The following is a 56,076-nucleotide window of genomic DNA, read 5'->3' as shown; positions in this document are numbered from 1 at the left end:
AGCGCTGCGCCCGTCGTCGTAGCCGTAGAACGCGGCCACATCGGACCGGCCGTTGCCGTCGAAGTCGCCTGAAGTGATCTGGACGTTGTGCGCCCACCACTCTCCGGGGGCGACGTTCCACGACTTCACCGGGTCGGCGAAGCCGCCGTCCGCCCGCGCCCGGAAGGTGTGCAGGGCCACTGCTCCGCTGTCGTAGCCGTACATCACGGCGACATCGGTTCGCTGATCGCCGTCGTAGTCGCCGGAGGTGAGTTTGACGTTCTTTCCCCACCATGACTTCTCGGGAACGTTCCACGACCGCACGGGGGCTTCGAATCCGCCCGCCCCGGTGGACGCGAAGGTGAACAGGGCCGCCCGGCCGTCGTCGTATCCGTAGAAGGCCGCCACGTCGTCGCGGCCGTTGCCGTCGAAGTCACCCGAGGCGAGTTTGACGTTCTCGCCCCACCAGGACTTCTCCGGTACGTTCCACGACTTCACCGGAGCGGCGAACCGGCCGGCCGTGTCGGGCTTGAAGGTGAACAGGGCGGCCCGCCCGTCGGCGTACCCGTAGAAGGCCGCCACCTCGTCGCGGCCGTTGCCGTCGAAGTCACCCGAGGCCAGCTGCACGTGCTCCGGCCACCACTGACCCGCCGGTACGTTCCACGACTTGACCGGATCGGCGAAGCCGCCGTCCGCCGTCGACAGGAAGGTGAACATCGCCACCGAGCCGTCCGCGTAGTCGTACATCGCGGCGAGGTCGGCCCGCCCGTCGCCGTTGAAGTCACCGGCGACCGGCTTGACGCGCTTGAACGCCCAGTTGCCCGGGGCCACCCGCCAGGACTTCACCGGGTCCGCGAACCCGCCGTCCGGCCTGCCCAGGAAGGTGTGCAGGGCGAGGGATCCGTCGGCGTACCCGTAAAAGGCCGCCGTGTCGTCCCTGCCGTCGCCGTTGAAGTCGGCGTGCACGCGGGACGCCGCGTCCTCACGCCAGGCGGGCTCGACCGGCTCGGCGGGATACGGGTCCGTGTGGTCACTGCCGAGACCGGCGGCGGGGCCGCACCTGGGCCAGGCACCCTCTCCCTGCCCGGCCAGGGTCTTCTCGCCGATGAGGATCTGTTCCTTCTTGGTCGCCAGGTGCGGGTAGGCGGCGTACCGGCTGCCGCCGTAGGCCTTCCAGGTGCTGAGCGAGAACTGGAGACCGCCGTAGTAGCCGTTGCCGGTGTTGATGCTCCAGTTTCCGGAGCTCTCGCATTGGGCGACCTTGTCCCACGTCGCCACGGAGGCGGCGGTGGCGGGGGCGGTCGAAACGCCCACCAGAGCAGCCGCACCGGTCAGCAGGGCCGTAGCGGCGGCCGCGGCGCGCAGGCCGCGCTTTCCTGCGCCCGGTTCGGTCCTGTCGGGGTATCTCGTCATGTTGAGGTCCTGTCTGTATGTCGCCCGGGCGGCCCGCGGAAGGCGTGAACGCGACGGCGGGCACGCGCCGGGCAGGGGAAGGGGCGACGGCGCCGGGGGCGCCGCCGCCTCTGCGCGGTGGCCGTACTGAGGGGCCGGTGGCCGTACTGAGGGGCCGGTGGCCGTACTGAGGGGCCGGTGGCGCGTGGTCAGCCGAGCTTGACGTGGTCTCCCCACCACGACTTCTCGGGGACGTTCCACGACTTCAGCGGCGTACCGAACAGCCCGCCCGCGTCGGACTTGAAGGTGAACAGGGCGGACCTGCCGTCCGTGTATCCGTAGAAGGCGGCCACATCGGACCGGCCGTTGCCGTCGAAGTCTCCGGAGGCGATCTGGACGTTCTCCGCCCACCAGTTCTCCGGGGCGACGTTCCAGGACTTCACCGGGGCCGCGAAGCCGCCGTCGGCAGCGGACTTGAAGGTGAAGAGGGCCATCGCGCCGTCGTCGTAGCCGTACATCACTGCCACGTCGGCCCGCTTGTCGCCGTCGTAGTCACCAGCGGTGAGCTTGACGTTCTCGCCCCACCATGACCTTTCCGGCACGTTCCACGACTTCACCGGATCGCTGAAGCCGCCTGTGGTCGTCGACTTGAAGGTGAAGAGCGCGGCGCGCCCGTCGTCGTAGCCGTAGAACGCGGCCACATCGTCCCGGCCGTTGCCGTCGAAGTCCCCCGAGGCGAGCTTCACGTTCTTGCCCCACCAGGAGTTCTCGGGGACGTTCCACGACTTCACCGGCGCGGCGAACCGGCCGGCCGTGTCGGTCTTGAAGGTGAACAGGGCGGCCCTCGCGTCGGCGTATCCGTAGAAGGCGGCGAGTTCGTCGCGGCCGTTGCCGTCGAAGTCGCCCGAGGCGAGCTGGACGTGTTCGGGCCACCACTGCCCCGGCGGTACGTTCCAGGACTTGACCGGGGCGTTGAAGCCGCCGTCCGTCTGGGCCAGGAAGGTGAAGAGGGCGACGCTGCCGTCGGAGTAGTCGTACATCGCGGCGAGGTCGGCCCGACCGTCACCGTTGAAGTCGCCGGCGGACAGTTTGACGTGCTCGAACCACCACTCCTTCGGCGGGACGCTCCACGACTTCACGGGGTCCGCGAAGCCGCCGTCCGCCTTGGCCAGGAAGGTGAAGAGGGCGACGCTGCCGTCCTCGTATCCGTACATGGCGGCCACGTCGTCGCGGCCGTCGCCGTTGAAGTCTCCGTTCACGCGGGATGCCGCGTTGTCCCGGACCACATCGGACGGCAGTGCGGCGCCCGCGACGTCCACGTAGTTGTAGTCGATGTTGATCCTGACGCCGCCGAAGGTTTCGGGGATGTCGCCCCGGTACTGGTGGACGCGTCGCCTGCCGCCCCAGTACGTGCTGCCCGGCAGGTTCATCGAGGAGTTGGAAACGTCGGCCAGGCCGTTCCAGTTGGCGCTCCACAGCACGTCGGGCTTGGCGTAGCGCGAGTTGTTGTGCAGGGCGGCCATGTCGGGCGAGTTGCTGGCGTTCACGTACACCCCGGCCCGGTACCCGAGCTCGCGCACCCGCGCGCTGAAGCCGGAGACGTAGTCCATGACCCGCGTGCGGTACGCCGTGGAGGAGTACGGCTCCATGTCGGTGTAGATCACCGAGCTCGGCGCGAACCCGAGCCCCTTGGCCTTCGCGACCGCGTCGTCCGCCGACGCCCTTCCCTGCTGCATGCCGTTGGTGGCCGACACCCCGCCGGCCTGCAGGCCGGCGTAGATCGCCAGCATGTGCCAGCCGTCGGCGGTACGGTCGCCGACCCAGCCCGCGGTGAGGTTGGGCTGGGCGCAGACCCGGGTGGGCCCGCCGATGTAGATGCCGACACCGCGGAAGGGTGAGGCCTGCCACGCGGTCATCGCGGAGTCGGAGGGGGCGGCGCAGGCGTCGAACGCCTTGCCGGTGTATCCGGTGGTGGGAGCCGCGGCGGCGAGCGCGGTGCGCGGCGCGGCCATCCCGGCCGCCGGCTCGGTCGCGAGAGCGCCGGGGCGGGCGCCGCCGCCGACCTTGCCGGACCGGACCACGGCGCTGATCGCCTCGGTGGAGGTGCCGTGGGAGGCGGTGATCAGCAGTCCGGCCCCTTCGAGGGCGATCCTCACCTCGCGGTCCGTGTTCTCCTTGAGACGGTCGGGAAGCCTGCCGCCCGCGGGAACGCGGATCACGGCGGCGGGATCCAGGACGGTTGCTCCCGCGAGCGGCTCGATGACGAGAGCGTCGGTCTTCTGACCTACCGGATCGGCCGGGCAGGACTGCTCGGTTCCGGGGTGGCCGAGGTAGACGGTGGCGCTGTCGAAGCGGACACAGGTGGCCGGGGCCTTCTCGAGGTCCACGACCTTCCACTGCTGGGGAACATCCAGCGTGAGACCCCGGTAGCTGACCGGCACGGTGTCCTGGTGGGCGCTCCGCGCACCGGCTCCGGTGGCCGCGGCCTGCGCCATCGGCAGGCCAGTCAGGGTGAGGGCGGCAAGGGCCGAGGCGACGATCAGGGGTCTGAGGCGGTGCGTCGTAGGCGTCATGGGTGCGTGATCTCTTCCGATGGGCGGAGGCCGGGGGCGGGGCGGGCGTCCTGCCCCGCCCCGCCCCCGGGTGCTTGTCGTGGAGTTGCGGTGCACGCTCCGGGCGGCGGCGCGGCGCGTTCCGGCGCGGCGCGTTCCGGTGGGAAGTGCTGCGGGGTGGAGTCCGTCAGCCGAGCTGTACGTTCTCGCCCCACCAGGACTTCTCGGGTACGTTCCACGACTTCACGGGGTCGGCGAACTTGCCCGTCGCGTCCGGCTTGAAGGTGAACAGGGCGGCCCGGCCGTCGGTGTAGCCGTAGAAGGCGGCGATGTCGCTGCGGCCGTTGCCGTCGGAGTCGCCCGAGGCGATCTGGACGTTCTCCGCCCACCACTGCCCGGTCGGTACGTTCCAGGACTTGACCGGGGCGTTGAAGCCGCCGTCCGTCTGGGCGGTCAGGGTGAACAGTGCCGCGCGGCCGTCGCTGTAGCCGTAGAAGGCTCCGACGTCGCTGCGTCCGTCGCCGTTGTAGTCGCCGGCGGTCAGCTTGACGTTGGCGAAGGTCCAGTTACCGGGCTCCACGGTCCAGGACTTGACCGGGTCCGTGAAGCCGCCGGCGGCCGTCGACTTGAAGGTGAACATGGCTACGGCTCCGGTGTCGTAGCCGTAGAGGGCCGACACGTCGTCGCGTCCGTTGCCGTCGAAGTCACCCACGGCGAGCTTGACGTGCTCGCCCCACCAGGACTTCTCCGGTACGTTCCACGACTTCACCGGAGCGGCGAACTTGCCCGTCGCGTCCGGCTTGAAGGTGAACAGGGCGGCCCGCCCGTCGTCGTACCCGTAGAAGGCCGCCACCTCGTCGCGTCCGTTGCCGTCGAAGTCACCCGAGGCAAGCTGCACGTGCTCCGGCCACCACTGGCCCGCCGGTACGTTCCACGACTTGACGGGGGCGTTGAAGCCGCCGTCCGCCTTCGCGGTGAAGGTGAACATGGCGACCGAACCGTCGCTGTAGTCGTACATCGCGGCGAGGTCGGCCTTGCCGTCGCCGTTGTAGTCACCGGCCGTCAGCTGGACGTGTTCGAACCACCACTCCTTGGGGCCGACCGCCCAGGACTTGACCGGGGCGTTGAAGCCGCCGTCGGGCTTCGCCAGGAAGGTGAAGAGGGCGACGCTGCCGTCGTCGTAGCCGTACATCGCGGCCACGTCGTCCCGGCCGTCACCGTTGAAGTCCGCGTTCACGCGGGTAGCGGTGTCGTCCTGCTGCTTCTCGGGGACGGGGACCGCGTCGTCGACGATGTTCTTCATCCGGACCGGCTGGAAGGGGCCGTTACCGCTGAAGTACGGATAGGGGATGGTGCGGTGATGCACACCACTGGGAGTGAATTCATAACCCCAGTACGAGGTTTTGGCGCTGTTGGCCCAGGCCTCGAACAGCACCACGTGGCCACCGGCACCGGAATCGTCGTCCAGCAGCGCGTCACCGGGCTTGAGCTCGTCCTTCGTTATCCATTCGGCGACACCGTTGGGCACGAAGGCCGGGGTGGTGAGCGACGAGGACAGCCCCCACGCCATGGAGACGTATCCGGAACAGTCCATCCGGTAGCCCTGGTAGTAATTGGTCCAGCTGTAATCAAGCCCCTTGCCCACCCACGACTTGGCCCGCTTGATCGCTTCGCTGCGGGTCATGGCGGCGGCGGCCAGGCTCGCCTCCGATCGGAACCCCTGCGGCACGGGGGTTATCTCGCCTTGGCCGGCGCCGGGGTAGTCCGCGTCAGCGTTCTCGAGCTGTGCGGACGCGGCGAGCGGCTCCGGTTCCGCCGATGGCATGGCGGTGGCGGTGGTGGCCGCGCCGAGGCCGAGTGCGGAGACGAGTAAGACCGAGACTACGGAACTTCGGTACGAGCTACGCTTGTTCACTTTTCCCTTTCGTATTTCTTCTTCACGGTTCTTCTTCACGGTCTCTTTGGCGCAAACGCCTTCAGACCAGTGCGTCCTTGTACGCGATGTTCACCCGACGGTCGCCCGACGCACCGGAAGCGAAACCGAAGGCCAGCCGGGGCAGCGTCGTACACCTAGGACGTCAAGCCCCGGTCGCTGCGGAGGGCGTGCCTGCGACTGTCCCCCGTGCGTGCCGCCGCAGGTGTCACCCCGTACCGGCCCCGCCGGCTCCCCCCGCCCATTCCGGACTGGTGTTCGACCGACAAGGATCACAGCATGGCCCTGACACAACGTGGCTGGCTATCCACTTCCGTTGAAGTCCCGACACGTTTCCGGATAGCGGACACCGGCTTGCGGCTTCACTGTCTCGCACGGGCGTTGCGCACCGTTTGTGAGGGAGCCTCCCCGTACGCCGCGCGGTAATGGCCGGTGAATCGGCCCAAGTGCGTGAACCCCCAGCGCAGAGCCACCTCGGTGACGGTCTCCGCGGTGTGGCCGTAGGCGACGGCGAGGAGGTCACGGCGGGCGCGGACCAACCGCGCGCTGCGCAGATACGCGAGCGGACTGACGGCCAGGTGTGTCCGGAAGCCCTCTCTCAGACTCCATACGCTCACCCCGGCGGCCTGCGCCATATCGGCCACCGATATCGGTTCGTGGGCATGGTCGCCGCAGAAGTCCGCAGCGCGTCGCACCGCGGCGGGCAGGGCCCCCGGGCCGCGGCCCGCCACCGCATCGACGAGCGTGTGCGGCTGTGCGTCCAGCAGCCCGTTCACGAGGAGTTGCTCGAAATGCAGTACCGCCAGGGGGGAACGGACGGCGAGGGCGGAGTCGGCGAACTCGGCGAAGTGCTTCACCAGACCCAGCCACGCCCTGACCGGCTCCGACCGCTCGTCAAGTACGGGCGCGAAGCGCAGGGCCCTCCCCGGCTGGTCGCCGAGCCGGAGGCCGAGAGCCTGGTCGACCATCGGACGCGGGATGATCAGGACCCGGTTCACGCTGTCCTGGTTCCAGCGCATCGATATCCTCTGTCCCGGTCCGATGATGCTGAGCGGCGAGGAGAGCGCCTCCCCGTTCACGGTGACGGCGCCGCCGCCGGCGAGCGGGACGTGAATGTTGTAGAAGTCCAACGGCCCTGCGGGCGTGACCTCGACGTCGGCGCCGTACGCCAGCTCGTACAACCCGAACTTCCCTTGATGGGCGCACCGGAAATGACCGTCGAGTGGGTGATCGGCCAGCACCGACATGCGGTTCGGCCCGAACCTCGTGCTGATCAAGTCATGCAGCTCCTCCACGTCGCTCCCTCGGAAGAGGAGACCCTGCTCTCCTGGGGCCGCATCCTCTAAATCGGTATCGCCCATGACAGACATACGCCTCACTCGTGTGGTGGTTGGGATCTCGACAAGCCGCCCGCGTTCGACTCCCCGGGGTGGCGTCGACCCGCGCGGCCTCGCGGGAGTGGGTGCGGCCGAAGTACCGCCGCCGCACCACAGGCCGTCGCTGCCGGGGGCCTTGGGGCCTCGTCGTCGGCTAAAGGCCGGGGGATGCTGCCTGCCGCGCTCCCTGTCCCGGCGGGTCCGCGCGGCGCAGTCCGTGAAGTGCCGGGCATGGAAGGGGTGGAGCGGTCGTGCTCGATGGCCGAGGCCCGCACCCGCAGGGTGAGGACCGCCGCCGGACGGGGCTCAGTTGAGGTCGGTGGCGAAGAGCTCCAGATGTCCGCACTGCTGACAGCGGTAGGCGTCGATCTGGCGGCGAGGCCGCCCCATCCGCTTCGCCCCGCCGAACAGGCCCCGCTCCAACGGCCCAGCGATCCACCGGGCGTAGCCGCGAGCGGACTCGCCGGAGTCCTCGACGAACCCCGGCTCCAGGCTGCCGGCAGCGCCGCAATAGGTGCACCTCATATCGCTCACCAGGCCAGTGTACGAACGGCCGGCTCGCCGACGGCATGGAGACGTGGCGTACTGCGCAGACTCATGCCGCGTGACCACGTGAAGCGGACCTTGTACGGCCAGCGCCCCCAGGGACGCCCCGACGGGCGGCGAACACAGGCCGGAGGGCCGGTACTCCTCCCCGAACGAGCGAGCGCGGGAGTACCGGCCCTCGGGCCACTCTCGCGGCGCTGCCACCGCCGCACGGGCTTCCTTAGCGGAACGTTAGATCTGCGTGCCGATCCTTGTCCGGCTACGGCGCCGGACGCATGCTCTGGATACTTCCCCGCGGCGGGGGGCGCAGGGGCAGTTCGCCGCCTCCCCGCAGGGACTTCCGCCCCCTCAGGGACTTCCGTCTGGAGCCGCCATGTCTTCGTCCGCCGTCATGTCCAAGTCGCCGCCCGGGGACGAGCGCAAGAAGCGCCGTCTCGCTCTGATCGGCGGGTCGCTCGGCAACCTCGTCGAGTGGTACGACTGGTTCGTCTACGCCAGCTTCGCGATCTACTTCGCCGACTCCTTCTTCCCCGGCGACAACCCGACCACGCAGCTGATGAACACGGCGGGGATCTTCGCGGTCGGCTTCCTGATGCGCCCCGTCGGCGGGTGGGTCCTCGGCCGCGCCGCCGACCGGCACGGCCGCAAGAGCGCGCTCACGCTCACCGTCACCATGATGTCGGTGGCCGCCCTGCTGATCGCGGTCGCCCCGACCTACGGGCAGGCCGGCTACTTCGGCGCGCTGGTGCTGCTGCTCGCGCGGCTGCTCCAGGGGATGAGCATCGGCGGCGAGTACGCGGCCAGCGCCACCTATCTCACCGAGGCGTCGGCCCGCAATCGGCGCGGCCTGGGCTCGTCCTTCCAGTACGTGTCGATGACCTGCGGGCAGCTGCTGGGTCTCGGCATCCTGATCACGTTGCAGCACACGCTGACGACGGCCCAGTTGGAAAGCTGGGGCTGGCGGATTCCGTTCGTCCTCGGGGCGCTGTTCGCGGTGGTCGTCTTCTGGCTGCGGCGGCGGCTGCAGGAGACCGACGCGTTCAAGGAGGAGTCGTCGGGCGAGGACGCTCATGACGACAGCACGCGCGGCACGCTGAAGGCCCTGTGGCAGTACCGGCGCCAGGCGGGCCTGGTCATGGCGCTCACGCTCGGCGGCACCGTGGCCTATTACACGTACACCACCTACCTCACCAAGTATCTGGTCGGCAGCGCCGGCATGGAGAAGACGACCGCCACGCTGGTCAGCTTCACTGCACTGACCCTCTTCGCCGTCCTGCAGCCTTTCGCCGGAATGCTGTCCGACCGGATCGGCCGCCGTCCCCTGCTGATCACCTTCGCTGTGGGCTGCACCGTCGGCACGTACCCGATCATGACGGCTCTCGGGTCGGCGTCCTCGTACTGGTCCGCGCTGGGTCTCTCCCTGCTGGCCCTGGTGATCATCACCGGCTACACCTCGATCAACGCGGCGGTCAAGGCCGAGCTGTTCCCGACCCGGGTGCGGGCCCTGGGCGTGGCGCTGCCGTACGCGATCGCCAACGCGCTCTTCGGCGGCACAGCGGAGTATGTGGCGCTGTGGTTCAAGAGCAGTGGCCACGAGACGATGTTCTTCTGGTACGTCTCCGGGTGCGCACTGATCTCCCTCGTGACCTACGTTCTGATGCCGGACACCCGCAATGTCGCGCTCAGCCGCGCCGAGGCCGAGGCCGATGCCGATGCCGAGCAGGTCAACGGCCAGCGCCACGGCCAGGATCAGCCGGCGGCTCCCGCCGAGGCCGCGCGCTGATCTGCCCCGGTGACCTGGGACGGCGGCTCCCGTAAGCTGCTGCCCCCGGTCGCGGGTCAAGAGTCACGAGGTACGTGTCACGGGTCACGGGTCACGCACGGGTCACGGGTCACGGGTCACGGGTCACGGGTCACGGGTCACGGTCACGGGTCACGAGGGAACTGTCTATGCACGCGCTTCTCGTCGAGGACGACGACCGCATGGCCCAGGCCCTCGGCACCGCCCTCGCCCAGCGCGGTCACACCGTCCGCAGGGTCGGCCGTGCCCTGGACGCCCTGCGGCACGTCCGCGAGGCCGAATTCGTCCTGCTCGATCTGGGCCTGCCCGACCTGGACGGGCTGGAACTGCTGCGGCGGCTGCGTACCGTCTGCGACGCTCCGCTGATCGTCGTGACCGCGCGCTGCGAGGAGCGCGACATCGTGCAGGGCCTGCGGGCGGGCGCCGACGACTATGTCGTCAAGCCGTTCCGGATGGCCGAGCTGATGGCCCGTATCGACACCGTACGCCGCCGGACGGGCGCGCACTCCGGCCGTTCGGGCGCCGGCCCTGCGGACACCGGCGGACGGGCCGTGCGCACCGGAGACGTCGAGGTCGACCTGGCGGGCCGCACCGTCACCGTGGCGGGCACCGAAGTGCGGTTGACGCGCCGGGAGTTCGATGTGCTCGCCTTCCTGGCCGCCCGCCCGGACGAGGTGCATTCCCGCGAGGTGATCCTGGACCGGATATGGGGTGACGTCTTCCTCGCCGCCTCCCGCTCACTGGACGTCCATGTGGCGGGCATCCGCGCCAAGACCGGCCGCTCCGGCCTGGTGCGTACCGTCCGCGGGTTCGGCTACCAGCTCGGCTCCCCGTCCCCGCACGACGGGCGGGACGGCGAGCGATGAGGCGCAGGCTCCTTGCCGTGCTGATGGTGTTCATGGGGGCAGCGGCGCTGCTGCTCTGCGTCCCCCTGGCCGACGCCTACGCTCGCGGACGGACCGAACACCTGCTGTTGCAGCGGCGCTCGGAAGCGGTGCGGTTCGCCGATCTCGCCGAGCGGATGCGCACCGACGCCGACCGGGCGGAGCTCCTCGCCGAGATCAGCCGGTACGCCCAGCTGTACGGAGCCGGGGTGGTCGTGGTCGACACGGCGGGAGCGACCATCGCGCGGGCCGGAGCGGGGCCCTCTTCGGAAACCCCCGCGGCAGCCCCCACGGGCGCAGCCACGGACGCCACCACCGCCGCCACCGGCACCACCGACACCCGCACCGGCACCGGCACCGGCACCCAGTCGAACGCCCCGGCCGATTCGGCGGACGCCCGTCGCCGCGCCCTCACCGGCCGCTCCACCGACCGGCTGCCCACCATCCGCCCCTGGGGCCCGAAGACCGTCGTGCTCGCCGAGCCGGTGGGCCGGGACGAGCGGGTCAGCGGAGCAGTCCTGTTGGCCGCGCCCACCGATGCCGCCCGCCGGGACGTGACGGTCCGCTGGGCGCTCATCGCCGCGGGGGCGGCCGCCGCCTTCGCGGCGGCGGCCCTGGTCGCGGCGGGCATCGCACGCTGGCTGATGCGCCCGGTCCTCGACCTGGACCGGGCGGTGGAGGGCCTGACTGCCGGCAGCCTCCAGGCACGGGCCGTCTCCGACACCGGGCCGCCGGAACTGCGCCATCTGCGGCAGCACTTCAACACCATGGCGGAAGCCGTGGCGGCCTCCATCGGCCGCCAGCGCGACTTCGTCGCCGATGCCTCCCACCAACTGCGCAATCCGCTGGCCACTCTGGTGCTGCAGCTGGAGAACGTCGAACCGCACATCGCTCCCGGTCCCGGCCGGGCCGAGCACACCCGCGCCCTGGACGAGGCTGAACGCCTGGAGGAGCTGCTCGACGGCCTGCTGGCCCTGGCACGGGTGGAATCCGGCACGGTGGAGCTGAGGGAGCAGGACGTGTCGCAGGCGGTACGGGAACGGGTGAAGGCCTGGACCCCGGTCTTCCGCCACGCCGGACTGGAACTGAGGGACACCGGCCTTCCGGACGACCTGCGGGCACGGGCACTGCCCGACGCGGCGGGCCGGATCCTGGACACGGTCCTCGACAACGCCGTCAAGTTCGTGCCGCGCGACGGCCGCGTCGAGGTGTGGGCCGGGCACGGCGCGGACGGGGATGCCGTCGTACGGGTCGCCGACGACGGGCCGGGAGTGCCGGATGACCAACTGCCGCTGCTGCTACGGCGTTTCGCGCGCTGCCCCGAGCACCAGAACGTTCCCGGCAGCGGGCTGGGACTGGCCATCGCCCGCGTGAGCGGCGGCCGGCTCGCCGTCACCGGCAATACGCCGCACGGCCTGGTCGTCGAGCTCCGGCTCCCCTCCTCGTGACGGCTCAGCCGTACAGCGACCGGTAGTACGCGACCGCGCCCGGGTGGAGCGGCACTTCCCCGGTCGAGATGGCGAAGCGGGGCTCCAGCCGCGCCCCCGCGGTCACCTCCCGCAGCAGGTCACGCCACCGGTCGAAGACGACGTGGAGGAGGTCGCGCACGGCACTCCGGGGTACGTCCGCACGGGCCAGGAGGTAGTTGCCGACCCCGACGGTTTCCACCGGCTCTGTCAGCCCGTACGCTCCGGCCGGCAGCGTGACGGCCGTGTAGACAGGGCCGTAGCGCTCCCGCAGGGCGCCCACGTAGCCGTCCAGCGGCAGAAACCGCAGTGGCAGCTCGCCCGCCAGCCCCGACAGCGTCGGCGTGGGTACGCCTCCGGACCAGAACAACGCGTCGACCGTTCCCTCGCGCAGCGCCTTCGCCGACGCTGCGAGCCCGAGGTCCCGCTCGTCTGCCGGCGAGGGGCCGCCGCTCAGCCCGGCCGCCCGCAGGACGCGTCCCGCCACCACCTGCACCCCCGACCCCTCCGCACCCGCTGCGACCGGACGCCCGGCGAGGTCGTTCACGGACCGCACGGGCCCGGCCGCCGGTACGAGGAGGTGGGTGTAGTTCACGTAGACCCGGGCCAGCGCCGTCACCGCGGCCGGCCGGGAGAACGGCTGACGCCCCAGCACCGCGTCCTCGGCGACGTCCGCCATGGCCAGCGCCAACTCGACGGAGCCGTCGTCCAGCTTCCGCAGGTTGTTCACGCTCGCTGCGGTGCTCACCGGGACGATCTCCAGTCGGCGGCCGCTCGCGGAGACGGCGTGCGTCAGGGCCTTACCGAAGGCGTTGTACGGACCGCCCTCCGGCCCTGTCGCCAGCCGCAGTCGCCGCACCGGCCCGGAGGCCGCAGAGCATCCGGCCGACGCCGATGCCGATGCCGTCGCGGCCGCGGCCGCGACGGCCCCGAGCCCGGCGCGCATCACCCGTCGGCGGCTGAACTCTGCGCTGTTCACGCCGGAAGCGTAGCCAGTGCCCGCGGCCCGCCGGGCTGGGCTCCATCACTTCCTCTCTGGTGCGGCGGTGGCAGGGGACCTCGCTTGAGTCGGCGAATGAGTCGGCGAAGGCCCTGGTCGCGCGGCGGTTCCAGGCGCCGCGCTGGAGGGCCTGACCCGGATGGCTCATCTCCGGGCTGATGCGGGGGGAGGTGGGGCCGGGAGGGATACGGATATCCGTATCCCTCTTCGCACAGCCACCCACCGGGAGACATCGATGAGCCGTATCAACCGACGTGACCTCGCTCTGCTGACCCTGCGGGTGGGCACCGGAACGGTGCTCGTGGCACACGGGGCGCAGAAACTGTTCGGCTGGTTCGGCGGCGGGGGCCTGGCGGGGACGGCGGCCGCGATGGAGCACATGGGTTTCCGGCCCGGGCGCCAGAGCGCGATCGCCGCCGGACTGGGTGAGGCAGGTGGCGGGGTACTACTGGCGCTGGGCCTGGCCACTCCCGCTGCCGGCGCCGCGGCGGCGGGAGCCATGGCGGGGGCCGTCGCGGTCCACGCGCCCGCCGGGTTCTTCGCCCAGAAAGGCGGGTACGAGTATCCCGCCTTCCTCGGTTTCACCGCAGCCACCATCGGCCTCGCCGGGGCCGGCCGCTATTCCGTCGACCACGCCGCCGGTCACCGCTTCGACCAGCCGTGGACGCTCGTACTGGCCTTCGCGGGCAGCGCGCTGGCGGCGGCCGCGGTGGTCGGGAAACGTGCCCGGGCACAGGCGGCGGCCGCCGAGGAGTAGTGCGGGCGGAGCGGCCGTGCGGACGGGGCCGCTGCCCGTACCGGGGCGTGGCGTGGTGTTGACCGGTCGGCGAGGAACGGGCGGCTCCCGCTGCCGGCAGCCGCCCGCTCGTCCGTCCGTTCGTCCGTTCGTCCGTTTCTGCTCTCGGGCCGATCCGGCGTTACGGCGCCATCTCGTACGCCCCGGCGAGTGCCTCTACACGCGCCCAGACGCGTGCCGAACGGTCGGCGTCGACGATCGGGCGCCGGACCGCGCCGAGCGCCCAGCTCTGCTGGTCCGTGGTGGCGGAGTCCTTGCCGTACAGCTCGACCGCGTGCGAGGAGAAGTCCCGCACGAGGACGGCGAACAGTTCGTCGAGCACGTCTTCGTCCAGACCGGACAGGCGCGCCTGCTCCAGGATCAGCTGGCCGTGCACGACCAGTGCGAACAGCTGGCCCACGGCCAGGAGGAGATCGAGGTCGCGGCTCTGCTCCTCGCCGGGGGCGGCCGTCGTGACGAACTCGCACAGGGCGTCGGCCTGCTCGCGGAAGCGGCCGACGTTGGGCACGGCGGCATACGCGTCGTAGGCGGTGCGCCAGTCGTGGAAGCGTACGGAGCCCAGCCCGCGAGCCGGCCCCTGGCGGAAGAGGAACGCGTCGTCGGCCGCGTCGAGGCGGGTCGGCACGGGCGCGTACTCGGCCGGTTCCAGGAGGTGGTTGCGCATGAACTTGAGGATCAGCGCGAGGTTGACGTGGACCGTGCCCTCCAGCTTCGGCAGCCCGCGGATCTCGACGGCCGCCTGGGCGAAGTAGGTGTCCTTCTCGAAGCCCTTGGCCGCGATGACGTCCCACATGAGGTCGATGACCTTCTCGCCCTCCGTGGTTACCTTCATCTTGGTCATCGGGTTGAAGAGGAGGTAGCGGCGGTCGTCGGGTCCGGCCGAGCGGAAGTAGTCGACGGCGCGGTCGCTGAACAGCTTCATTCCGACGAGGCGGACGTACGCGTCGGTCAGCTCGCGGCGCACGTGCGGGAAGGCGGTGACGGGCCGTCCGTAGAGGATTCGGTTGTGCGCGTGGGTGACGGCCTCGTACATCGCGTGCTCGCAGATGCCGATCGACGCGGTGCAGAGGTTGAACTTGCCGACGTTGACGGTGTTGAGGGCGGCGTCGAAGGCGGCGCGGCCGGTGTGCAGGACGTCGTCGGCACCGACCGGGTAGTCGTCAAGGCGGAACTCGCTGACGTACTTCGAGGAGTCGACGACGTTCTTCACGAGCCGGTACGCCGGGTGGCGGCTGTCGGCGGCGAAGAAGACGTAGCCGTCGGGGCCCTCGACGTCGGTACGGCGGCCGAAGACGGATACCAGACCGGCGGCGTTTCCGTTGCCGATGTAGTACTTGGAGCCGCTGGCCCGGAAGCCGCCGTCACCGTCGGGCTCCAGCAGCATGTCGGTGGAGTAGATGTCGGCGCCGTGGGCCTTCTCGGACAGGCCGAAGGCGAACACCTCGCCTTGGGACAGGAGTTCCGCCGCGCGACTGCGGGCGGCGGCGTTGTCGCTCTGCCAGACGGGGCCGAGACCGAGGATGGTGACCTGCCACGCGTACCAGTAGTCCAGGCCGTAGAAGCCGAAGATCTCGTTGAGGGCGGCGATCCGTGCGGTGTCCCAGCGCTTGTCCGGCTCCTCCTGACCGGCGGCGGGGGCCGGAGTCAGGAACGTCGCGAAGAGCCCCTCCTTCGCGGAGAACGCGAGGAAGTCCGCCAGCCAGGCACGGGAGCGGTAGTCCTCGATCAGCCGGCGCTTGCCGCGGTCCTCGAACCAGTCGACGGTGGCGCGCAGCAGCCTGCGGGTCTCGGGGTCGAAGTGCGCGGGGTCGTAGGTGCGCGGGTTGAACAGCAGCGGGTCGGTCATGGGTGGTCACCTTTCGGGTCGAGGGATCGAGGGGGCGAGGGGGCGAGGGGGCGGGAGGTCGAGGGGGCGGGAGATCGAGGGATCGGAGGTGAGGGCTGAGAGGTGGTGCTGAGTCGCCGGCTGCGGGGAGTGTCGGGCCGTGCGGAGGGCGGGGCCGGCCTGCTTTCCGATGCCTGCGGCGGGTACGGAGGGCGCCGGCGCCGGGAATGTGGCACCGGACCGTCTGGCGCCGAACTGTCTGGCGCCGACGGCGCCGCTCCGCACCGGTTCAGCGCTCGGCAAGCCGTTGGAGCGTGGCGAGCACGTCCTGGAGCCAGGCCAACGTCATCCGCTCGTAGGCGATGCCGCCTCGGAGTACGACGTGCTGGAGCTCCCGCCCGGCGTCTGACGCTGCGGGAACGTCCGGGCCGGTGAAGTCCCGCAGCTCTCCCGCGAGGTAGTGCGTGAGCTGGTCGGTGTGCGCCCGGTGGTGCCGCTCGACCTCGCGGATCAGCGCGGCCGGGTCGTCGAAGGCCGCGCCGCGGATCTTCACCGCGAGCTCGTGCCGGACGCTGTCGGGCTGGATCGGCTCGTGGAGCCAAGCGGAGAGGGCGGCCCGGCCGGCCGCGGCGACGGAGTACTCCTTCTTGTCCGGCCTCCCCTGTTGTGGCACTTCAAGGACGTCGACCCAGCCGTCGCCCTCCATGCGTTTGAGCACGCGATAGATCTGCTGGTGGGTGGCGGTCCAGAAGTAACCGATGGACCGGTCGAACCGACGGGCCAGCTCATAGCCGGAACCCGGCTTCTCCAGCAGAGAGACGAGGATCGCGTGCTCAAGCGCCATACCCAGATCCTTCTATGCAACTTGTTGCATAGACAAGCGCTACCACCCCGGTGAGACACGTCTCACCCCGCCCGGCGCCGCCGATTGTTGGGCACTGCCGGGCCGAGCTCCGTTCGGTGCTCCTGCGCGGCCGGGTCCAGAGGCGTGAGAACGGGGGCCACCGCCAGGTCGTCCACCTCCAGGGCGGGGCCCGGCGGACGGCTGAGCCCCCTCAACGAGCTCGGCGTCGGCGTGGGCGTCAGCGTCGGCGTCGGCGACCTCCGTACGCGCAAGCTCGGTCAGCGGCCGCCCTGTTCAGCGTCGGCGATGTACGGCTGGTCGTCACCGAGCCCGGCGAGGGCCCAGGCAAGGGCGTGCTCCTCGGCGGACAGGCCCAGCGTGCTTCCCTCGGCCTCCAGTTGCTGGCGCAGTCGGCGCTGCTGGTCCGCGTGGGTGCGCAGCGCGGTGCGGGCCTCGTCAGCGGTGACGCCGAGGGCGGCGGCCACCTCGTTCCAGGTGGCGCCCAGCAGCGCCGCCTCGTGGATCCGGTTGCCGTAATGGGCAGTGACGGTGCGGCGAATCGCCTCGCCCAAGGCCAGGCGAGCCAGCGCGTCCTGAGCGCTGCCCCGCTCGGCGTTGCGGTCGAAGTCCGCCGGCAGCGCGTTGTTGGACAGCCGGTCACCGTGGTCGTCGTAGCGCTCGGCCAGCCAGGCCAGCGGCAAGCCGTCCGGCAGGTCGTCGGGCGTGCGGACGGGAAGCTCCTGGAAGTTCTTGCGCGCATCGGTGCTCATGGGGCGGGGTCTCCTCGACGGCCGGACGGGTGGGAGAGCGGACGAGCCGGGACATCGGGATGGACCGAGCCCTTCCCATGCCCCTTGCCATGCCCATGATGCCCCGCCGTAACCCGGGGCCGGAGGCCAGGCCGCCCCCGCGGGGCGGCTGACCGCCGGCCGGCGGTCCTTCCGGGCCTGGCCGGCACGCTGGCAGCCACGTCCCGCGAGAGGTGTCAGGGGCCGTACCGCGGATCAGGAAGAGCGTAGGCGCAGATGCGTCGTGAGGTGGTGCTGCAGAGGCTGACCCACCGCCGCCATGTCCTGAACCACCGTCATTTCCCCGGCGTGGAGGGTGTACCGGCGCCGTGTGCCGGTGACCTCCTTGGCCAGGGGGGTGAGGGCCACGTCCTTGGTTTCGATCTCGATCTCCGCATCGGACACGTGCCCGACGTACGTCTCGACGATGCCGGTGGGGTGGGCGAGTACGACTTCCAGGCCGGCATCGGGGGTCACCCGCCACCACCCCGTCTCGCGCCCGGCCGGGCGGATCGGGGCCCCGGACTCGTCGATCAGCCATGCACGTGCCTCGTAGCGCAGGAACGGGCGGCCGTCGTGGCTGAAGGTGATCTCCTGCTCGTACTGGAAGTCTTGCTCAAGCGTCGGATACTGGCCCCGCCCCCGGCCGTGCCAGCGCCCCAGCAGAGGCAGCACCGGCCGCAGCAGGGGGTGCGGATCGGGTCCCTCCCCGAGGACGTGGCTGTCGGGGTACGGATTCTCCTGCGGCGACTCGATCACGTTTCACCTTGCCTGTCTGCGTATCCCCCGGCGGTGCGCAGCCTAGCGTGACGTGTGCGGTCCCTTGCTGTTGGCTCCCTCGCCGGTCCCATCGGTTCCGGCGGTCCCGGCTGCTGGCCCCGGCTCCGGTGCCCAAGGGCACGGTCGTACCTCATCAACGCGAGGACGGCGCGGCCCGGAGTAGTCCTCAGGCCACGCCCTCCTCGTCTCTGCTCTGGCTCGTTAGCGCCAGTCGATGGCGCCGCCCACGCAGCCAGCGTTGTAGAGCGGGTTGCCCCCGACGACACCGGCGGACATCTCGCAGGCGCCGTAGTGAACGGATCCGCCGTTCGGCTGGTCGTCGTCCGTACCGTGGGCCACGGCGGCGGCAGCGCCACCGAGGACCAAGGTGGCGACGAAGGTGGCTGTGGTGACTGCGGCCCGGATGCGCATGACTGCTCCTTAAGGGAGTGAAGGGGTACTGGGCTCCTCAGAGATCACCTCTGCGGAGGGCGGCGAAACACCCCGTGGGTCGAATGGACGAGCGAGTCACGGTCCAGGTTGCGAAGGCCGACTTTCCGCGGAGGCCCACCTTCCGACGACTGCGGTTGTCCCTCCGCGCCCGTGCCAACCGGCCCAGGACGGCATCGGCAGGCACCCGACAGCCGCCTGCCCGCACGACCGCGTACTTTCCCGCCGGGGCGGCAAGACGCCGGAATGGCCTCACACCAGACAGTGAAGTCTTCCCGGCGCGCCTGGGGGCCGGCGGAGCACGCGGCGAAGGCACGAGCCCCACGGCCCTGCGCCCCCTCCCGCCTCCTTCTACCCGCCCAAGCGGTCGAGCTGGGCGTCACCCGCATCGCTGCCGCCCGGGCCGGCTGGCAGCGGCCAGCGCAACCTCGGGCTCTCCCAGTGCAGCGGCAGCGCGGTGAACGTCGCGGCCCCCTGATGAACGCCCCGGCGGCCCTCCTGGTCGACAAGCCCATCAGCGCGCTGAACCACGGTCTCGGTCCGAGACAGTACCGAGCGGAGCCGGACCGCCACATGGCCGGGCTCGCCATCGACTGGAACAGCACTTATGCGGAGGCTCTAGCCATTGATGTCGAGCGCCGTTCCTCACACGACCATCCGCACACAGCACGGCGTCCGCCAGCTCGAACAGCTCATCGCGCCGGGCAGTCAGACACGAATAGCACTCGCTCCGGAAGCGTGACGCTTCCGAACGCTTCCCTGCGGACATCGTCAGGCGGCAGACTCACCGTCACGGCCTTCGTCGTGGTCACGTGCACCTTGGTCGGAGCACGTGATCAGACGGAGGCCGCCCGCACGTCCGGCGAATAACCAGGTGAGCTACCCAGTTCGAGGTGCCGGTCGAGGCCGCAGGCTCAATCTGAGTGCCCGATCGGCTCAAGTGGAGGCGGACAGCCGGGCAGCGGCGGGCTCCCAAGGCTGCGGCTCACCCGCCTCAGTGTCCTCGAATGCCTCCGCCTCGTACCACCCGGTGCCAGAGAGCCACGTCTCCAGCCACGCGTCCAGGCTCCCGGCATCGACGTACCAGGCGTGCTCCCAGCCGTCCTCGCCGGCGTTCGGCTCGAAGAGCAGTACGGTTCCCGCCTCACTCTGGCAATCCACGGCAGCGAACATCCCGCAACCCCAGGTCAAGATCGGCAGAATCCCGGGCGGCCCGTGCGGATCATCCTCACCCGCCGACTGAGCTCGCTCGGTACGGAATGCCTCGACGGCAGTCTGTCCCTGCCCCACCAACGGAAAGAGCTGGTAGCCAGGGCCGAAGCCGCCATTGGCGACCTCTCGATACAGCCTGGCGAGCAGAGGGGGCAGTGCCATACCCAGAGCGGCTTCTGCAGAAGCCAGCTCCTCCTCGGTCACAGGAGAAGTCAGTGCCTCCGCTTCCGAACCAACGCGCTTTGCTGCCCGCTCCACAAGATCACCGAGTTCTGCCACGCCTGTGATCCTGCCAGCCACCGCTGACAACCCATCGAACGCCCCAAGGTTAAAGAACAAGCTGAGCTTGTTCTTTAACCTCGCGTGCTAGCTACGCGGGCCGTTGCTGATACACGAGGACAGGAACGTTTGGGGCAAAGGCGTCGACTGCGGTCTGCAGGCGCTCGGTGTCAAGACGCCAGAGGTTGACGGGTCGGCTAGCACGGAGGAGTGCATACTCGACGTGCGGTACCGTGCGCTCCGCCTGCTCGGGGGACATGATGCGGTTCGGCCCCGGTAGTTCTGGGGTTCCCGCACGGCGGTGGACGCCGATGTAGTTGATTGGGGTGCCGGCCGTGTGCTGCTGCCAGAGGACTATGGACGTGATGTCCTCCCACGGCACGAACGCTGTCTGCGCCTTGTAACGAGCCGGCGCACCGCCGAGTAGGACGCCTGCGCTGTCGGCTCGGAATGCGACCAGACGTTTCCACCCGGCTCGGGACAGGAGTTGGAAGGGGCTGCGGGTGAAGTGCGTCTCGTAGACGGCGGGATGCTGATCAACCATGGCTAGAGGCTACCGAAACGGTCCTGTCTCGTACCGGCGCCCGAGGGCGCAGGCCATCGGTGCGCTGGCGAAAGCTGCTCGACGGGATCCGCCGACCGGTGTCGGCCGGACCCGCTGGCGGGATCTGCCGCCGGAGTACGGACCCTTGGCAGACGGTCCACGGGGAGCTGTGCCGCTGCCGGCCCGCAGGCGGAGCACCTGCCTCCGGGTGTGGTCGCAAGGGCCGCCATACGTATCCGGCCCGTAGGGGTGTGCCCCGGACGGAAGGCCCGCGTCCGGCGCAGCCACAGCAGGGGCAGGCATGACTCGTGCACCACGGTCGGCAGCCGAAATGGTGCGGACCGTCACGGTGCGTGTCAGCGTGATCCCGGAAGAATCCGCACCCCACACAACACGAGGAGTCGCCGTCATGGGCGGTATGCAGGACAAGCGCCACGAGCCGGGCAAGGGCCGCGAGGAGCAGGAGCGCCTGCGGCGCCCCGGCCAGGACCCGGTCCACCCGGAGCCCAGCCAGCCGTCGCGCGGGAAGAGCCCCGGCGAGAGCAAGCGGCGCCGCGAGGAAGACCTGCTGGGAGAAGAGCCCGGCGTGCGTGACGAGGAACTCTGACCCGCTGCTGAGCGGTTACCAGTGACGGCCGGCCGGTCACGACCACGAGACGTCGAGCGGCAGAACTCGTGTGAACGACAGCCATGGCCCGGCCGGGGCCGCCCCTCTCGTCGGCGACGTTCGTGCCGAAGCCGAAGCCGAAGCCGAAGCGAAGCCGAAGCTCCGGTGGGAGGCGATCGAGCCGTTGTCCTCGATTGACGTGATCACCTTCTGCCGCCGTGCACCACGACGTTCCGCGGCCTCGGCCAACCCACCGGGGCCCGCGGGCGTCGTCCCGCGTAGCTCCGGTGCCTGGGTCAGCGACCGGATCGGCGACCATGACGCTCCGCGTCTCGGGTCCCCAGTGACCGTGTCGCCCGAGCCGACCGAGCCCAACAGCACCCTGGCGCTGCCGGGCGGCGGCCGGATCCTCGTCAACGAGTGGTCACCGACGCCCGGAGCGGACACGGGCCTGACAAGTCGAGGCCGCGCACTTCGTAGTACGGGGCCTCCCACCCGTACAGGCCGGTACGGGGCATGGGTCAGCGGAGGTTGCTCTTGAGCGCCGCGATGTACTTGCCGATCGAGTGGTCACGCACGCCGTCACTGGCGGGAGCGAACGGATCGGCCGTCAGCCCCTTCGCCCGGTCCGCGAGGCCTCCCAGCAGCGTGGTCGACTCACGGACCTTTCCGGAGGCGTCGATGTAGCGCAGGGTGTCGACGTGGGTGTAGGCGGGCTCGGGTGGGAGTTGGGGGACGATGTCGTTGTTGTTGACGAAGCGGTGGATTCGTTTGGCCAGGCCCTTGTTGCAGGCAGCGGCAAGGAGGCGGTCGCAGGTACGGGGCTGGCCGAAGGTGTAGATGCCGTCGGCGGTGAGTTTTGGGTCCTCAAGGTGGAGGCGTGCGCCGGCAAGCATGGCGAGGGCGCCGCCGAGACTGTGGCCGGTCAGCCACACGCTCTGCCCGTTGGTGCGGAACTCGGCGATGGTGTCTTTGACCTCGGGGTAGACGGATTCGAGGGCTTCGCCGAAGCCGTAGTGGATGTAGCCCGTCTTCCCCGGGCCCGGCCACGGCGGGGTCGTGGCGTCGGAGAGCCAGTCGCGGATCTGAGCCGGCTCGGTCCCGCGGAACGCGGTGATGATCATGTGATCGCTGGCCATGGTGAAGGCCTGCGTGTCTTGCAGCGGGAACGGCGGGGTGAACCGGGTGTGGTGATGACGCACTCGGTCAAAACCCCACTCCCGGGCCTTCTCCTCGATGACGGGCTCGGCCTTGTAGGCCACATCGGCTACCTGGGCCAGGCAGTACGCGTGCGCGACGCTGTAGTCCTTGGTGTGGTGGTCGATCGCAGTAGGGACAGACACAGAAGGGTCCTCTCAGGAGTAGTCGGCGGTTCGGAAGCCTCGACAGCCGAAACGGCAGGTGCAGGTACAGGTGCAGCAGGGCCTGGTACGGAGGCGAATGCTTGGGCGGCCGGCCCCCGGCGAGGGACGAGACGCCGCCTGCTCCCAGCGGGGCGGCAGGCGCGGTGGCGGGCCCGCGCGACAGAGCCGGAACAAGCAACGCCCGCATATCACTCGTCGGCCGCGCTCGGTCGGGGGCGAGCAGCTGCGGTGTTACACGGCGCTCCCGTAGCGGACGGACGGTGGAACCCAAGGCAGTATTCCGACAGCCGCAGCAGCGCTTCCCGCTCAGCCTCGTCCGCGGCCGGGCTCCAGCGGAACTTCGTCGCCGTGCGCTGCGCCGCGCCCTTGTCCGCCTTGGGGCACATCACTTGGTGGTGACGACGATCAGTGTCGACGGGGATCACTGTCCACGGCAGGCCTGGTCGTTCGCGTACGCCTCACCCCCGGTGTGAGCAGGGGCAGGGCTACGAGAGGGAGCGCTGGCGGGCCACGCAGCATGAGGTGCTTGATCACGGCCCTTGGTGTAGCGCGCCCCACCCCTGCCCGACAGGGAACCCGTGGCCAACTCACCCGGTCGGACCGCTCAATTCACCAGCGAAACGATCCCTCGCTCCGCCAACTGCCATCCATCATCGGGTCAGGTCAGGTCAGTGGCGCACAGCACGTAGAGGATCAAGCGCTACCGGACTTCCTTCTCGGTGATCCCGAGGGGCGAGTGCGATCGCTGCGCGGAGAGGGCATCGCCTGCCGCGCCATGGGCAGCGCCCCAGGCACCCCGCTTGGCGGTGCGCTCCAGTTGCGCCACCGGCCTGGCTCCGGCCGGCGCCGCCGCCGACCCGCGCGAGACCGCGTGGTGACGGCATGGCCTCAGCCGGCGCCGAGGGTACTCCGGCCCGCAGGACCGCCGGCCCCCGCGTCAGCTCCCTTGGCCGGGTCGCGCCGCCGTACGGGTATCAGCCGGTGCCGGTAGCCATCCCCGCCGTAGTGCGCCTCCGCGGGGGCGGAACCGAGCAGGTCCTGCCGTCTGTACCGGAACCCGGACGACGCCGTATCCGGGGTGCCCAGCGAAGCCGCCCTGCGCGTGGCTCTCACCGAGGCGGGTCTTCCCCCGCCCTCAGCAGCGGTTGCCTGCTGCGACACGGACCCGCTCGTCGTCGTCGGCCAGGCCGGCCGGGGGCGCCGCGGAACCCGGCGAGCGGGGGCTGGGGGCGGTGCACGACACCGTCACCCAGCGGGCAGTGGAGATCGCGAAACAGCCCTTCGGTCCCCTCCTGGCCCCATGACCGTTCCGCCTGCCCCTGGCCGCTGGCACCGAGGTCGGGTGGGTAGGGGGCGATCTCCCGCGGCGCCCCCCGTCGTAGCTTCGCTCCGTCCGGCGGGCCGACCACCGGCCGGTGCCGAAGTGGCCGCCGAGTGCCAGACCGATGGCGGGTGCATGGGCGCGTACTTCTCCATCCTGCGGGCGGACACGGGGTTGCATGGGTCGAGTCACCGCGCAGAGTGTCGCCCAGCGACGTATGCGCGAAGTGCCCTCGACTCGCCGTCGTGTGCGTCGCCCGCCGACCCGGGCATGCAAGCGTGTCCATCAGGCAGCTGAATCGTTTATCCGACTGTCGCGTGATGCATGACCGCTCCCCCCGAGGCGGTTCCGCGACACCCTCGTTGCCCTGGGCGATCCACCGCCGCCCAGGGCAACGCAGCCCCAGGCGCGGGCGTCCACGCCGCGCCTCGCGCAGGCGCGTTGTCGCCGACAAGGGCGGACATCCTGACACTGGGCTCGGCTGCGGGGCTGGGACAGCGCCTGGACATGCGCCCGCGCGGCCCGCCGCCGTACGGTGACCGGGCCGGCCGCACGCCCCCTACCGAGTACCGCGTACCGGCTACGACGGCAGTCCCCCCGGAGACGTCCGCTCGACAGAGCGCCCGCGGCCCGTCAGCCGATGGCCGGCGCGCTGGTGAGGAAGCGGCGGAGGTCGATGATCTCGTAGCCGCCGGACTGGGCTGCGTCGATGATCCGAGGCAGGGCTTCGGCATCGGTGACGATGCCGTTCCCGGTGCTGCCGACGTGCATCTGGATGATCGCGCCGGGCGTGAAGGCATCGATGGCTCGCTCGACTGCGTCGTCCACGCTCACGCCGCCCTCCGGGCCGAGGTAGCCGTTCGTGTCGGTGGTGAACTCGATCGCCGCGTACCCGAGGTCGTTGATGTCGGCGATGGACTCCGGGGTGGTGGAGCTGTAGGGGAAGCGGAAGAACGGCAGGGGCTCGGCCCGCGCGGCCGTGCGGATCGCCGCGTCGGCGCGGCGCACTTCGTCGGCCCGTTCCGCTGTGCTGAGGTCGTCGAAGTAGGGATGGCTGTAGGAATGGTTGCCGAGGGGGTGTGCGACGGCCATGGCGCGAACGGCTGCGGGGTGGGCTTCGGCGAACTGGCCGGTCGGAAAGAACGTGGCGGACAGCTTCCGTCGCCGCAGCTCTGCCAGAACGGTCTCGATTCCGCTTTCGTCCCATGCCGCGTTGAAGGTGAGCGCCATGACTCTTCGGGACGTGGGCAGTCGGCGGATCTCGGTGCCGAGGAGCCCCGCCGGTGGCCGCGGGCCCGCCTTCGACCGTGATCCACCGGGCAGCCGGGCAGGAGGAGCACCGGCGAGGTTTGCCAGGCGCTCCGGCGCCGCCTCGGCGCCTGAGCAGGGGGTCAGCCCCGCCGCCAGAAGAGCGCCCATGACCGTGCGTCGTCCGACATCCACCACACTGACTCCCTCCGGCCTGGAGCCGCGGTCACAGGCCCGGGCCCGCCACGACTATGCGCGAGCCGTGCGCGGAGCGCCCGTAACCCGCGCCGTGCGGTTGGGTGATCCGCACTGCCCGGAGCTCCCAGCGCTACAGGACCGCGCACTCGATAGCGCGTGACCTCGGTCAGCTTGACGGGGGGACAGCAGGTTCAGCCATGATCACGCTCACGCTCGGCAACCGACCGGCCCCACCTGCTCGCCTGGTCATCGTCCGAGCTCACGGGCACCCGATGCCCCTCCGCCGGCTCTTCGGCGCCACCGGTTCGCCTCGGGCCACGGCGATTGGTCCCGATCGGGGCAATACGAACAGCCGCCAGCGGGTCAGTAGATGACAAACCGCCCACATGCCGACTTCAGGCTCTGACGGCATGAAGCGCCTCGAACACGCCCCATGCGGAACGAACGTCGACGAAATGGCCGATTCCTCCGTAGCCGCTCGATCGATGTACCCGCCAGACTCCTCGGTGGCAGCCGAGCCTCAACCGTGCGCGCCGCGCTGCCACGGCAGTCTCGCTTCAGCCGAACGAAGGAGGGGTCATGAACCGTCGGACCAAGTTCAGCCTGGCCGTAACGACCGGACTCGTCGGTGCCGCGCTCGCGCTCGCGCCCGCCGCCCAGGCCGACGACGTATCGATCAGCGGCTACGACAACTGCGCGTCCGGATGGATCTGCTTCTACTCGGAGAGGGACGGGGGCGGGCAGAAGTGCCAGTGGTCCCGGAATTCCACCGACACCCGTTCCCAGTGTTCGTGGATGCGAGCCGGCACCAACACGCGGTCCGTGTACAACCACACCGGTAGCAGGTTCCACTACTACCACAACACCAACTACACCGATCGGATCGGCAGCACCACCGCCGGCACCAGGGGAAATCTCGCGGGGACCTACACCATCGGCTCGCTCTGCGCCGGTTCCTGCCCGGGCTGACACCCCGCCAACAGGCCGGGTCCGCCTCTCACGGAGATGCGGGAGGCGGACCGCTCCGCCGCCTTCCCACGCCGCAGCCCGGGTCGGGCCGGTCCGGTGGGTGGAAGCAGGCGGTGATGGTCTTGCCGCCGTGGAAGGCGTGGGCGTCCCACCGGTCGGCGAGGGCGTCGATGATGGCGAGACCCCGCCCGGATGTCGCTCCGTCCGGGGCCTCGCGCGGGGCGGGCAGGCGGGGGTCGGCGTCGGCGACGCTGACGTGCAGGCACCGGCCGTCCCAGGTGAGCACGAGGTGGGCGCTGCTGTGCGCGTGGACGTGCGCGTTGGTGACCAGCTCGGAGACCGTTAGAAGGACGGAGTGGACGGTATCGCGGGCGTCCGTGGTCCAGCTGAGCGCGTCCAGATGCTCCAGGCACCACCGACGGGCTTCCCGTGGCCCCCGGTACACCGGGAACGACTTGGCCCACCCCACCGCACGGAGCGACAACGCACCCACCTCGCTTCCCAGTTGCCCGGCCGGTCTCAGAACCGGTCGGCCCGGTGCTTCGGGCGGTGCGTGCCCCGGGAGTTGACGAGCAGCAGCGCCAGCAGCATCGGCGCGATCAGCAGGATCATCGTTCCCATGAGGGATTCCTCTCCTCGTTGGAGCGTTACCTCTGCCCGTGTGACCGCCAGGCCGCGGCCGAAACCCTCGGGGCCCGAGGATGCACCGGACGTGCCTCGGCCTCAGACCGTCCGGGGCAGGTCCGGGGTGATCTTCTCCGCGTATACGGTCAGCAGCTGGATCCGGGTCTCGTGGTTCGACGCCGTCGTGCTGGGCTCGGCGATGTCGCCGGGACGGGCACCGGTCAGATGCCAGACGGCACGCGGAGCCTCTCCGTCGGCCGCCGTCTCGTCGATCGTCACGTCCTGCGCGACTGGTGATCCACCAGCGGAGAGCGCCCATTCCCGGGCGCCGGGGACGTCGGTGAGGACGCAGTCGGCGAGGGTGATGGTGAGGACCTGGCCGGGCAGGCCGCCGTCCCCCTGAGCCCCCAGCCCGTTCACCTCGCGGCAGGTGAACCGTTCCCCACGGACCGTGACGCTGTAACTGCTGGCGGCAGTCTTCTCGGTATCAGTCATGTTCTGCCGCCTGCCCCGGAAGCGCCGCCCTAGACAGCGCCGCCCTAGACAGCGCCGCTCACGCCACGTGCGGCCCGGAAGCCGGAACCGGACCGGGCGGCCGCCGGCCGGGCCGTTCGAGTCGATTCTCCGGCCGCCTGGCACTTCGGCGTGCAGGGGCCACCGAACGGGGCAGGTGCGAGGGGGAACTGGCAGGCCCGAGAAGGGACCGACACCGTGGCACGACCGAGGATTCTCGTGGTGGGCGCCGGCTTCGCCGGAGTCGAGTGCGTCCGCCGGCTGGAACGCAGGCTGTCCCCCGCTGAAGCGGACATCACGATGGTCACACCCCACTCCTACCAGCTGTACCTGCCGCTGTTGCCGCAGGTGGCATCCGGTGTACTGACCCCGCAGTCCATCGCCGTCTCGCTGCGGCGCAGCAGCCGCCACCGGACCCGAATCGTTCCCGGTGGCGCGATCGGCGTGGACCCCGAGGCGAAGCTGTGCATCATCCGCAAGATCACCGGCGAGGTCGCCGAGCGGGCCTACGACCATCTCGTGCTGGCTCCCGGAAGCATCACCCGTACCTTCGACATCCCCGGGCTCACCGAGCACGCGCGGGGCATGAAGACGCTCGCCGAAGCCGCGTACCTGCGCGACCACGTGATCGCGCAGCTCGACCTCGCGGACGCGAGCGAGGACGAGGCGGAGCGGGCGGCCCGGCTGTGCTTCGTCGTGGTCGGCGGGGGTTACGCCGGCACCGAGACGGTGGCGTGCCTCCAGCGGCTGACCCATCACGCGGTGAAGCGCTATCCGCGCCTGGATCCCCGGCAGATCTCCTGGCATCTGCTCGACCTCGCCCCGAAGCTGATGCCGGAACTGGGCGACTCCCTCGGTCGCGCGGCGCTGGACATCCTGCGCCGTCGCGGAATCCAGGTGTCCCTGGGGGTGAGCGTCGCCAAGGCGGGCGCCGAGGAGGTGACGCTGACCGACGGGCGGGTACTGCCCAGCCGGACCCTGATCTGGACGGCCGGGGTGGCCGCGAGCCCCCTGATCGGCACCCTGGGCGCGGAGACCGCCCGGGGCCGGCTGGTGGTGACCCCGGAGATGACCGTTCCCGGCGCGGCCGGGGTCTTCGCGCTGGGGGACGCGGCGGCGGTGCCCGACCTCGCCAAGGGCGAGGAGGGCGCGATCTGCCCGCCCACCGCGCAACACGCCCTGCGTCAGGGGCGCACCGTCGCCGACAACCTGATCGCGACCCTGCGGCACCGGCCGCTGCGGCCGTACGAGCACAAGGACCTGGGCCTCGTCGTCGACCTCGGGGGCAAGGACGCCGTCTCGAAACCGCTGGGCGTGCCCCTGCGCGGCTTGCCCGCCCAAGCGGTGGCCCGCGGCTACCACTGGTCGGCGCTGCGCACGAATGTGGCCAAGACCCGGGTCCTGACCAACTGGCTCCTCAACGCGACGGCCGGGGACGACTTCGTCCGCACCGGCTTCCAGTCCGCGCGGCGGCCCACGCTGCGGGAGTTCGAGCAGACCGACGTCTACCTGACGCCCGACCAGGTCCGCTCCCACACGGCGGCCCTACGCGCCTCCGGCTGAGGCGCGGGCGGCGGCGGCGGGCGGCGGGCGGCGGCCCATCTGGCCGCCGCCCAGGGGGGCGCCCCCCGGCACGCCGCTTCTCAGTGCTTGCCGCGCAGGCGGGCGAACAGTCCGCGGGCCTGCGCCCTCCTCCGTGGATCGGCGGCCGCACGGCGGGCCGAGGCGATCGTCCGCCGGCCCTGCGGACTGCGGCCGAACTGCTTGATCTTGGCGAGTAGTCCCGGCATGGATCCTCCCAGCGTGAGTCCTTCACGACAGAGCGTCTTGTACCCGTGCCAGGTCCGCTGAACCGCCACACCCCGGCCGACCTGGTCGGTCATACGGGTTCACCGGGCAGGGCGCGCCCGCCGGGTCCGACCAGCCGACGCCCCACCCCAACAGACCACCCGTTTCCATCCGACTAGTCCGGGTAAACAATATTTCGTCCCATATGCTCAGCTGTCGGCGGCAAGCCTGTACTCAGTGCATCGCGTGCCGTCGGCGACCTCACGAAATGGAGATCTCCGTGTCCGTCGTCAAGAGCGCCCTCCCGGATGCCGACCTGAAGGTCGTCGGCGAAGCGCTGCAAGGCGCGCTGGTGGATCTGGTCGACCTGGCGCTCACCGCCAAGCAGGTGCACTGGAACGTGGTCGGCCCCCGATTCCGGTCCGTCCATCTCCAGCTCGATGAAGTCGTCACCTCGGCCCGTACCCATTCCGACGTGGTGGCCGAACGGGCCTCCGCCCTCGGCGTGACCCCGGACGGCCGGGCGGCCACGGTGGCTTCGACGAGCGCGATCTCCGGCGTGCCGGAGGGGTGGGTGAAGGACGAGGACGCGGTACGGATCCTGGTGGACGCTCTGGGCGCGGTGATCACCCGCATGCGCGAGCGCATCCAGGCGACGGACGACCCCGACCCGGTGACCCAGGACCTCCTGATCGGCCTCACCGGCGACCTCGAGAAGCACCATTGGATGTTCATGGCCGAGAGCGCCTGAACGGCGCTCCCGTCCCCGTGGATGCCGCCGCCCGTCCATCGACGGGCGGCGGCATCCGCCGTTCCCGGGCTCGGTCGAGGGCGGGTGACGGCGGCCAGGAAGCCGGGCAGTCGGGCAGTCGGGCAGTGCACCCCGCGAGCGGCTTAACCGCCTCGGCGCCCTGAGGGCGAGACACCCGGCCGGCACCGGGTCCCGCGGTCCCGGTCGAGTGCACCGAAGCGCTCGGCCGTCTCCTCGCCGGGCGGAGCGGGGGCGGTCGTCGTGGCTATGTGCGGCAGGGCGTACGGGTACTTCTCCGCGAGCCATGCGACCAGCTGTTCCCGTACCGCGCAGCGTACGGTCCACAGATCGTCCGCGTCCTTGGCCGTGACGATGGCCCGCACCGTGATGGTGCTGGGTGAGGTGTCGGTGACGGCGAGATCCCAGCCGCGGCCGTCCCACTCCGGGCAGGCTTCCAGGATCTCCAGCAGTTTCTCGCGTATGAGGACCACGGGCGCGGTGTGATCGCAGTGGATGAAGACCGTGCCCGTCATCTGGATGCCGCCGCGCGACCAGTTCTCGAAGGGGCGGGCGGTGAAATAGGAGACGGGCATGGTGATGCGCCGCTCGTCCCAGGTACGCACGGCGAGAAACGTGAGGGTGACCTCCTCGACCACACCCCATTCGCCGTCCACCACCACCGTGTCGCCGATGCGGACCATGTCGCCGAAGGCGATCTGGAAGCCGGCGAAGAGATTGCCGAGGGTGGACTGAGCGGCCACGCCGGCCACGATGCCGATGATTCCGGCCGAGGCCAGCATGGACGTACCGAGCGTGCGGAAGCCGGGAAAGGTCAGCAGGATCGCCGCCGCCGCGACCACGGCGACGACGGCGGTGACGACGCGCATGAGCAGAGTCACCTGGGTGCGCACGCGGCGCACCCGGGCGGGATCACGCGTCCCGGTCGCGTAGCGGGCGTACGTCGACTCGACGGCGGCGGAGGTGATGTGCACCACCAGCCACGCCCCGGCGGCTATGAGGACCAGCCAGAGCACCCGGTCCACGGCCGCCTCGTGTTCCCGCAGCGGCCTCCACGGGACCTGCTGGTGGACGGCTCTGAGCAGCGCGGCCAGCAGTACGATCCGAAGCGCCAGGCGGCACCGGCGCAGCAGGCCCCACAAGGGCGTTTCGGGATGGCGCGCGTCCGCACGGCGCAGCAGCAGGTCGGCGATCCAGCCGACTGCGAACGTCAGCAGGATCGCGCCACCCAGGACGGTCAGCAAACACAGAACGCTGTTCATAACTCCTCGGTGAATGATGTCGGCAGGCATGATCCCCGGCGCACGTGCCGGCCGTCGTGGCGGCGGACAGGTGGGCGGACCATGTACCGCGCATGCTGCGGCGGAGGGATTTCATGCGCGCCCCGGCACGGGTCCTGCGCCACACCGTCGTTCCGTTCCCCCAGCATGGGGACCTCCGGGCACGGGAACGTACGGGCATCCGGGCATCTACGACGGCCGCAACCACATCCGGCGCCATTGAAGCCACGGCCCTCGGCGCACGGCGGTCACGGGTGAGCTGGGGACGCGGGCGGGCTTCCCGCCTCTCATTCCCCGCCCGCATACCTTTTAACGGCTTCGTTGATGAGGTGCCGGGTGCTGTCGGGGCTCAGCGCCTGGGCTTGGACGTGCGCGTAGATGTTGGCGTAGATCCGCACGTCGGATCGTTTCTCCAAGTAGAGATCGCTGGTGAACTTCTCCACGTACACCACGCTCGCATCGGTCGTGTCGGCGAACTCGAGCAGCGAGAACTGCCCCGAAACACCAGGGTGCGCACCCACGTCGTGAGGAAGAACCTGGACGGTGATATGCGGCTGGGTACCGAGGTGCGCCACATGCTCCAGTTGCTCGCGCATGACATCGCGGCTGCCGACGACTCGCCACAGCACCGACTCGTCCAACACGGCCCATAAACGCAGCGGGTTGTCCGGGTCGCCCAGCCGCTCCTGGCGGCGCAGCCGTACCTGGAGGCGTGTGGCAGCTTGTTGGGCGGTGGCGTGAGGGACCGTTCCTGCGATGACCGCCCGGGCGTAGGCGGGGGTCTGCAGCAGGCCCGGGATCACCAGGGGCTCGTAGGTCCGGATCGCGGCGGCCTCGGCCTCCAGGCCGATGTAGGCGCCGTACGGGATGTCGCCGTAGGCGTTCCACCAACCCTGTCGGCCCGATTCGCGGGCCAGTCGCATCAGGTCTTCGACGAGCCCCTGGTCCTGGACTCCGTACAGCCGGCACAGATCGCGCACATCGCGCGGCTTGATGAGGCGGCGGCCGTTCTCCAGGAGGCTGATCTTGGGCTGCGAGATGAGCAGGCTCGCCGCCACCTGCTGCGTCGTCATGCCTCTGCGGTGCCGGAGCCGGCGTAGCTCCGATCCCAGCCGGCGCCTGCTGACGGTGGGATTGGTGTCGACACCCACGAGGCCTGTTCCTCCGCTCCGAAGATCTTGCTCGGGCGAGCAGACTGCCACGGTCCGGAGGGCGTTGGACCCGGATGAGCACCGTGTCGTGCAGGCCCACACACCGCTGACGGGCAGTGCCGCCAAACGGTCCGGCCCCGCCTCTTTCCTCATGGACTTTCGCAGCACCATTCCGCGAAACCATGGAAATTCTCGCGCCCCCACTAGGGTCATTAAGCCCATTCAATTTTTGTATTATTTTCCGCCGAATATAAATGGTGGATTGCGAGAAACGCCCCTAATAATCCCGGCGCGATGCACGTTTCTACGTAATATGCCAGCGACGGCGAGACGGTCTTGGGTGACTGAGACCGTCAATGACGCCGCCACCGTCCACCTACAGGAGATGGCCCCTCGATGACGCTGAATACCTCTGGCGCGGCACTACGGCGCACAACGCCGGTATGGATCGCGACGGTACTCGCCACGGTGATCGCTTCTGCCGTGGTCGCCGTGACACCGAACCGGGCGGACGCGCTCGCCACACCTGTTCCCCTCGGCACGGCGACCAGCTTCGCGGTGCTGGCCGGCGCGGCCGTCACCAATACCGGCCCCTCAGTCATCACCGGAGACGTCGGAGTGCACCCGGGAACGTCCATTTCCGGCTTCCCGCCCGGGCTGGTGCTCGGAACTCTGCATTCCGCTGACAGCGTGGCCCAACAAGCCAAGACCGACCTGGTCGCGGCGTACAACAACGCCGCCGGACAGGCCACGGACGGCGCCCTTCCTCCGGACGCCGGTGGTCTGACACTGGTGCCCGGCGTCTACACCGCATCGTCCACCCTCGGGCTCACCGGCACGCTCACCCTGGACGCCCAGGGTGACCCCAATGCCGTCTGGGTCTTCCAAGTCGGTTCCGGTCTGACGACAGCCTCCGCGAGCCGGGTGCTCCTCGTCAACGGCGCGGCACCCTGCAATGTCTTCTGGCAGGTCGGCAGTTCCGCCACTCTCGGCACCAACTCCACCTTCGTCGGCACCATCATGGCCGGTGCGGCCGTCACCGCGACCACCGGGGCTTCCATCGACGGCCGCGCGCTGGCCATCACCGAGGCCGTGACGCTGGACACCAACCGGATCACCCGGGCGACGTGTGACACAGGCACGAACGGCGGCACCACCAACGGCGGTACCACCAACGGCGGTACCACCAACGGCGGCACCACCAACGGCGGCACCACCAACGGCGGCACCACCAACGGCGGCACCACGACCGGCGGTACCACCAACGGCGGTACCACGACCGGCGGCGTGCTGGGCGGCGTACTCGGCGGAGCGACGACAAGCGGCGGCGCGCTGGGCGGCGTACTCGGCGGGGCGACGACAGGCGGGGTGCTGGGCGGCGTACTCGGCGGAGCGACGGGCGGCGCAGTCGCCGGCCCGATCACGGGCGGAACCCTGGGTGGCACAACAGGCGGAGGCGGCCCCAAGCCGCCCGGGAAGCCCGGTCATCCCAAGCCGCCCGGCAAGCCGGGTCACCACAAGCCCGGCAAGCCGGGTCACGAGAAGCCGGGCAGGCCCGGTCACGACCATCAGGGCGAGCACGGCAAGCCCGGCAAGCCCGGCGAGCACCACGGGCACGGCGGCGACAAGTAAGTGCTCCGCACGCACTTGTCATCGTAGTAGTGGGTCGCGCACGGGCACCCATGGCGGGCTGACTGCCGGGGCAGTCGCCCGTGCGCGAGCGAGGACGACGGCGTGCGGCGGAACTTCGATTCCGTCGCACGCCGCTCGCAGGAGCCGGAAAGAGCGGATACATGAGCAGTCTCGACGGGAAGGCCGGGTGGGGCCGTGCTGGGCGGTGTCAAGGCAGTCAAGGCAGCGGACGTGACGGAACCGGAGCAGTCAGCGGCCGGGCGGTCCGCCGAGGACCGCGGCGGCGGTCGGCACGCGGACGGGGGTGATCCGGAGCCGTGCGGCCCGCTGAACGCGGGAACTGCGGCCGTCGTCGTCCTGTGTCTGGCAACGGCGCTGGCCCACGTCCTCCTGGTCTTTCTGCACGTGGCGCCCGCGAACCCGGTCTCGCAGCTCTACAGTCGGCCGATCAACGCCTGGGTCTACCCGCTGTTCGAGCAGAACTGGCGGCTCTTCGCCCCGGACCCGGAGTCGGTCAACCGGCAGATCTCGGCGAGGACCGGGCGGACGACGCCCGACGGCACCGTGGAGGTCAGCGACTGGTTCGACCTGAGTGCCGTGGACGCTTCCGCCATCGAACACAATCCCTTCCCTAGCCACACGGCGCAGAACATGCTGCGCCGAGCCTGGGGTTCCTACCTAGAGGTGTTCGGTACCGACGACCAGCCGCGTTCGGAGCGGGCCGTGATGATGCAGACGTACCTGCGCAACATCGCGGTGGATCGCGTCGCCGCCCACCGACGCGGCTCGTTCGACTCCATCCAGCTGCGGGTGGTCACGCTGCCCGTCGGCGCCTCGGCCACCACGGCCGCTCGCCACCCGGCCACGGCCGCCGCCGTGCCCGCCGACACCCGTTACCTGCCCTGGTGGAAGGTGGAGCCCCGTGGAACGAACTGAGCTGACGTCGACCGGCGCGCCCGCACGCCCGCTGCGGCAGCGGGTGCTCGACCGCGTGGGCGTGCTCTTCGCCCTCCTGATCGAACGGCCGGTCTCCCTGTACGCCGCAGCGGTCCTCCGGATCGGGTACGGCCTGCTCTACCTGGTCTTCCTGTTGCGCGAGTTCCCGCACCGCCACGAGATCTGGGGTCCGGATTCGCCGTGGTCACCCGCGCTCGCGAGGCAGCTCTTCGACCAGACCGGATGGTTCAGCCTCCTCACCCTCTCCGACCACCGTGCGTACTTCGAGACCTGCTACGCGGCCGCTCTCGTCACCTCCGCACTTTTCATGCTGGGCTGGCGGACCAGGGCCGTGTCCGTGCTCTTCGCGGTCGTGGTGGCGTCCTTCCACGCCCGGTCGATCTTCATGACGGACGGGGGCGACAACCTCATCCTCCTGATGTCCGTCTACCTCGTCTTCACCGCCTGCGGCCGTCGCTGGTCCCTCGACGCACGCAGGCGGGCGGGCGCGGCAGCGGACGGGCGCCGGTACCCCCACAGATTCCTCGGGTTCCTCCGGTTCCGCCGGACGGTGGCGACCGTGCTGCACAACTGCGGCATGTTCGTTATCGCCGCCCAGGTCTGCTTCCTCTACGGATCCGCAGGCCTGTACAAGGTGCAGGGCAGCTCGTGGGGCAACGGGACAGCCCTCCACTACGTACTGAACCTCGAACTCTTCCGGCCATGGCCCGCGCTGTCCCTTCTGCTGGACGAGCATTCGGTCGTGATCGCCATCGCCGGTTACCTGACGGTGCTGCTCCAGGTCGCGTTCCCGTTCGTCCTGTTCGGCCGGCTCAAATACCCCGTCCTGACCATGCTGTTGGGCCTCCACGTGGGGATCGCGGTCGTCTTGGGACTGCCGCTCTTCTCCTGCGTGATGATCGTCGCGGACGCCGTGTTCCTTCCGGACCGCTTCTACCGGTCCTTGGGGAAGCTGTGGCCGCGTACGGCCCGACCGGCAGGAATCCCGGGGACGCAGGCTCCGGCCCGGGGAGAATCCGCACTCGTGCCGACCCAGCCAGGACGGGCCGGCTGAACCCGGCAGGAGGTCAGTCGCTCCGCCTGGAGACGTGGGTGGTGGGGACCTGGGTGATGAGGACCCGGGCAGCCTGGGCGATGTCGTCCCCAGGCGCCCGCCCGGGCAGCCGGCCGGCAGGTCCCCGCCCCGCGGGAATGCCGTGGGCTTTACAGCAGGGTGCCGAGGGGACCCAGGTCGATGTTGAGATCCTCCGGGGAGAGACCGAACCGGTCGCGGAGCTGCTCCATGCGGTCTTCCAGAAGCATCAGGGTCAGGCCGATGCGCTCCTCCTGCTCCTCGGTGAGGTCCGAGGCCTCGACCCGGCGCAGGGCCTGTCGTTCCATCAGCTGGCGCAGCAGTTCGACGACGGTCAGGACGAGGCAGGCCAGATCGCGTTCGACGGTGTCGGGGTCGAGGTCGACGCGGCGCGGCTGGTTCACAGGAGTGGCTCCTTCCAGGGGGAAGGCACGGTGTCGTTCACAGAGCTGATGAGGGCCTTGAGGTCGATCCGGACGAGGTCGACATCGGCGATGCGCAGGGTGAGGTCTCCGGCCAGGACGACGCCTCCGGCCAGGAGCCGGTCCAGGAGGTCGACCAGCGCCACGTCCTGATGCGGGTTCACGGGCGCACGTCCGTGCCCGGAGTGAGCGCTGCGAAGGAGTACGGAACCCAGGGGCCGGTGGTCTCGATGCGCAGACCGGGCGGAAGGGCATCACCGGCGGGGATCCGGTCCAGGAAGGCCTGGGACGCGTCGCGGCGGACCAGGTAGGCGGCGTTGAGGACGTTCTGGTCGGTGGTGCCGGAGAGGCGGGGGCTCTGCAGGGGGTGCAGGGTGGCCGCGGAGGCGTGCCGGGCCAGCTCCTCGTGCAGCCGGCCGGCCGTTTCGGCGGCTTGTCGCTCGTCGCCGGACTGGGTGCGGCGGTGTTCGATGCGGCGCCGCAGGTAATCGCGGCCGGTGCCCTTGCCCCCGGGCTGCGCCCCGGCGGGGGCGCCGTCCGCCGGCCCGGGCGGCGTGGTGGGTGCCGGCGGGGCGGTGGGTGCGGGTGGGGCGGTGGGTGTGCGGTGCACCTTCACACCCCATTCCAGGCATCCGTCGAGGCGTTCCAGAGCCTGCGCGAACTGCTCCCGGCCGGTGTCGAGGAGGCGGCGGACCCCGGCTGCGTCCCGGCAGACGGTGGCCAGGCGCAGGGGCACGGCCGTGGTGACGGCGCCGAGGGCGGAAACCACGTGGTCGTGGGTGCGTGCGGTGGCGGCCAGCCAGTCGAGGTCTTCGAGGTGGGCGCGCAGGGGACGCTCGTCGAAGTCCGAGGCGGCGACGCGCTCCACCACGGCGGTGAAGCCGTCGTGGTGGAGCGCCGTGGGCCCCTCTCCGAGTCGCTCGGCGAAGGCGGGGAGGCCGGGCCGGCCGCGGAGCACCGCGTACACGTAGAGGAGGTGGTCATGGGCGGTCATGTCTGTTCCTGCCTTGATTCCAGCTCCGCGATGCGGTGGCGGAGCTCTTCGTTCTCGCGGCCCAGTTCGCGCTGGCGGGCGGAGGAGGAAAGGGCGGGATCCTGCTCCCACCAGTCGATGCCCATCTCCTTGGCGCGGTCCACCGAGGCGACGACGAGCCGGAGTTTGATGGTGAGCAGCTCGATGTCGAGCAGGTTGATCCGGATGTCACCGGCGATGACGATGCCCTTGTCCAGGACGCGCTCGAGGATGTCGGCGAGGTTCGCACTGCCGCCTTCGTCGTAGGGGCGGGGGAGGCTCGACGGTGTCGTCATGCCCGGCTACGCCTTCCGCGGCCGTCCTGGCCGCCCTCGTCCGGGTCGGGTTCGTCCTCGTAGGCGCCCCGGCCGTCGACGGCATCGGCGTCGTAGGCCGCTTCGTCTTCCTCGTCGTATTCCGCGTCGTCGTATTCCGCGTCGTCGTATTCCGCATCGCCGTCGGCCGCGTCGGCGTCGGCGAACGCCTCGTCCTCGTCTTCGTCCTCGTCCTCGTCCCGCGCCACGTCCTGCGGGAGGCGGTCCTCGTAAGCGTCGTCCTCCGCTTCCGCCTCCGGGAGGGATTCCGGGTCGTCCTCCTGGGCGACGGCGACCTCTTCGTCACGGGTCTCACCGCGCCACCCCTCAGGGGCCTCGCCCTTGAGGGTGGTGTAGCGGGCGTACTCCTTCAGATCCAGGCGCACCCGACGCTCCTGGGCCCGCCACAGGTTGCCCGCCTTCTCCAGGAGCCCCTTGGGCTGGTACTCGACCACCAGCAGGACGCGGGTGAGGTGGTCGGCGAGTTCGTGGAAGGTGACCGCGCCCTTGGTGGTTCCCTTGGTCCCTTCCGAGGTCCAAGTGATCGTCGTGTCGGGGATCTGCTCGGTGATGTGGGCCTTCCAGCTGCGGCGGGACCAGAAGATCTTCAGGTTCCCCTCGGAGGAGGCCTCGTCCTGTGCGGTCGCGCTCTCGTCGCCCTTGGCGAAGTCGGCGAGGTCCCGGTACGTGGTCCACTGGTCGTAGGCGTCCTGCACGGGCACACCGACATCGACGGCTTCCAGAATGACCGTGGGTTTGCGGCCCGCGCGGCCCTCGTGCGTGCCACCGAGGTTCTTCAGGGCGCCGACGGTGGTGCCCTTCACGTGCGAGGCCGCGGCCCCCACGGCGCCGCGCACCAGGCCCTTGCCCTCGGCGACGTCGTTGAGTCTGGCGGTGGACCGTCCCAGCTTGCGGCCCGCGCCGACGAGCATGCGTTCGGCTTGGGCGAGCACGTAGGCCCGCAGTTCCTCCTTGGCGCGGTCCGCGGCGGGGTTGTCCTTGAGGAGGGTGGCGATGCGCTCAGGCACGGCTGCGACCTCCCTTGGCCTGCCGGGCTCCGGAGGACTTCTTCGCCTCGGGAGCGGCCGTCTTCTTCTGGGCGGTGCGGCGCGCGGGCGCGCTCCGGGTTCCCCCGGAGCCGGCGCCAGCGCCCGCTGCCTTCTCCCCCGCGGGGCGGCGGGCAGGCCGCCGGCTGCGGGTGGGCTGCTCGTCGTCTTCCCGGTGCTCGTCGTCTTCCTGCTCCGCCCCGGCCTTCTGCGCCTCGGCCCGCTTCGGGCGCTGGGCGTCGTCCGCTTCCTCGCCGTCGCGGTCCGGCCGTTCAGGGTCGCAGGTGCCGGCGAGACCCGACAGGCGCTCCTGGACGCCTTGGGTCCGGTCGTGCAGCCGGTCGGCCAAGCCGTCGAGGTACCGGCCGAGGACCGCTCCGGAGGCCGCGGTGCCGACGCCGCGCAAGTCTTCGCGCAACTGGTCCCCGAGCTCCTTGAACCGGGGGTTCTTCTGGAGCCGGGTGGCGGCGAGGTCGGCCACGGCCCGCGGATCGAACGGGAGGTTCCTGCTCATGATGAGGGTGCCCACGCCCAACGCGAGTTTGGCCTTCTTCGTGCGTCCCAGCGCGTATCCCGCGCCGACGGCGAGCCCTATCGCGATCCGGTTGTTCATCGCTGCTGCGTCCCTGCTTCGAGTCGGGCCAGGAGCTCGTCCTCCCGGCGGTCGAATTCGTCCTCGTCGATCCGGCCCTCGTCCAGGGCCGCGGCCAAGGCCGCGAGCTCCCGCTGCACGACGGAGGGGTCGTAGTACTGCCGCTCCGCCTCGGCGACCACCTGGCCCAGGACCCACGCGGTGCCGCGTACGGGCGCCGCCGGCAGCAGCAGGAGTTCCTTCAGCAAGCCCATGGCGCTCCCTCTCCTCGTCGCCGTCTAGTCGGCGAAGCTGTAGGCCGGCAGCGGGCCGGACACCTGAACGGCGAGGTGGGGATGGTCGACGTGCAACTGCCGGACGGCGTCCAGGAACCGCCGGTCGTGCTCCCGCTCGACCAGGAAGGAGATGTTCGCCAGCCAGCTGCCGCTCTCGGGACCGTGGTTGACGGCGGCCGCGAGGGGGCGAAGAACGCTCTCGACGAGTTCCGCGTCACGCCTCTCGCGCTCCTGGACCGCGCGGGCGACCCGCTCACCCAACTGGAGCTTCTGTTGGTGGCTCCCTCCCCCGGCGGCGCGGTTGGCCTCGCTCAGCGCGCGCAGTTCCGCGTCGTCGCCCAAGACCCGGTAGAGGACGGCTTCCTCGTCGTGCGAGGCCTTGACGTTGTACTCGTCCTTGCCCTGCAAGGCGTCGAGGCGCTCCAGGTAGTGCTCCTCGTGTTCCCGCAGGACGGCGGCGACGGTGTCGTCGTCGGTGGAGACACCACCGAACCGCATCGGCAGGACGGGCCCGGACGCGGCCGCCTCGATGATCACCCTCTGGTGGGCCACCAGGTCGCGGCGCTTGGCCTTCAGTTCCTCGGGGGCCTCGCTGACCAGCGCGGTGAGCCTTCCGCTGGTGACCGTACGGACGGGCCGGGGCGGATTCCCTATGCCGTCCAGCTGCTCCGGCAGGCTCTGAGCGGCGCGGGCGATTCCGTAGACGTACGTACTCATTCCTTCTCCTCCCTGCGCGGCGCGGTGCGCCGGCTGCGGGGCCGGGCTTCGCTCTTCTCCTCCGAGCCCTCGTCACGGGCCTGGTGGAAGGCGTCGGATATGGTCTGTGCGGCGCCGCTGAGGGCGCCCTTCGACTTACCGCGCGCTCCGGACTCGGTGATCTCGCCCACCAGCTCGGGCAGGCCCGGGCTCTTGCGCGGTCCGGCCTCCAGGTCAAGCCGGTTGCAGGCCTCGGCGAACCTCAGGTAGGTGTCGACGCTGGCGACGACCACCCGGATGTCGATCTTCAGGATCTCGATGCCCACCAGGGAGACGCGTACGAAGGCGTCGATCACCAGACCGCGGTCCAGGACGAGTTCGAGCACGTCGTACAGTCCGCTGGAGCCGCCGCCTTGGGCGGTGGGCTGGGCGGGGACAACAGTCATCTTCTCGGTTCCCTCTCTCGTGGTCGAGGCGGGGGCAGCCGCGGGGGCACGTCACTTGCGGTCGGCGCGGCCCCGCTCGTAGCGGCGGTGGCGGCGGTAGCCGGTCAGCTCGCCCTGCCGGTCCAGTTCGACGGTGTAGGAGGCGAGCAGGCTCATGGTGTCCGGAACTCGTTCCAGTTCCACCACCTCGACGGACAGCGTCCATCCCTCCGCGGTGCGTTCGCAGGCGCTGACGGTTTCGGCTTCCACGCCGATGAGCTCCACCAGCTGCCGGCGGGCGGAACGGATGATCTCCACCGTTCCCGGCAGCCGCTGCTCCTCCTGCTCCGGCTCCTGTTCCCTTTCCGCCTGATCGGGTTTCTCGTTTTCGGATGTACTGGCCATCGCTTTCCTCTCTGCCGCGTATAGCCACCGCGGACCACACCAAACGCCTCGCCCCGGAAAGGAGAGGTACCCCGACCAGATGTGGCGGAACGTCAGAAGAAGTCCGCCACTTGCTCCCCTTGGTCGAGGGGCACGGCCCCGCTCATGCCCGGCGAACCGGCCGACATGCCCGCGCGGAAACCCGCGCGGGCCGTCGTCGGCGCCGGCGGAGTCCCCGCCTACAGCCCCGCCTGCAGCGACGAGGACCCGCTGGGGCCCAGACCACGCTCGGCTCCACGCTCTCGGCTGGCTTCACCTGGATGGCGGAACGGCACCGGGCCGCACTCGGCCGCCCTTCTGCCCTGTGCTCCCACGCCTGGATCCGTACCTGTGGCGGAGGGAATCACCACGGGCCCCATCGCCCGGTCATGCGCATCTCCGCAGGGCTCCCAAGATTGGAGGAGTGGCCACCCATCCAGTCGTCGATCCCTCATCACGGGCGGAGAAGCCATGGGGCCTTCCGAACTTCCCTCTCCTCTTTCCGGTCCTCTTTCCGGTCCTCTTTCCGGCGAGGCGCTCAAGGCGCTGCGCCAGCGCTCGCTGGAGCGGCTGCTCGGCTTCCTGACGCCGCAGGACCGTGCGGCGGTCCGCTGCTCCGCGGAGCGCCTCCACAGGCTGCTGCGGGAGCGGAACGCCACGGACGGCGGGAATGTACTGGTCGGGTACGGCGGAGGCAAGGACAGCAGTTACACCCTCGCCTTCGTCCGTGCCGTCCAGCTCACGGCCGCACGGGAGCACGGATGGCTGTTCACTCTCCGAGCGGCCACCAACCGGCACTCCGGTATGCCGCGTGCCGTCATGGAGAACATCGACCGTGCCTACACGGCCTTGGGGATGCACCAGGATCCGGCCTGCGAGCTGCTGCTCATCGACGGCGACGCCGTGCAATCGTTCCGGGCCGACGCCCCGCCCTCGGAGCAAGTCGCCGCGCGCAACCGGATCGACATCCTGATGACCGGCCACCGGACCCGTGCGGACGCCCGCCCCACCTTCTGCAACGCGTGCAATCTCAGCATGGCCAACGCCTTCGGCGTCGCCGCAGCCCACGGCGACGGGGTCGACGTCATCATCACCGGCGACTCCCGCGAGGAGCAGCGCGCCTACGCCATGTGGATCAGCCGGCTGTCGCGCCAGGTGTCCCGGGGCGAGCCGGCCGGGCGGACACCCGGCTTTCCGCGGCTGCTGGGCGCGCTGGACGGGATCGCCCAGGCCTACTTCCGGGACATCCACGGCCCGGACGCGCAGGCGACGGTGGCGGAACACGGTGTCCACACCGACGTGTCGCCCCAGCTGGAGTTCTTCTCGATCTACGGGGAGACCGCCTACGACGCTGGCAGCCACTGGGACCTCCTCACCCGGCACCTGGGCTTCGTCTTCGACGACCTGGCGTTCAGTTTCACCGAGTCCGACTGCGCCAACCCGGCGCTGATGGCGCATCTGCGCGGCCTGAAGTGCCAGTACGTCTTCGGCCGCAGCTACCAGGAGGGGCTGGAGGAATACGTCGGTTTCGCGCTGCGGATGATGCGGCGCAAGGAGTTCCCGCAGCGGCTCATCGACCAGATGGCCGCCCGGTACGCGGGCAGCGACGCACACACGGTCATGAGGTCACGGATGAACGACTTCGCCCAGGACGCCTACGGGCTCGGTGAGCGGCAGCTCGTCTGCATGGTCTACTCCCCCTTCACGGCCCGCGGTGCCCACCTGCGCGGCTACCTGGCGAGCCGGCATCCGGAGCTGGCCGGTGAGGAGGCTGCGATCCATGCGCTGCTCGGGCAGGAGAAGGATGAGGAGAGAGAGCAGGAGACGGACGAGGGGAACCGCGCCGGGCGGACGTCGAGCGACGAGCTGGCCGTGCTTCTGGAACATCTGAGTGGTCTGGATCTCGGCCGGCTGCGGGTGCTGTACCACAGCGAACTCACCGACCAGGTCCCGCGGGGACCGGTACCGGTGCTGTTGGAGAGCATCCTCGAAGGTGACCCGCACAAGGAGCGGATTCGCACCCGGCATTCCCCGGACGGCCCGGAAGTCACCGAAACCCTCTCAGGGCGGTGACCGGGGATGAAAGCGACAGTCAAGCGCGCGTTCGTCCAACTCGGCGCCACCCGGGACGGTCTGGACCCGTATCTGGCCTGCGCGGCCCGGCGGGACATGACGACCGTACTGGTGGAGACTCCGGCCTATCTCCGCTGGCGCCGCGTCCTGCACAGGCAGCCCTTCGGCATCGAGATTCCCGTCTCCGAACCGGAGGACGCCGAACAGGTGGCAGCCGCACTGCGTACCCACCGGGTGGTACCCGCCCTCTTGCTGGCCGGATTCGAACGCTACGCCGAGAGCGCCTTCTCCCTGGCCGCCACCCTGCGCGTCGCCCCGTGGCCACACGTGGGTGCGGACTTCGCTCCGCCCGACAAGCTGCAGCAGCGGACAGGCCTGACCCGGTACGCCCCGGAGGTCCTGCAACCACGGCACGTGCACCTGCCCCTGTCCGCCCGGGGCGAACTCGGCCCGGCACACGCGCGAGCCCTCGAAGGGATGGCCTTCCCCCAGGTCGTCAAGCCGGTGGACGGTGCCGGAGGGCTCGGCGTGTTCCAGGTCCGCGACACGGCGGAACGGGAGCGCGCCGTACGCGCCGCGGCCGCCACCACGAATTACGGAGGCGCGGCCTTCACCGGCCTGCTGGTGGAGGAGCACGTGGAGGGAACCGAGTACTCGGTGCAGGGCATCGCCTGGAACGGGGAAGCACGGCTGCTGTCCTTCTGCGAGAAGGTCATCCTGCCCGAGGCCGACCACGCCGACGGGCTGCGGGGGTTCCGGGAGGCCGGCCACATCGCCGCTTCCGGAGCCGTCGCTCCACGGGCCCTTCAGGACCTGGCCCAATCATGTCTGGGCGCGACCGGTTACCGGCACGGCCCCTTCCACATCGATGCCATCAGTAACGGCGTGGGACCGCACTTCCTGGAAATGGGATTCCGGCTCTCCGGTTCCGGGCTGGTCGCCCTCGTCGAGCGTGCGACCGGACTGCGTTGGGCCGAGCTCGTCTTCTCCACGCACCTGGACGGCCTGGAGCCGCCCGCAGCGCCGTACGGCAACGGCCGGCGCGCCGTCGGACAACTCGTCGCCACGCAAGCGCACCAACTGGAACGCGCCCGGGACCTGGCCGCCTCCCACCCCGGCGTACACGTGGAACTCACCCGCAAACCGGCCGGCCCGGAGGAACTCCTCCCGGACGACGAGGCGCCGCTCGCCTCCGACCACCGGCGTCATGCCGTGGTGCGTGGTCGCGTGCTGCTCGAAGGTGACCGAACCGACCAGATCCGTGACTGGCTCTACCAGTGCGCGACCGCCGAGCGAGGCGTGTGAGCCGGCGTCACCGCACCACACTGTCCTTGATCCGCTCGTCGACGTGCAGGGTGAACACGTCCGGCCGTGCGTAATGGCCCGTCACGTCGAAATCGAAACGGGCGCGGACCAGCTCACCGAGGTCGAGCTCGGCGGTGAGAACGCCTTCTGCGCCCCTCAGCGGTCCGGCCAGAACCTCGCCGAGCGGCGAGACGATGGTGCTGCCCCCGTTGATGAGTACGGTCTCCGGTTCCTCGCCCTGGATGGGATGTACATCGGCGGGCACGTCGGCCCGGCACAGATACTGGGCGGCGCTCAGCACGAAGCAGCGGCCTTCGAGCGCCACGTGCCGCACGGTGGCCTGCCAGGTCTCCCTGTCGTCCACCGTCGGCGCGCACCAGATGTCCACGCCCTTGGCGTACATGGCGGTGCGGAAGAGGGGCATGTAGTTCTCCCAGCAGATGGCGGCGCCCAGCCGGGCCGAACCCGTGTCGATCACCGGCATCGTGGAGCCGTCACCGAAACCCCAGATGAGCCGTTCGGCGCTGGTGGGCATCAGCTTGCGGTGCTTGCCCAGCAGGCCGCCCGGGCCGAAGAACAGGGCGACGCAATGCAGGGTTCTGCCACTTCGCTCGATCGCTCCGACGACCAGGTCGCAGCGTAGATCCGCCGCCAGCGCGGCTAGCGCGTCCGTCTCGGGCCCGGGCACGTCGATCGCCGCATCCCAGTACCGGCGGAATTCCTCGCGCCCGGCCGCGGAACGCGAACCGACCGTCACTCCGAAGTCCAGACCCTTCGGGTAGCCGCCCAAGAACGCCTCGGGCAGCACGATGACCCCAGCGCCCTGCCGCGCCGCGTCACTGATCAAGTCCTGGGCCTTCGTGAGGGTCCGGGGGGTGTCGAAGAGAGAGGAGCCGGCCTGTACGACAGCAGCTGTCACGTACGTCATATCAGAACTGTACGAACCGGACGGGCGAGTCGCTCGGAAGCCGACAGGACAGCGGCGGGGGCCGGCGGGGTGAACGGGGGCGGGTACCGCGTGGCGCAGGGTTCCTGCCGTATCCGAGAAACCATAATGGGCGGCTATGGCAGAAATGTACGAGATTCTCGTCGACCATCTGACCGAGCACTTCAGCGTCCCCGGCGACGAGTTGAACCCCGACATCACCTTCACCGAAGTCGGCCTCGACTCCCTCGCCCTGTTGGAACTGGTGACCATTCTCGAGGACCGGTACGACGTACGCATCGTCGACCGCGAGGACCTCCCGCGCCCCGACACCTCTCTCGGCGATCTCGCCGCATGGTTCGAAAGCACCGTCGGGGCGGGTCGGACCAGCCGGTGAAGCCGGACGACGTCGCCGTCACCGGAATCGGCCTCATCACCCCCGCGGGGACCGGCGCCGAGGAGAACTGGGCCACGCTCCTGCGGGGGGAATCCACCGCCCGGACCGAACCGGCCATGGCCGGCATGCCGGTTGACTTCGCCTGCGCCGTTCCCGGCTTCGATCCCCGTCAGGCGGTCGGCCGCACCGCATGGCGCATGGACCGCTTCGTCCAGATGGCCGTAGCCGCCGCCCGCCAGGCAGTGGCCGATGCCGCCCTGGACCCCGGGACCTGGGACGCTCCTCGCGTCGGCGTCGTCATCGGTGTCGGGTCCACCAGCATGGAGACGTGGATGACGGAGTCCGCGAAGGTCCACGCCGGTCGCCCCGCGGCGGTATCCCCGCTGGCCATTCCGCGCAGTGTGCCCAATATGGCGGCCGGCGAGATCGCCATCGATCTCGGCGCGCAGGGGCCCAACCTCGCCACCTGCACGGCCTGCGCCTCCGGTGCCACCGCTCTGGGCACGGCCATGGCCCTTCTGCGCAGCAATGCCTGCGACATCGTGCTGGCCGGCGGCAGCGAAGCCCCCCGCGCGTGCCCAGTCACCGCTCTGTGTTTCTCCCGCATGACCGCGCTGTCCACCCGTACGCAGGACCCCGCGGGGGCCTCACGTCCCTTCGACGCCGACCGCGACGGCTTCGTCCTGGGCGAGGGCGCCGGTGTCCTCGTGCTCGAACGCGCCCGGCACGCCCGCGCGCGTCGCGCCCCGGTCCGCGCCCACCTCGCCGGCTACGGAGCCTCTGCCGACGCCTACCAGCCCACCGCCCCCGAGCCGGGCGGCCGCGGACTGGAAGCGGCGATGCGCGCCGCGCTCCACGACGCGGGCCTCGATGCGGCCGACATCGACCACGTCAACGCCCACGCCACCTCCACGCAGCTCAACGACCTGATCGAGGCCACCGCCCTGGGCCGCGTCTTCAAGAGCCCCCCGCCGGTCACGGCCAGCAAGAGCATCATCGGCCACGCCATCGGCGGCGCGGGCGCCATCGAAGCCGCCTTCAGCGTGCTGGCCCTGGAACACCAGGTGATCCCGCCGACCGCGAACCTGGAGCGCCAGGACCCGCGTATCGATCTCGACGTCGTCACGAAGGTTCCCCGCGCCCGGCAGATGCGGGCCGTTCTGAGCAACTCCCTGGGCTTCGGCGGCCAGAACGCCGTTTTGGTCATCACCACCCCCTGATCGCCGCCGCACCGCCCCACGGCAACCCGGCACCGACCAGGACGGTCCACGACCGGCCACCACCGGCCAGGGCCCAGCGCTGCCAACCGTCGAAAGAAGTGATTCCCATGCCAGTCGCCCCGCCGCCCGCCGCCGGGGACCTCCCGCCGCTGAGCAGCCTCGAACGCGTCGTCCTGCGCGCCCGCCCCGACGCGGACCTGCGCCTGTACTGCCTGCCGCCCGCCGGCGCCGGGCCGGAATTCTTCCACTCCTGGCAGAGACTCCTGCCTCCCAGCGTCGAACCGTGCTCCGTGAGCCTGCCCGGACGCGGTCCCCGTAGCGGTGAGCCGTCCGTGACCGACTCCGTCCAGTTCGCCGCCCGCCTCGCTCATATCCTCGACGATCCCGGTGACCCGCGGCCCTACGCGGTCTTCGGCCACAGCTGCGGCGCCCTGCTGGCCTTCGAGGCCGTCCGCCGGCTGCGGGGCAGCTCCGGGCGCATGCCGTTCCTGCTGGCGCTCTCCTCCATGGCGGCACCCCACCTGGGCACGTACGCCACTGCCTTGCCCTGCCGGCTCATCGCCGGCCTGGACGGCCTCACCGACCTCGTCGGGCCCGTCCCCGAGCAACTCCTCGAGAATCACCAACTCCTGGCCGCCGCTTGTACCCCTGTCCTCGCGGACCTCCTCCTGCTCCTCCAGCACCACCACCGCGACGAACCGCCCTTGGACGTCCCCCTGGCCCTGTACGGCGGGCAGGACGACCCCGTCACCGACCCCGACGCCCTGACGGCATGGAACGACCTGGTCACCCGCCCCGCCACCCCTCACTACTTCCCCGGCGGCCACATGTATCCCACGGCGCAGGCCCCGGCACTCGTCGGCCGGCTCCTGGACGACCTCTCGGCCGCCATCCGTGACACCGCCACTCCTGACCCCGCCACCCTTGACCCGGCCACTCCTGACACACCGAACGGCGGCCGTCTCCTCGCCTTCGCCCGGCCATGAGCAGTCTCGCTCCCGTCGCGCCGGGCCCCGGTCCCCCTCGCCTTCACCGCGCCGGTGCGGCGGCAGCCGTCTGTCTGGGCCTGTTCATCCTGGGTCTCGACCTGACCGTCCTCAACGTCGCCGTCCCCGACCTCCAGAGCGATCTCGCCCCCACCACCGCGCAGGTGCAGTGGACCGTCGACGCCTACGCACTCGTCCTGGGTGGCACCGTCCTGGCCCTGGGAGCGTTCACCGACCGGTGGGGCCGCCGCCGCTCCTTCCTGTGCGGCCTGGCCGTGTGCGCCGCCGCCTCCACCGCCGGCGCCCTGGCCACCACTCCGGGCCAAGTGATCACCGCACGCTGCGTCATGGGCGCCGGGGCGGCACTGCTCATGCCCGCCACCCTCGCCGTGCTCCACCACCTCTACCCCGAACCCGCCTTGCGCCGCCGGGCCATCTCCGCGTGGGCCGCCATCGGCGGCCTCGGCGGCCTGAGCGGGCCCGTCGTCGGCGGCTGGCTGGTCGAGCACTTCTCCTGGCGCGCCGGATTCTGGATCAACCTGCCCCTGGCCGCCGTGGCCATGACCCTCGCCCTCGCGCTCGTACCCGAATCCCGCTCGACACAGCGCTCGACGTTCGACCTGCCGGGCGCCGCCCTGTCGGCCGGCAGTCTGCTGTCTCTGGTGTGGGCCGTCACCGAGAGTCCTCACCGCGGCTGGACCAGCGGCGCGACCCTGACCGCCTTCGCTGCCGCGGCCCTCCTCCTGGCCGCCTTCCTCACCCGGCAGCGACGCATCCCCCATCCCATGCTGCCACCGGCCCTCCTGCGCCGGCCCGGCGTGGGCACGGGCGCGGCAGCCCTCGCCCTGATGTCGTTCGCCATGTTCGGCGCCTTGTTCGTCCTGACCCTCTACCTACAGGGGGTCCTCGGGTACAGCCCGCTCCAGGCCGGCGTGCGGACCCTTCCCCTGCCCGGCGGACTCGCCGTCGGCGCGGTGGCGGCGGTCCCCCTCGCCGCCCGGCTCGGGCACAAGCCGCCCATCGTCGGCGGTCTCACCGTCATCACCGCCGGCTTCGTCGTCCTGGCGGGTACCGGCCCGGACTCCGCCTACCCCCGCAACGCCGTCTTCCAGCTCATCGTCGGCTTCGGGGCAGGCCTGGTGGCCGCCGCGGCCACGGACCTGGTGATGGGCGCCGTCCCCCAGGACCGCGCGGGCCTGGGTTCGGCCGTCAACGACGCCACCCGCCAAATCGGATCCGCCCTCGGCGTCGCCGTCCAGGGCTCCGTCCTGGCGGCCGTCTTCACCTCACACCTCACCGACTCCCTGACCCGCGCACACGCCCCCGCCCACCTCATCGGCATCGTGGGCCACAGTGGCCTGAGCGCCCCCGCCCGGGCGGGCGAAGTCCCCGAGGCGGTACGCCCCCTCGTAGTGAGCGCCGCCCGCGAAGCCTTCACCGACGCCATGACGGTCACCGCTTTCACCGCCGGGGCCGTCACCGCGCTCACCGCCGCAGCCCTGTTCCGCTACCTCCCCGACCGCTCCCCGCGGGCGATGCCGCCGGACCGCGAAGCGGTCGGCACCGGCCATGCGGCACGATCGCGTGCGACGGGACCGGGGAGGTGACTGCCGCCTCGCCTCCGGGGTCTGGTGAGTACTGGTCCCGTGGTGCCGTAGGGTGGGGTTCACCGACGCGGGGTGGAGCAGCTCGGTAGCTCGCTGGGCTCATAACCCAGAGGTCGCAGGTTCAAATCCTGTCCCCGCTACTGCCTGGAAGGGCCCGGATCCTGCTGGATCCGGGCCCTTCCGCCATGCGTATCGCTCTCGACTCCCGGCGCCTCGCGCGTCGGTGAGGAGGGACGTTCGCCATCATCCCTCAGCGATCCGTCCGGCTGGTGCCGCGCAGCAGCCGGGCGAGGTGCTGGGCGGTGTCGCGGGTGCGCCGCGGCACGCGGTGGCCGTGCCGGACAAGGCGGGTCGCGTGGCCGACCGCGCGTAGTGCGCGCACGGAGCCGACCGCCGGTACGGTGCCCATCAGCGCCGACATCACCGTGTCGGCCTCGCGCCAGTCACCGGCCTGGGCCAGGACCCGGGCGAGCTCGGCGTCGAACAGCACGCGGTAGGCGGGCCCGTCGTCGTCGGCGTGTGCCGCGCGGTGGAGGAGTTCGGCTGCCACGTCCAGCTCCCCCAGCGCAGCTCGCGCGAGACCGTGGTGGCCGTCGAGTTCCTGCCGGTCGAACCACCAGGCCCAGGCGGGGTCCCGGACCGTGGGGCGATCGGCGAGCAGCTCGGCGGCGGTGCGCAGCGCCCGTAGAGTCTCCGGCCCACGACCCAGGCGGGCAAGGGCGCGCCCGGCCCGTACTTGGAAGATCGCCTTCACGCGGCCGGGAAGCTCTTCACGGGCCAGGACGGACGAGGCGATCCGCAGCGAGGCAGCGGGCCGGCCGAGGTGCTCCTCCTGCATGCAGAGGACGGCCAGGATCAACGGTTCGACAGCGGACGGCCCGCCCCGACCACCACGGGCGAGCTCCAGTGCGCGGTGGTTGAGGCGCTGCGAGGTAGCGTGCCGCTCGGCATCGAAGGTGATCCAGGCGGCGACCTGGAACAGCTCCGCGAGCGCGGCCCGCTCCCCATCGCCGAAGTCGCCGTCGCATCGCACTCCGCAGCACCGGCCGACCGTGCGGACGGCCTCCAGAGCCGCTCCGACCGCCCCCTGTGCCCCGACGGTCACGTCGAGCGCGACGAGCCTCTCCGTCACGGCCGCCACCTCGATCGCCGACAGCTCCGGCACGTCCCGCCCCCTGTACTCGAAACCCACCCGCTGGTCGCTCCCCAGCATGGCACCGCTCGGCAACTGCGCGCGGGGGAGCCGCGGCCGCCTGTCCGCGAGGTCTTCCCACTCGTACTCCGAATCCCCGGCCAGCGGCGACAGCACCCTCTCGAAGGGGGGTTGGACTCGGCCGCCGTTCCGGTCGGGGAAGATAGGGGGGTCCCCCGTCCTCAGCAGGTGAGGAGCGTCCGCGCAGATGCCCACTTCCGGTTTCGGCTCAAGGCCACCCACGATCGCCGATGTCGCACGTGTCGCCGGGGTGTCGCGCACGACGGTCTCGCACGCCCTCAACGGGCTCGGCAAGGTGGACCCCCGGACGCGGGAGCGCATCAAGCAGGTCGCCGCCGAGCTCGGCTACCGGCCCAACCTGCGGGCCCAGCGGCTGCGGCGCGGGCAGGCCAAGGCCATCGCCCTCGCCTCGTCCATGCCGTTCGCGGTGGCCGGAGGGCCGTCCCGGCTCGGCTTCTACATGGAGATCGCCGCCGCTGCCGCCGAGAGCGCCCTGCTGCACGACTACGCGCTCGTGCTCGTACCGCCCGTGCAGTCCGGTTCGGGGCTGCACTCCGTCGACATCGACGGGGCCATCGTCGTCGAGCCGGATGTGAACGACGCGGCGGCGGCCCATCTGAAGGAACGCGGGCTGCCGTACGTGGCGCTCGGCAGGCCCGTCTCGCCGGACGAGAGCGCTCCGTACGTCGATCTGCGCGGCGGGCACGTCGCCGAACTGCTCCTCGCCCACCTGCACGAGCAGGGCGCCCGCCGGCCGGCGCTGATCATCGGATCCGGCGCACGGCATTCGTCGGTCGACGCGCGCGCCGCGTACGAGCGCATCGCGCAGGAGCGCGGCTGGGCGCCGATCGTGGCGACCGCGCCCGAGTCGGGTGGCGAGCAGGTGGGCTACGAGCGCTGTGCGGCGCTGCTCGCCGAGCATCCCGGGATCGACGCGGTCTGTGCGCTGGTGGACGCCTTCGCCGTGGGTGCGGTCCGGGCGATCCAGGACAGCGGGCGCGCCGTGCCGCAGGACGTCATGGTCGTCACCCGGTACGACGGACTGCGCGCCCGCACGTGCGAGCCGCCCCTCACGGCCGTCGACCTTCATCTGGACCGGGCGGCCGCGGACGCGGTCGAGCTGCTGCTGGCGCGGCTGCGCGGCGACGTGACCACCGGTGCGGTGGTCACGTCGCCCGAGCCGCGGGTGATCGCGCGGGCCTCGTCGCTGAGGGTCACAACCCGAGGATGAGAACCAGCCCGGAGACCAGCGCGAACACGAGTACGAACAGACGCATGCGGCGCGCGTCCATCCGGTGGTGCACCAGGCGGCTCGCCCACGCTCCGGCGGCGATCGCCGGGAGCAGCGCGATCGCCCAGCCCAGATCCCCGGTTTGCCCCTCCCCCGTCGCGAACAGCAGTGTCAGCGAAGCCACTTCGCCGATGAGGAAGCAGGCGGCGACGGTGGAACGCAGCTCGGCCGGCGGCCGGTGCTGGTAGACCAGCGCCAGCGGCGGGCCGCCGATACCGGTCGCGGTCTCCGTCAGCCCGGTCACCGCACCCGCGGCGACATAGGCGACCCGGCCGGGGGTGAACGCGGGCGCGGCCAGACTCACGCCCGCCGCCAGGACGGTGGCGATGCCCACGAACAGACCGAGGCTGCGGTCCGGGATCAGCCAGAGCAGCGCCAGTCCGCCGGGGGTGGCGGCGAGCCGCGCCCCGGTGATCCAGCCCGCGCCGCGCAGATCGAGCGAGGCGCGCTCGCGCCAGGCGACGTACAGATTGAGCGGGATCATCGACGCCAGGACGAACACCGGGAGCAGGCCGGGATCGAGGATCCCGGCGACGGGTGCGACGATCAGGGCGAAACCGAGCCCACTGCTGCCCTGGACGAATGCGGCGACGGCCACCGTGACGGCCAGGATCGTCAGTGTCTCGGGGCTCATGGTGCGGTGCTCCGCTCACGTGCCACCGTGGAGGTGGGGTGCACCCGGACGATCGGCGCTCCTTCCACGGCGGCACGGGCCATTTCGGCCGCCTGCCGTACGAGCGCGGGGCCGTCCCAGGCGGTCGGCCGGCCGCACCACAGGCGCATGCGGCCGCCGACGAACACGGCGGTGATCTGGTCGCGGTTGCCGCGTCGTACCAGTTCCCAGGGCAGGTCCCAGGAGAGTGCGAGTTCGGGGTTGGTGACGTCGACGAGGAGGAAGTCGGCGGCCAGGCCCTCGGCGACGGTGCCGGTGCGGGCGCCGAGGCCGACGGCGTCGGCGCCGCCGCGCGTGGCGTGCTCGAGCCAGGTCCAACCGGCGCCGCACGACGAGTCGCCGGTGGCCAGGCCGTACGCGAGCCGCTGCGCGAACTCGGCCGCTTCGGCGAGCCGGAACCCGTCGCCGCGGGTACCGTCGGTGCCGAGTCCGAAGCGGATGCCGCGTTCCGCCATGGCGGTGGCCGGGGCGACGGCGTTGCCCTTCCAGGCACTGGCGACGGGGTTGTAGCTGACGGCGGTCCCGGTATCGGCGAGCAGGGTCAGCTCGCGGGGCGTGAGCAAGGTGGCATGCGCGGCGAGCAGTTGTGGGCCGAGCGCCCCGACGTGCTCCAGGTACTCGAGCGGGCGCAGGCCGTGGCGTACCAGGGAGCGCTCGACACCGGCCAGGTGCTCGTTGACGTGGATCTGTACGGTGGCCCCGGCCTCCGCGGCGAGGCGGGCGGTGCGTCGCAGGGTCGCGGCGGTGGCCGCCTCGGGTATGGAGACGGCAAGGGAGGGATGGACCAGCGCGTTTCCGTCGTACCGGGCGAGGTGCTTCTCCGCGGCTTCGAGGGCGGAGGGCGTGCCGGGGGCGTCGTCGTTCGCGGCGTCGTCGCAGACGCGCCCGAGAACGCAGCGGATTCCGGCATCGCGGGCGGCGGAGGCGACGACATCCACGTCCACGTCCGCGCGGGTGCCGGCGTCGGTGACGGTGGTGAATCCGCCGCGCAGTGCCTCGTAGGCCGCCAACTTCGCTGCGACGTAGGCCGATTCCTCGTCCAGCGCGCCCTCCAGCGGCACCCACACCCGCCGGAAGATCTCCGACGGTTCCCCGAAGGCGAGGGCGGAGCCGAAGCTCTGCGTGAGGTGGTGGTGGGCGTCGACGAAGCCGGGCATCAGGAGGTGGCCGGGCAGCCGTACGGGATCGAGGTGCGGATGGGTGCGCTGGAGTTCCGCTGCGGGGCCCACGGCGCGGAACGAGCCGTCGGCCACGACGACCGCGAAGCCTTCGGCGGGGCCTTCGGGCAGCAGTACGGCATCCGGTACGAGCAGGAGTGGACCGGGGCTGTCCAGGAGGTCGCGGGTGAGCTGGTTCATCGGTCGCTTTCCGTGCGGTGGGTGGTCAGGCGGGCGGCGATGCCCGGTCTGACGTGGTGGAAGAGGATGTTGAGGACGGCGGCGACGAACGCGCCGACGGCGACGCCGCTTTCGAGGAGGATGCGGATGTTCGGCGAGAAGCCGGCGTAGACACCCGGGATGAGGATGGGCAGCAGGCCGAGGGCGAGGGCGACGGCGCAGATGAAGGTGCTGGTGTGCTTGTCGAGGTCCGAGCGGCCGAGCATCTGCACCCCGAGTACGGTGATCACGGCGAAGACCACCATGGCCGTGCCGCCGATGACCGCGGACGGGATGACGCTGATCGCTCGGGTTACGGGCGCGAGGAATCCGATGACGATGAGGACCACTCCGGCCGCGGCGGTGACGAAGCGGCTGCGCACGCCGGTGACGCGGACGATGCCGATGTTCTCGCCGCTCGTCACCATCAGCGGCAGTCCGAAGAAGCCGCCGAAGAGGGAGGTGAGAGCGTCGCCGCGGACGGTCTTGGGTACGTCGGTGCGCTGGTCGATCTCCTTGCCGACGGCCTCGGCGTTGATGACGGTCTGCCCGGTGGCCTCCGCCATGGAGGCGAGGCTGTAGAGCATCAGCGGCAGCGCGGCGACGAGGTTGAACTCGGGCGAGCCGAACGGCAGCAGTTGCGGCACGCTGACCAGACCGCCTTCGGTGGCGCGGCCGAAGTCGATGGTGCCCAGCACTGCCGCCAGGGCGGTGCCGGCGAGCAGGCCGAGCATGACGGCGAGCTGGCGCAGGACGCCGGTGAAGAGCAGGTAGAAGACGACGGTGAACCCGATCGTCGCCATGCCGAGCGCGAGGTTGGTGGTGTCGGCGAATCCCGGCTGGCCGGGACGGCCGGTGACGAGGACGGCGCCGACCTTCACCAGGTTGACGCCCACGATGACGATCATCGTGCCGATGACGAGGGCCGGGAAGAAGGCGAGCAGCCGCGAGAAGACGGGTAGGACGACGAAGTAGAAGACGGCGGTGAGGATGACCGCGCCGGTGGCCGTGCGCAGGCCGTGCTGCTCGGCGATGGCGATGAAGAGGATGAGCGGCGCGCCGCCCGGCAGCATCACGAACGGCAGCCGTGGCCCGAACTTCCACGGCCCGAGCGACTGGATCAGGGATCCGACGCCGGAGAGCACGAAGGCCGCGGAGAGCAGGTTGACGGTCAGACCGGGGTCGAGGCGCAGGGTGGCGCTCATCAGGAAGATCGCCGAGATCGGGGTGGCGGCCATGACGAGGACGTGCTGGATTCCGAAGAGGATGATCCTGCCGAGGGGGCGGGACTCGTCGACGGGGTGGGTGGGCTCGGGTGCCGGTGGCTGTTCCGTACCGGGCAGGGTCTGGCGGGGACTGGACACGCTTGAGCTCCGTTCGGCGTTCGGCATGCTCGGGTTTCAGCCGCGATCCGGCCCTGGACGGAGAGCCAAATCGATTTGGCCAAATCGATTTGGCCGTCAGTATGTGAGGGCGAGTCACAGCCGTCAAGGGCTGCGGCGGAGGCCGGCGCGCGAACGGGCACCGCGCGAGCGATAAGCATGGCGGCTACTGGGGAGTTCGAGCCGGGCCGGCCGCTGCCGCCTCTCGCGCTCGCGCAGGCGGCGGCGAGTTCGGAGCGTTCTCGGTCAGCGGCTGCGGCTGCGGCTGCGGCTGCGGCTGCGGCTGCGGCAACGGTCCAGCGGGGAACGGCAACGGCAGCGGCCCAGCGGGGAATGAGGATGGGGGCGCGAGGTAGGCGCCGCTGGTAGACGGGTGGTTCGAGGAGTTCGGCCCGCGGTGGTGGGCGACGGCGGCGATGGGGACACACCTGCTCCCCGGTCGGGCCCTGCCCGACGATCCCCTGCCCTCAGCGGCACATCCGCGCCACGAGCTCCAGTTCGTCC

The 56,076-nt window shown here is 70.7% G+C and carries 54 protein-coding genes, 1 tRNA gene and 1 pseudogene (2 of these 56 running past the window's edge); 19 read left to right on the top strand and 37 right to left on the bottom strand.

What is annotated here, in order from left to right; all coding sequences use genetic code 11:
• The 5 genes from ABZX75_RS04770 to ABZX75_RS04750 all read right to left on the bottom strand — a co-directional run.
• Positions 1-1,392: the 5' portion of a transglycosylase family protein gene (locus ABZX75_RS04770; RefSeq protein ID WP_355407792.1), read on the bottom strand. 105 nt of this gene lie to the left of the window's left edge; only the first 1,392 of its 1,497 coding nucleotides appear in the window; its start codon is at positions 1,390-1,392; its stop codon lies off the left edge, out of view.
• A 188-nt stretch (positions 1,393-1,580) separates the two neighbouring features.
• Positions 1,581-3,944 (bottom strand): glycoside hydrolase domain-containing protein, encoded by a 2,364-nt coding sequence (locus tag ABZX75_RS04765; RefSeq protein ID WP_355407791.1) that lies wholly within the window; start codon positions 3,942-3,944, stop codon positions 1,581-1,583.
• A gap of 166 nt (positions 3,945-4,110) precedes the next feature.
• The gene (locus ABZX75_RS04760; RefSeq protein ID WP_355407790.1) at positions 4,111-5,838 is read right to left on the bottom strand and encodes a VCBS repeat-containing protein; all 1,728 of its coding nucleotides are present in this window, start codon (positions 5,836-5,838) and stop codon (positions 4,111-4,113) included.
• A gap of 380 nt (positions 5,839-6,218) precedes the next feature.
• Positions 6,219-7,133, bottom strand: a complete 915-nt coding sequence (locus ABZX75_RS04755) for an AraC family transcriptional regulator (RefSeq protein ID WP_355407788.1) — start codon at positions 7,131-7,133, stop codon at positions 6,219-6,221.
• Between the two features lie 405 nt (positions 7,134-7,538).
• Positions 7,539-7,766 (bottom strand): hypothetical protein, encoded by a 228-nt coding sequence (locus ABZX75_RS04750; protein WP_355407786.1) that lies wholly within the window; start codon positions 7,764-7,766, stop codon positions 7,539-7,541.
• Positions 7,767-8,169: 403 nt separating this feature from the next.
• Between ABZX75_RS04750 and ABZX75_RS04745 the strand changes: the two genes are divergently transcribed.
• The 3 genes from ABZX75_RS04745 (at position 8,170) to ABZX75_RS04735 (ending at position 11,911) form a co-directional block, all read left to right on the top strand.
• Complete coding sequence (locus ABZX75_RS04745; protein WP_355407954.1) at positions 8,170-9,561, top strand: MFS transporter; 1,392 nt, start codon at positions 8,170-8,172, stop codon at positions 9,559-9,561.
• 167 nt (positions 9,562-9,728) lie between these two features.
• Entirely contained in the window at positions 9,729-10,445 is a 717-nt protein-coding gene (locus ABZX75_RS04740; protein WP_355407784.1) for a response regulator transcription factor, read from the top strand.
• The gene (locus ABZX75_RS04735) at positions 10,442-11,911 is read left to right on the top strand and encodes a HAMP domain-containing sensor histidine kinase (RefSeq protein ID WP_355407783.1); all 1,470 of its coding nucleotides are present in this window, start codon (positions 10,442-10,444) and stop codon (positions 11,909-11,911) included. The genes ABZX75_RS04740 and ABZX75_RS04735 overlap by 4 nt, the downstream gene beginning before the upstream one ends.
• Positions 11,912-11,915: 4 nt before the next feature.
• On the opposite strand, the gene ABZX75_RS04730 is transcribed toward ABZX75_RS04735, so the two are convergent.
• Positions 11,916-12,908: a TAXI family TRAP transporter solute-binding subunit gene (locus ABZX75_RS04730; RefSeq protein WP_355407781.1), complete on the bottom strand. Its 993-nt coding sequence runs from the start codon at positions 12,906-12,908 to the stop codon at positions 11,916-11,918.
• Positions 12,909-13,164: 256 nt separating this feature from the next.
• Here ABZX75_RS04730 and ABZX75_RS04725 point away from each other — a divergent pair, with 256 nt between their 5' ends.
• Positions 13,165-13,686, top strand: a complete 522-nt coding sequence (locus tag ABZX75_RS04725; RefSeq protein WP_355407779.1) for a DoxX family membrane protein — start codon at positions 13,165-13,167, stop codon at positions 13,684-13,686.
• A 160-nt stretch (positions 13,687-13,846) separates the two neighbouring features.
• On the opposite strand, the gene ABZX75_RS04720 is transcribed toward ABZX75_RS04725, so the two are convergent.
• The 8 genes and pseudogenes from ABZX75_RS04720 to ABZX75_RS04685 all read right to left on the bottom strand — a co-directional run bounded on the left by ABZX75_RS04720 (position 13,847) and on the right by ABZX75_RS04685 (position 20,426).
• Positions 13,847-15,571, bottom strand: coding sequence for an acyl-CoA dehydrogenase family protein (locus ABZX75_RS04720; protein ID WP_355407778.1), 1,725 nt, complete (start codon positions 15,569-15,571; stop codon positions 13,847-13,849).
• 268 nt (positions 15,572-15,839) lie between these two features.
• A complete protein-coding gene (locus tag ABZX75_RS04715; protein WP_355407777.1) occupies positions 15,840-16,394 on the bottom strand; it encodes a PadR family transcriptional regulator in 555 nt (184 codons plus the stop codon).
• A 278-nt stretch (positions 16,395-16,672) separates the two neighbouring features.
• Complete coding sequence (locus ABZX75_RS04710) at positions 16,673-17,164, bottom strand: hypothetical protein (protein ID WP_355407775.1); 492 nt, start codon at positions 17,162-17,164, stop codon at positions 16,673-16,675.
• Between the two features lie 234 nt (positions 17,165-17,398).
• Entirely contained in the window at positions 17,399-17,941 is a 543-nt protein-coding gene (locus tag ABZX75_RS04705) for an FABP family protein (protein WP_355407773.1), read from the bottom strand.
• Positions 17,942-18,163: 222 nt separating this feature from the next.
• Positions 18,164-18,373 (bottom strand): hypothetical protein, encoded by a 210-nt coding sequence (locus ABZX75_RS04700; protein ID WP_355407771.1) that lies wholly within the window; start codon positions 18,371-18,373, stop codon positions 18,164-18,166.
• 658 nt (positions 18,374-19,031) lie between these two features.
• Positions 19,032-19,179: pseudogene (locus tag ABZX75_RS04695) on the bottom strand (transposase); the annotation flags it as partial.
• Positions 19,180-19,327: 148 nt separating this feature from the next.
• Complete coding sequence (locus ABZX75_RS04690) at positions 19,328-19,882, bottom strand: SMI1/KNR4 family protein (protein WP_355407769.1); 555 nt, start codon at positions 19,880-19,882, stop codon at positions 19,328-19,330.
• A 91-nt stretch (positions 19,883-19,973) separates the two neighbouring features.
• Entirely contained in the window at positions 19,974-20,426 is a 453-nt protein-coding gene (locus ABZX75_RS04685; RefSeq protein ID WP_355407767.1) for a hypothetical protein, read from the bottom strand.
• A 409-nt stretch (positions 20,427-20,835) separates the two neighbouring features.
• On the opposite strand from ABZX75_RS04685, the gene ABZX75_RS04680 reads away from it, so the two are divergent.
• Positions 20,836-21,033 carry a hypothetical protein gene (locus ABZX75_RS04680; RefSeq protein WP_355407765.1) on the top strand — a complete coding sequence of 66 codons (198 nt, stop codon included), beginning with the start codon at positions 20,836-20,838 and terminating at the stop codon, positions 21,031-21,033.
• Between the two features lie 521 nt (positions 21,034-21,554).
• Here ABZX75_RS04680 and ABZX75_RS04675 read toward each other — a convergent pair.
• Together ABZX75_RS04675 and ABZX75_RS04670 are read right to left on the bottom strand one after the other, a co-directional pair.
• The gene (locus tag ABZX75_RS04675) at positions 21,555-22,376 is read right to left on the bottom strand and encodes a lipase family protein (protein ID WP_355407763.1); all 822 of its coding nucleotides are present in this window, start codon (positions 22,374-22,376) and stop codon (positions 21,555-21,557) included.
• 1,975 nt (positions 22,377-24,351) lie between these two features.
• Entirely contained in the window at positions 24,352-25,161 is an 810-nt protein-coding gene (locus tag ABZX75_RS04670) for a polysaccharide deacetylase family protein (protein ID WP_355407761.1), read from the bottom strand.
• Between the two features lie 582 nt (positions 25,162-25,743).
• Between ABZX75_RS04670 and ABZX75_RS04665 the strand changes: the two genes are divergently transcribed.
• Positions 25,744-26,133 carry a peptidase inhibitor family I36 protein gene (locus ABZX75_RS04665; protein WP_355407759.1) on the top strand — a complete coding sequence of 130 codons (390 nt, stop codon included), beginning with the start codon at positions 25,744-25,746 and terminating at the stop codon, positions 26,131-26,133.
• A gap of 28 nt (positions 26,134-26,161) precedes the next feature.
• Here the strand turns inward: ABZX75_RS04665 and ABZX75_RS04660 are convergent, their stop codons facing one another.
• On the bottom strand, positions 26,162-26,626 hold the full coding sequence (locus ABZX75_RS04660; protein WP_355407757.1) for an ATP-binding protein: 465 nt from the start codon (positions 26,624-26,626) through the stop codon (positions 26,162-26,164).
• A gap of 230 nt (positions 26,627-26,856) precedes the next feature.
• Positions 26,857-27,252 carry a hypothetical protein gene (locus tag ABZX75_RS04655; RefSeq protein WP_355407755.1) on the bottom strand — a complete coding sequence of 132 codons (396 nt, stop codon included), beginning with the start codon at positions 27,250-27,252 and terminating at the stop codon, positions 26,857-26,859.
• A gap of 216 nt (positions 27,253-27,468) precedes the next feature.
• Here ABZX75_RS04655 and ABZX75_RS04650 point away from each other — a divergent pair, with 216 nt between their 5' ends.
• Positions 27,469-28,833: an NAD(P)/FAD-dependent oxidoreductase gene (locus ABZX75_RS04650; protein WP_355407754.1), complete on the top strand. Its 1,365-nt coding sequence runs from the start codon at positions 27,469-27,471 to the stop codon at positions 28,831-28,833.
• Positions 28,834-28,913: 80 nt separating this feature from the next.
• Here the strand turns inward: ABZX75_RS04650 and ABZX75_RS04645 are convergent, their stop codons facing one another.
• Positions 28,914-29,153: a hypothetical protein gene (locus ABZX75_RS04645; RefSeq protein WP_355407956.1), complete on the bottom strand. Its 240-nt coding sequence runs from the start codon at positions 29,151-29,153 to the stop codon at positions 28,914-28,916.
• Positions 29,154-29,338: 185 nt separating this feature from the next.
• Between ABZX75_RS04645 and ABZX75_RS04640 the strand changes: the two genes are divergently transcribed.
• The gene (locus tag ABZX75_RS04640) at positions 29,339-29,809 is read left to right on the top strand and encodes a DNA starvation/stationary phase protection protein (RefSeq protein WP_355407752.1); all 471 of its coding nucleotides are present in this window, start codon (positions 29,339-29,341) and stop codon (positions 29,807-29,809) included.
• Between the two features lie 143 nt (positions 29,810-29,952).
• On the opposite strand, the gene ABZX75_RS04635 is transcribed toward ABZX75_RS04640, so the two are convergent.
• Positions 29,953-31,089: a mechanosensitive ion channel domain-containing protein gene (locus tag ABZX75_RS04635; RefSeq protein ID WP_355407750.1), complete on the bottom strand. Its 1,137-nt coding sequence runs from the start codon at positions 31,087-31,089 to the stop codon at positions 29,953-29,955.
• Positions 31,090-31,394: 305 nt separating this feature from the next.
• The gene (locus tag ABZX75_RS04630) at positions 31,395-32,258 is read right to left on the bottom strand and encodes a helix-turn-helix transcriptional regulator (RefSeq protein WP_355407748.1); all 864 of its coding nucleotides are present in this window, start codon (positions 32,256-32,258) and stop codon (positions 31,395-31,397) included.
• A 396-nt stretch (positions 32,259-32,654) separates the two neighbouring features.
• Here ABZX75_RS04630 and ABZX75_RS04625 point away from each other — a divergent pair, with 396 nt between their 5' ends.
• The 3 genes from ABZX75_RS04625 (at position 32,655) to ABZX75_RS04615 (ending at position 35,901) form a co-directional block, all read left to right on the top strand.
• Complete coding sequence (locus tag ABZX75_RS04625; RefSeq protein ID WP_355407747.1) at positions 32,655-33,890, top strand: ice-binding family protein; 1,236 nt, start codon at positions 32,655-32,657, stop codon at positions 33,888-33,890.
• 327 nt (positions 33,891-34,217) lie between these two features.
• A complete protein-coding gene (locus ABZX75_RS04620) occupies positions 34,218-34,826 on the top strand; it encodes a DUF5819 family protein (RefSeq protein ID WP_355407952.1) in 609 nt (202 codons plus the stop codon).
• 31 nt (positions 34,827-34,857) lie between these two features.
• The gene (locus tag ABZX75_RS04615; RefSeq protein WP_355407950.1) at positions 34,858-35,901 is read left to right on the top strand and encodes an HTTM domain-containing protein; all 1,044 of its coding nucleotides are present in this window, start codon (positions 34,858-34,860) and stop codon (positions 35,899-35,901) included.
• Between the two features lie 149 nt (positions 35,902-36,050).
• Here ABZX75_RS04615 and ABZX75_RS04610 read toward each other — a convergent pair whose 3' ends face one another.
• The 10 genes from ABZX75_RS04610 to gvpO are packed head-to-tail and all read right to left on the bottom strand — an operon-like array spanning position 36,051 to position 41,106.
• On the bottom strand, positions 36,051-36,323 hold the full coding sequence (locus ABZX75_RS04610) for a gas vesicle protein K (protein ID WP_355407745.1): 273 nt from the start codon (positions 36,321-36,323) through the stop codon (positions 36,051-36,053).
• Entirely contained in the window at positions 36,320-36,505 is a 186-nt protein-coding gene (locus tag ABZX75_RS04605) for a gas vesicle protein (protein WP_355407743.1), read from the bottom strand. The genes ABZX75_RS04610 and ABZX75_RS04605 overlap by 4 nt, the downstream gene beginning before the upstream one ends.
• Positions 36,502-37,335 (bottom strand): GvpL/GvpF family gas vesicle protein, encoded by an 834-nt coding sequence (locus ABZX75_RS04600; RefSeq protein WP_355407741.1) that lies wholly within the window; start codon positions 37,333-37,335, stop codon positions 36,502-36,504. The genes ABZX75_RS04605 and ABZX75_RS04600 overlap by 4 nt, the downstream gene beginning before the upstream one ends.
• Positions 37,332-37,649 (bottom strand): gas vesicle protein, encoded by a 318-nt coding sequence (locus ABZX75_RS04595; protein ID WP_355407739.1) that lies wholly within the window; start codon positions 37,647-37,649, stop codon positions 37,332-37,334. Before ABZX75_RS04595 ends, ABZX75_RS04600 begins: the two co-directional genes overlap by 4 nt.
• Complete coding sequence (locus tag ABZX75_RS04590) at positions 37,646-38,695, bottom strand: SRPBCC family protein (protein ID WP_355407737.1); 1,050 nt, start codon at positions 38,693-38,695, stop codon at positions 37,646-37,648. Before ABZX75_RS04590 ends, ABZX75_RS04595 begins: the two co-directional genes overlap by 4 nt.
• Positions 38,688-39,326 (bottom strand): DNA primase, encoded by a 639-nt coding sequence (locus tag ABZX75_RS04585; protein WP_355407736.1) that lies wholly within the window; start codon positions 39,324-39,326, stop codon positions 38,688-38,690. The genes ABZX75_RS04590 and ABZX75_RS04585 overlap by 8 nt, the downstream gene beginning before the upstream one ends.
• Positions 39,323-39,559, bottom strand: a complete 237-nt coding sequence (locus ABZX75_RS04580; RefSeq protein ID WP_355407734.1) for a gas vesicle protein GvpG — start codon at positions 39,557-39,559, stop codon at positions 39,323-39,325. The genes ABZX75_RS04585 and ABZX75_RS04580 overlap by 4 nt, the downstream gene beginning before the upstream one ends.
• 24 nt (positions 39,560-39,583) lie before the next feature.
• Complete coding sequence (locus ABZX75_RS04575; protein WP_355407732.1) at positions 39,584-40,297, bottom strand: GvpL/GvpF family gas vesicle protein; 714 nt, start codon at positions 40,295-40,297, stop codon at positions 39,584-39,586.
• Positions 40,294-40,722 carry a gas vesicle structural protein GvpA gene (locus tag ABZX75_RS04570; RefSeq protein WP_355407730.1) on the bottom strand — a complete coding sequence of 143 codons (429 nt, stop codon included), beginning with the start codon at positions 40,720-40,722 and terminating at the stop codon, positions 40,294-40,296. The genes ABZX75_RS04575 and ABZX75_RS04570 overlap by 4 nt, the downstream gene beginning before the upstream one ends.
• Before the next feature lie 51 nt (positions 40,723-40,773).
• Positions 40,774-41,106, bottom strand: a complete 333-nt coding sequence (gene gvpO / locus ABZX75_RS04565) for a gas vesicle protein GvpO (RefSeq protein WP_355407728.1) — start codon at positions 41,104-41,106, stop codon at positions 40,774-40,776.
• 489 nt (positions 41,107-41,595) lie between these two features.
• On the opposite strand from gvpO, the gene ABZX75_RS04560 reads away from it, so the two are divergent.
• Complete coding sequence (locus ABZX75_RS04560) at positions 41,596-43,197, top strand: PqqD family protein (protein WP_355407726.1); 1,602 nt, start codon at positions 41,596-41,598, stop codon at positions 43,195-43,197.
• A 6-nt stretch (positions 43,198-43,203) separates the two neighbouring features.
• Entirely contained in the window at positions 43,204-44,502 is a 1,299-nt protein-coding gene (locus tag ABZX75_RS04555; protein ID WP_355407725.1) for an ATP-grasp domain-containing protein, read from the top strand.
• Positions 44,503-44,509: 7 nt separating this feature from the next.
• Here ABZX75_RS04555 and ABZX75_RS04550 read toward each other — a convergent pair whose 3' ends face one another.
• Positions 44,510-45,430 (bottom strand): nitrilase-related carbon-nitrogen hydrolase, encoded by a 921-nt coding sequence (locus ABZX75_RS04550; protein WP_355407723.1) that lies wholly within the window; start codon positions 45,428-45,430, stop codon positions 44,510-44,512.
• A gap of 136 nt (positions 45,431-45,566) precedes the next feature.
• Here ABZX75_RS04550 and ABZX75_RS04545 point away from each other — a divergent pair, with 136 nt between their 5' ends.
• The 5 genes from ABZX75_RS04545 to ABZX75_RS04525 all read left to right on the top strand — a co-directional run bounded on the left by ABZX75_RS04545 (position 45,567) and on the right by ABZX75_RS04525 (position 49,777).
• The gene (locus tag ABZX75_RS04545; RefSeq protein WP_355407721.1) at positions 45,567-45,824 is read left to right on the top strand and encodes an acyl carrier protein; all 258 of its coding nucleotides are present in this window, start codon (positions 45,567-45,569) and stop codon (positions 45,822-45,824) included.
• A complete protein-coding gene (locus ABZX75_RS04540; RefSeq protein ID WP_355407719.1) occupies positions 45,821-47,044 on the top strand; it encodes a beta-ketoacyl-[acyl-carrier-protein] synthase family protein in 1,224 nt (407 codons plus the stop codon). Before ABZX75_RS04545 ends, ABZX75_RS04540 begins: the two co-directional genes overlap by 4 nt.
• Before the next feature lie 107 nt (positions 47,045-47,151).
• Entirely contained in the window at positions 47,152-48,030 is an 879-nt protein-coding gene (locus ABZX75_RS04535) for a thioesterase domain-containing protein (RefSeq protein ID WP_355407717.1), read from the top strand.
• Positions 48,027-49,637, top strand: a complete 1,611-nt coding sequence (locus tag ABZX75_RS04530) for an MFS transporter (RefSeq protein WP_355407715.1) — start codon at positions 48,027-48,029, stop codon at positions 49,635-49,637. The genes ABZX75_RS04535 and ABZX75_RS04530 overlap by 4 nt, the downstream gene beginning before the upstream one ends.
• A gap of 66 nt (positions 49,638-49,703) precedes the next feature.
• Positions 49,704-49,777 (top strand) — tRNA-Met (locus tag ABZX75_RS04525).
• Positions 49,778-49,887: 110 nt separating this feature from the next.
• On the opposite strand, the gene ABZX75_RS04520 is transcribed toward ABZX75_RS04525, so the two are convergent.
• Positions 49,888-50,946, bottom strand: coding sequence for a DNA-binding protein (locus ABZX75_RS04520; protein ID WP_355407713.1), 1,059 nt, complete (start codon positions 50,944-50,946; stop codon positions 49,888-49,890).
• Positions 50,947-51,037: 91 nt separating this feature from the next.
• Between ABZX75_RS04520 and ABZX75_RS04515 the strand changes: the two genes are divergently transcribed.
• Complete coding sequence (locus tag ABZX75_RS04515; RefSeq protein WP_355407711.1) at positions 51,038-52,081, top strand: substrate-binding domain-containing protein; 1,044 nt, start codon at positions 51,038-51,040, stop codon at positions 52,079-52,081.
• Here ABZX75_RS04515 and ABZX75_RS04510 read toward each other — a convergent pair.
• The 4 genes from ABZX75_RS04510 to ABZX75_RS04495 all read right to left on the bottom strand — a co-directional run.
• Positions 52,065-52,775, bottom strand: a complete 711-nt coding sequence (locus tag ABZX75_RS04510; protein WP_355407710.1) for a sulfite exporter TauE/SafE family protein — start codon at positions 52,773-52,775, stop codon at positions 52,065-52,067. The genes ABZX75_RS04515 and ABZX75_RS04510 overlap by 17 nt on opposite strands.
• Positions 52,772-54,172 carry an amidohydrolase family protein gene (locus ABZX75_RS04505; RefSeq protein WP_355407708.1) on the bottom strand — a complete coding sequence of 467 codons (1,401 nt, stop codon included), beginning with the start codon at positions 54,170-54,172 and terminating at the stop codon, positions 52,772-52,774. Before ABZX75_RS04505 ends, ABZX75_RS04510 begins: the two co-directional genes overlap by 4 nt.
• Positions 54,169-55,554 carry a uracil-xanthine permease family protein gene (locus tag ABZX75_RS04500; RefSeq protein WP_355407707.1) on the bottom strand — a complete coding sequence of 462 codons (1,386 nt, stop codon included), beginning with the start codon at positions 55,552-55,554 and terminating at the stop codon, positions 54,169-54,171. Before ABZX75_RS04500 ends, ABZX75_RS04505 begins: the two co-directional genes overlap by 4 nt.
• Before the next feature lie 485 nt (positions 55,555-56,039).
• Positions 56,040-56,076, bottom strand: the final stretch of a protein-coding gene (locus ABZX75_RS04495; protein ID WP_355407705.1) for an alpha/beta hydrolase. 968 nt of this gene lie beyond the right edge of the window; 37 of the gene's 1,005 nt are visible here — the last part of the coding sequence; its start codon lies beyond the right edge, outside the window; it ends in the stop codon at positions 56,040-56,042.

It is taken from the genome of Streptomyces sp. NPDC003038 (genome assembly GCF_040611115.1).
Classification (GTDB): domain Bacteria; phylum Actinomycetota; class Actinomycetes; order Streptomycetales; family Streptomycetaceae; genus Streptomyces.
Note: the sequence above shows the minus strand (reverse complement) of the source record. Positions and strands in the feature narration are given on the sequence as shown.

Coding starts and splice junctions, on each gene's coding strand:
- ABZX75_RS04765 (WP_355407791.1), bottom strand. CDS start 3,944: ATGACGCCTACGACGCACCGCCTCAGACCCCTGATCGTCGCCTCGGCC.
- ABZX75_RS04745 (WP_355407954.1), top strand. CDS start 8,170: ATGTCCAAGTCGCCGCCCGGGGACGAGCGCAAGAAGCGCCGTCTCGCT.
- ABZX75_RS04740 (WP_355407784.1), top strand. CDS start 9,729: ATGCACGCGCTTCTCGTCGAGGACGACGACCGCATGGCCCAGGCCCTC.
- ABZX75_RS04735 (WP_355407783.1), top strand. CDS start 10,442: ATGAGGCGCAGGCTCCTTGCCGTGCTGATGGTGTTCATGGGGGCAGCG.
- ABZX75_RS04725 (WP_355407779.1), top strand. CDS start 13,165: ATGAGCCGTATCAACCGACGTGACCTCGCTCTGCTGACCCTGCGGGTG.
- ABZX75_RS04720 (WP_355407778.1), bottom strand. CDS start 15,571: ATGACCGACCCGCTGCTGTTCAACCCGCGCACCTACGACCCCGCGCAC.
- ABZX75_RS04715 (WP_355407777.1), bottom strand. CDS start 16,394: ATGGCGCTTGAGCACGCGATCCTCGTCTCTCTGCTGGAGAAGCCGGGT.
- ABZX75_RS04710 (WP_355407775.1), bottom strand. CDS start 17,164: ATGAGCACCGATGCGCGCAAGAACTTCCAGGAGCTTCCCGTCCGCACG.
- ABZX75_RS04700 (WP_355407771.1), bottom strand. CDS start 18,373: ATGCGCATCCGGGCCGCAGTCACCACAGCCACCTTCGTCGCCACCTTG.
- ABZX75_RS04685 (WP_355407767.1), bottom strand. CDS start 20,426: ATGGTTGATCAGCATCCCGCCGTCTACGAGACGCACTTCACCCGCAGC.
- ABZX75_RS04680 (WP_355407765.1), top strand. CDS start 20,836: ATGGGCGGTATGCAGGACAAGCGCCACGAGCCGGGCAAGGGCCGCGAG.
- ABZX75_RS04665 (WP_355407759.1), top strand. CDS start 25,744: ATGAACCGTCGGACCAAGTTCAGCCTGGCCGTAACGACCGGACTCGTC.
- ABZX75_RS04655 (WP_355407755.1), bottom strand. CDS start 27,252: ATGACTGATACCGAGAAGACTGCCGCCAGCAGTTACAGCGTCACGGTC.
- ABZX75_RS04645 (WP_355407956.1), bottom strand. CDS start 29,153: ATGACCGACCAGGTCGGCCGGGGTGTGGCGGTTCAGCGGACCTGGCAC.
- ABZX75_RS04635 (WP_355407750.1), bottom strand. CDS start 31,089: ATGAACAGCGTTCTGTGTTTGCTGACCGTCCTGGGTGGCGCGATCCTG.
- ABZX75_RS04625 (WP_355407747.1), top strand. CDS start 32,655: ATGACGCTGAATACCTCTGGCGCGGCACTACGGCGCACAACGCCGGTA.
- ABZX75_RS04600 (WP_355407741.1), bottom strand. CDS start 37,335: ATGACCGCCCATGACCACCTCCTCTACGTGTACGCGGTGCTCCGCGGC.
- ABZX75_RS04595 (WP_355407739.1), bottom strand. CDS start 37,649: ATGACGACACCGTCGAGCCTCCCCCGCCCCTACGACGAAGGCGGCAGT.
- ABZX75_RS04585 (WP_355407736.1), bottom strand. CDS start 39,326: ATGAACAACCGGATCGCGATAGGGCTCGCCGTCGGCGCGGGATACGCG.
- ABZX75_RS04580 (WP_355407734.1), bottom strand. CDS start 39,559: ATGGGCTTGCTGAAGGAACTCCTGCTGCTGCCGGCGGCGCCCGTACGC.
- ABZX75_RS04575 (WP_355407732.1), bottom strand. CDS start 40,297: ATGAGTACGTACGTCTACGGAATCGCCCGCGCCGCTCAGAGCCTGCCG.
- ABZX75_RS04570 (WP_355407730.1), bottom strand. CDS start 40,722: ATGACTGTTGTCCCCGCCCAGCCCACCGCCCAAGGCGGCGGCTCCAGC.
- gvpO (WP_355407728.1), bottom strand. CDS start 41,106: ATGGCCAGTACATCCGAAAACGAGAAACCCGATCAGGCGGAAAGGGAA.
- ABZX75_RS04560 (WP_355407726.1), top strand. CDS start 41,596: ATGGGGCCTTCCGAACTTCCCTCTCCTCTTTCCGGTCCTCTTTCCGGT.
- ABZX75_RS04555 (WP_355407725.1), top strand. CDS start 43,204: ATGAAAGCGACAGTCAAGCGCGCGTTCGTCCAACTCGGCGCCACCCGG.
- ABZX75_RS04550 (WP_355407723.1), bottom strand. CDS start 45,430: ATGACGTACGTGACAGCTGCTGTCGTACAGGCCGGCTCCTCTCTCTTC.
- ABZX75_RS04545 (WP_355407721.1), top strand. CDS start 45,567: ATGGCAGAAATGTACGAGATTCTCGTCGACCATCTGACCGAGCACTTC.
- ABZX75_RS04535 (WP_355407717.1), top strand. CDS start 47,152: ATGCCAGTCGCCCCGCCGCCCGCCGCCGGGGACCTCCCGCCGCTGAGC.
- ABZX75_RS04530 (WP_355407715.1), top strand. CDS start 48,027: ATGAGCAGTCTCGCTCCCGTCGCGCCGGGCCCCGGTCCCCCTCGCCTT.
- ABZX75_RS04515 (WP_355407711.1), top strand. CDS start 51,038: ATGCCCACTTCCGGTTTCGGCTCAAGGCCACCCACGATCGCCGATGTC.
- ABZX75_RS04510 (WP_355407710.1), bottom strand. CDS start 52,775: ATGAGCCCCGAGACACTGACGATCCTGGCCGTCACGGTGGCCGTCGCC.
- ABZX75_RS04505 (WP_355407708.1), bottom strand. CDS start 54,172: ATGAACCAGCTCACCCGCGACCTCCTGGACAGCCCCGGTCCACTCCTG.